Here is a 55,126-nt window from a genome sequence, read left to right on the forward strand (position 1 = left end):
CCCTGGGGGCTGTCGATGGAAACCACCGAGGAGCCGCCGCAGATGCACAGGCCGCAGCCACCCTTGGCCTTCTCTTCGTAGTACTTGACGTAGCGCTCGGTGGTCATGCCACCGTCGGTGGCGTGCACCTCGGCATGGGCGGTGCTGACCACGCGGTTGCGAATGGTCAACTTGCCGATCTGGATCGGCTCGAAGATCGCGTCGAATGCCATGGAAACCTCCTCAACCCCGGGCGTCGGGCAGCGGCTTGACGATAAAGATGCCCACTTCACAGCCAGGCTCGGCGGCGCTCTGGGTCTGCTCGGCGACGGTGCGCAGGGCACTGCCACGGGCGGCAAGGATCTGGTCAATGGCGCCGGCGAACCAGCCGGTGAACATGTACTCCTCCTTGTGCCCGGTCTTGCCGAGCTGATAGACGAAGGCGCTGTGCTCCAGGCGGACTCGGGCGGTACCGGCATCGAGGTCGATCGCCTCGGTGACGAACTTGCCCCAGCCGCGCTGGGAAAGTCGCAGCATGTAGTGGTCGAATACCGCTACACCTTCCAGGCCGTGCAGCTCGGCTTCCTTCTCGCACCAATGCCAGGCGCTCTTGTAGCCGGCGCGGTAGAGAATCTCGGCGTACTCATCCACACCCAGCGCCTCGGCGACGGCGATGTGATTGTTGATGAAGAAGTGGCGCGGCACGTAGAGCATCGGCAGGGCATCGGTGGTCCACACGCCGGTCTCGCTATCTACCTCGATGGGCAGCTCGGGGGCCATCTTGGTCACGGTCGGTTACCTCAAATCGTTGTTCTTTGGCTTCGGGCTTCGGCAGCGGTATCGTCCACGGCTCGGAGTCCGCAACTCTTGGCTTTTGCTCGTGGCTTGTGGCTGGCCGTCAGGCGCCCCACACATCCTTCAATACACGCACCCAGTTCTCGCCCATGATCTTGCGCACCTGAGTTTCGCTGAAGCCGCGGCGCAGCAGCGCTTCGGTCAGGTTGGGGAACTCGCCGATGGTGCGGATGCCCTCGGGGTTGATGATCTTGCCGAAGCGGGTCAGGCGCCGGGCATAGCCCTTGTCGTGGGTCAGCCACTCGAAGAAGTCCTGCCCGTGGCCTTGGGTGAAGTCGGTGCCAATGCCGATGGCGTCCTCGCCGACGATGTTCATCACGTACTCGATGGCCTCGACATAGTCGTCGACGGTGGCATCGACGCCGGCGCGCAGGAAGGGGGTGAACATGGTCACGCCGACGAAGCCGCCGTGCTCGGCGATGAAGCGCAGCTCCTCGTCGGACTTGTTGCGCGGATGCTCCTTGAGGCCCGACGGCAGGCAGTGGGAATAGCAGACCGGTTTCTGCGACTCGAGGATGACCTCCTCGGAGGTCTTGGCACCGACGTGTGACAGGTCGCACATGACGCCGACGCGGTTCATCTCGGCGACGATTTCGCGACCGAAGCCGGAGAGCCCACCGTCGCGCTCGTAGCAGCCGGTGCCCACCAGGTTCTGGGTGTTGTAGCACATCTGCACGATGCCCACGCCGAGCTGCTTGAAGATCTCGACGTAGCCGATCTGATCCTCGAAGGCGTGGGCGTTCTGGAAGCCGTAGATGATGCCGGTCTTGCCCTCCTCCTTGGCTCGGGTAATGTCGGCGGTGGTGCGCACCGGGCGCACCAGGTCGCTGCATTCGGCCATCAGTCGGTTGGAGGCGACGATGTTGTCGACCGTGGCCTGGAAGCCCTCCCACACCGAAACGGTGCAGTTGGCTGCGGTGAGTCCGCCGCGGCGCATGTCCTCGAACAGCTCGCGGTTCCACTTGGCGATGATCAGGCCATCGATGACGATGGCGTCGTCGTGCAGGTCACGGGGAGTCATGAGGGTGCTCCGGATCGGGTTGGCTTGACGGCAGCATAGCGCCGGCCAGGTACGGCCCGACTCCTGAGAGCGACGGCGACCATTCCGAAAACGTCATGTCTGTCGCGACAGCGACGGGCGCCGGGTACTGAGACCGGCAGGATCGAAGTAAACGCGAGTGCCGAAACGCGCCTCTCCCGCCGGGGCGGGAGAGGCGACGCGTCTCGGAAAGGAATTTGACAACAGGCGACGCCGCGGCTTCGCGACAGGTGGCGCCACGCTCAGGCGTTACTGTCGCAAGCGTACGCTGGCGTACGTCGGCTCGCCCCGGGCCTGATCCAGCGCCATCAGCGCCGCGGAAACCGGCTGCTCCGGTACCGGCTGAAGGGTAACCGGCTCCAGCAGGAGACTGTCGGACGACGACTCGGGAAGCGCCGGCGGGCGCAGCGGGCTGGTGCCCAGCCGCTCCTCCCGCGGCGGCATGCCGAAGAACTCCCGGTAGCACTTGGAAAAGTGCGGCGTGGAGACGAAGCCGCAGGCCGAGGCCACCTCGATGATCGACATCGAGGTCTGCTTGAGCAGCTGGCGCGCCCGGGTGAGGCGCAGCTTGAGGTAGTAGCGCGACGGCGAACAGTCCAGGTACTTCTGGAACAACCGCTCTAGCTGGCGGCGGGAGACGCCGACGTAGTCGGCCAGTTCCTCGAGCCCGATGGGCTCCTCCAGGTTGGCCTCCATCAGCGCGACGATCTCCAGCAGCTTGGGCTGGGTGGTGCCCAGCACATGCTTGAGCGGCACCCGCTGGTGGTCGTTCTCGCCGCGCATGCGCTCGCAGATGAACATCTCGGAGATGCCCGCCGAGAGTTCTCGGCCATGCTCGCGGCCGATCAGGGTCAGCATCATATCGAGCGGCGCGGTGCCGCCGGAGGCGGTGGCTCGGTCGCGGTCGATGGAGAACAGCCGCGTGGTTAGCACGGCACGGGGGAACGACTCGCGCATCGCCGCCAGGCACTCCCAGTGCACGCTGGTCTCGTAGCCGTCGAGCAGCCCCGCCTTGCCCAGCGCCCAGCTGCCGGTACAGATGCCGCCCAGCCGGCGCGACAGGCGCGCCTGGGACTGCAACCAGCTGACGTGCTCGCGCTGCACGGCGCGGGCCGGTCCCACGCCGCCGCAGACAATCACCATGTCCAGCGCCAGCGGCATGGTGATAGCGCCGTCCGGGGTGACCCGCAGTCCATCGCTGGCCGGTATCGGCCCGCCATCCACGCTCAGCGTGAACCAGCGGTACAGCTCGCGACCGGCCAGCTGGTTGGCCATGCGCAGCGGTTCGATGGCCGAGGCCAGCGAGAACAGTGTGAAGTTTTCCAGCAGCAGGAAACCCAGGGTCTGGGGGACCGGTGCCTTGCGTGGGGACTGGCTGGAAGCGGACGAAGCCGTGGATGACGTAGCCATGATCATACTCCGATGCCGTGTGTCGTTATGGTTGTCGGCATGTTTACCCGTCAGGGTGCTGTGTCAGGGTCGTGGGTCGGTGCCTTGAGGTGTCGCGATCAGGCAAGGTTGACTGTCACGATATTCCAAATTGTCGCTCTCGGATACGTCAAAATCGGCCATTCGCGAGAAGGCCGCCAGCCATGCGGCCCTTCGGTGTCGCAACCAGACGTCATAAGCGTCGCTCGTGGACAAGAGTGGCGTGCCGGATGACTGCCTCACGCCTTGGGCGGCGTGGCATGCGGCGTGTCGGCGGGCATGCGTATCTCCAGCAGCGCCGATCCCGCATGGGCCTGGCAGCGGGCCAGCGCCTCCGGCAGTTGGTCGTTGCGCTCGATGGCTTCGCCATGCAGTCCGAATCCCTTGGCCAGGGTGACGAAGTCGGGGTTGATCAGCTCGGTTCCCGAGACCCGTCCGGGGAAGCGTCGCTCCTGATGCATGCGGATCGTCCCGTAACTGCCGTTGTTGACCACCACGAACAGGATTTTCAATCCCAGCATGCGGGCCGTCGCCAGCTCCTGGATACTCATCAGCGCACAGCCATCGCCACCGAAGGCGACAACGCTGCGCTCCGGCAGGGCCAGTTTGGCGCCGATGGCCGCCGGGAAACCATACCCCATGGCACCGCTGGTCGGCGCCAGCTGCGAACGAAAGGCGTGAAACGTCAGGTAGCGCTGCAGCCAGAGGGTGTAATTGCCCGCACCGTTGGCGTAGACCGTATCCTTGGGCAGGGCTTCGGCGATCGTCGCCACGACGGTCTGCATGTCCAGGTCGCCCTCGGCGGGCTCGACCTTGGCGTAAGCCTCGAAGGCCTGCCTCGCCTGGGCCAGGTAGGCTCGACGCGCCATCTCACCCCGCGGGGGTAGCGTCGCCAGCGCTTCGGCGAACTCCGGCGAGGTCGCGTTGATCGGCATGCCGTGGTAGACCCGGCCCAGCTCGCCGATATCCGCATGCACGTGGATGAACCGCTGTCGCGGTCGTGGCGAGGCCAGCAGGGTATAGCCCTGCGTGGTGGCCTCGCCCAGCCTGGCGCCCAGTGCGATGACCAGGTCGGCCCGCTCCACCAGCGCATTGGCCTGCGCCGGCGCGCCCAGGCCGAGGCGCCCGACATAGGCCGGCGAATCGTTATCGACGAAGTCCTGGCAGCGGAACGAGGCCAGGATCGGCACGTGATGCGCTTCGGCGAACTGGCGCAGGTGTTCGCCGGCCCGAGCGCTCCAGTCGCCACCGCCGACGATCAGCACCGGACGCTGCGCCTCCTCCAGGGCTTCGGAGACACGCACCAGCGACTGCGGATCGGGAGCGATGGGGACGCGACTTGCGGCCGGAGCGTCTTCGACGCGGACCATGTCGTCGAGCATGTCTTCGGGCAGCGAGACGACCACCGGGCCGGGGCGACCGGAAATCGCCGTCTGGAAGGCGCGCGCCAGCACTTCCGGCAGGCGCCTGGCATCGTCCACCTCGGTGACCCATTTGGCCACGGGGCCGAACATCTGGCGATAGTCGATCTCCTGAAAGGCCTCGCGCTCGCGCATGTGGCGTGCGACCTGGCCGATGAACAGGATCATCGGCGTCGAATCCTGGCGCGCGGTGTGCACGCCAATGCTGGCGTGGCATGCACCCGGTCCGCGCGTGACGAAGCAGATACCCGGCAACCCCGTCATCTTGGCATGGGCTTCGGCCATGTTGGACGCCCCCGACTCATGCCGGCAGGTGACCAGTTTCAAGCGCTCTCGGCGATCGTACAGCGCGTCCAGCACGCTGAGATAGCTTTCGCCGGGCACGGCGAAAGCCTGCGTCACGCCGTTGTTCAGCAGTGCATCGACCAGTACCTGTGCGCCCGTGCGCGGGGCTTGTTCCTCGTGTGAGTCAGCCATAGTCACCTCGGTTTCACATGGGGGAAAAGCGGGAGGGGCGCAGCAGCTTGTTGCTCTGATGCTGGACGTTGCCCGCCTCGGCGCTCTTCTTGCGGTAGGCAATCCAGTCGGGGTCCTTCTCCATGGCGGTGCGACGTGCCTCCCGGTCCGCTGCGCTCTCGTAGCCCCACAGGTGCACGACTTGGTTCAACTCCCCCGTCTCGGTAACGAAATAGCCCAGCAGATGGCCCAGGTGCCGTTGTTGGATCGGTAGCCCCTCGCGCTCGTAGAGCTCGAGATAAGCGTTCAGACGGCCCGGGACCATCGTGTAGGTGCGTAGATCGACAAGCATGGCACTACCTCTTTCGTTTGGCGATTTGGGGGGAAGGTGAAACCATTAGTAATACATACTATGTATTATCAACTTTGCAACCCTAGGCACGAAGAGGTGATAGCACGGTGTATCTACTACTAAAGGCGGATATCACGGTGTCGGCTTGGTCGCTACGTTATTTGTATGATGTATGACTTAATGGATACGACACCATGACGGCGATCCCTTTTAATACTCTGGTCCATACCCTGGAGCGGGTCCTGCAGCGCGCCGGGCTGACAAGCGCGGATGCGGAGCTCTGCGCCCGCATTCATGCCGAGAGCACCTGGGACGGTGTCGCCTCGCATGGCGTCGGTCGCATCGCTCGCTTCGTCGATTACGTTCGCCGCGGCTGGGTCGATCCTAGCGCCACGCCGGAGCGGATTCATGCCTTGGGTGCGCTGGAAGTCCACGACGGTCACTTCGGCATCGGGATTCGCAATGCCATGCAGGCCACCGAGCGCGCCATGTCGCTCGCCGAGGAGCACGGCATGGGAGTCGTTGCCCTGCGCGACACCACCCATTGGATGCGCGGCGGTAGTTATGGCTGGCATGCCGTGGAGCATGGCTATGCCGCGCTGATGTGGACCAATACGGAATCGTGCATGCCGGCCTGGGGTTCGTCGCAGCAGAGCATCGGCAATAACCCGCTGGTCATGGGCGTGCCGGGCGAGAGCCCGCTGGTGCTCGACATGGCCATGTCGCAGTTCTCCTACGGCAAGCTCCAGACGCTGCGCCAGCAGGGCAGACAACTCCCCATCGACGGCGGCTTCGACGCCCAGGGCGAGCTGACCCGGGAGCCCGCGGCGGTCGAAGCCACGCGCCGCATTCTTCCTACCGGGTACTGGAAAGGCTCCGGTCTGGCCATCCTGCTCGACGCGCTCGCGGCGCTGCTGGCCCAGGGCCGGCCCAGCCACGAGATCGACAAGCTGCAGCGGGGCAGCGGCACCGGCTGCTGCCAGGTCTTCATGCTCTTCGATCCCCGCCATCTGGGCGGTCAGGATCTCTGCCGTCAGTTGGTGGACGGCATTACCGCCCACCTGGCATCGGCCGCGCCGGACGAGGGGGGCGCTCCCGTGCGCTGGCCGGGCAAGGCGACCAGTGAGCAGAGGCGACGAGACAAGCATGCGCCGGGGGCGGCCGTGGAGATCGACGACGCGACCTGGAACGACATCCTCGCGCTCGCGGAGTGACGCCCCTGCCTGCGCGGTGTCTGCAACGAGGCATGATGGGCGGCTCGCCCGGTCGGGCGCCGCCCCTGACGACAGCAAAATGACGAAGCCAATAACAAGAGGAGTACCACTATGCTCAAGACAGCCATGGGGCTTGCCTGCGCTCTGACGCTGGTGACCGCCCCGGTCAACGCCGCGGAGGAGTACCCGACCCGTGACATCCGCATGATCGTGCCATGGGGCGCCGGAGGCGGCACCGACGGTATCGTGCGCAAGATCACCGACCTGGCGGAAGAGCCACTATCCGGCACCGTCTACGTCGAGAACATCGAGGGCGGCATGAGCGGCAACGGCCTGATCCAGCTGATCAACGCCAAGGCCGACGGCTACACCCTCGGTGCCCTGACCTACGACAGCGTCATCACCGTGCCGTGGCAGGACATGCTGCCGGGCTACAGTGTCGACGAGATGGACCTGATCGCACGCATCACCAGCGAACCCGACGCAATCATCGTGCCGGCCGACTCGGAGCACGACAGCTTCGAAGCGCTGATCGAGGCAGCCAAGGCCGAGCCCGGCGCCATTCGCGCCGGCATTCAGAACATGGGAGCGCGCACCCACCTGACGCTGCTCCAGCTGATGGATGCGACCGGCGCCGACTTCAAGATCATCTCCTATCCCGGTGGCGCCGCGCCGCAGAAGGAGGCGCTGCTGAACGGCGAGATCGACCTTGCGGTCACCAGCCTTGGCGATTTCGCTTCGCTCATCGAGGGGGGCGATGCGCGCGGCCTGATCGAATTCACCGACGTGCAGAGCCAGTCGTTCCCGGATGTGCCGCCCGCCTCCGAACGCGACCTCGATATCCAGATGGGCAGTTTCATCATCCTGGCCGCCCCGGCCGGCACGCCGGAACCGATCCTGGACGAGCTCGAAGCGGCCTACCAGGCAGCCTACGAAAGCGACGAATTCCAGGACTGGCTGGTCGACGTCGGGGTAACGCCGAACTGGCTGGGACGCGACGAAGTCACCGAATGGGTCGACACCACCCAGGAGGAGATCTTCGCCACCATGGAGGAACTCCAGGAACAGGGCATTCTCGACTAGGCCGACGCAGACGCGCCTCGCCATGGCCGTCTGGCGCCCCGCCGCGCGAAGTGCCGCCTCCGCCGTGCAACTGCGCGGCGGGGCTATCCCCTACAGCGAGAGAGGTGGAACCTTGAAGCTCCCCTACTCATTCAGTGGAAAGTGGATCGTGCCCGTCCTGCTGCTGGCTGTCACCACGATCTATCTCGTGAATGCCCTGCAAATGATGCCGCCGATCAAGCGTGGCGACATCACGGCGTCGTTTTTTCCGGTCGTACTCGCCGTGATCATGTACCTCTCGATCGGCGTCGTGCTCTGGCAAGGGCGCAGCGAAGCCGGCAAGGGCGCGGCTCCCGAGACGCCGCCTGCCGCGGGCGCCGAGGCCAGCGTCCCAGCGCTGAACCGCTTCGGCGCGCTGTGGGTCACCTTGGTGACCGGCCTGTATATCGGCGTCTTCTCGGTCATCGGCTACTCCCTCTCCACGTTTCTCTACGTGCTGCTGCTGACGTTCCTGTTCGGCAACCCCCGTCCCGGCAAGGGAGGTCGTGCCTGGATCGTCAAGATCGCCGCCGCCCTCGTCATCACCCTGCTCGGTTACGCCCTGTTCGAGCTCATCTTCCAGGTTCGCTTGCCCACCCTGTGGACGTAACGGTATGGACTACTTCAGAGAACTGCTCAACGGATTCACGACCCTGCTCCAGCCGGAGGTGTTCGCCTACTTGGTGGGCGGCTACCTGATCGGCACCTTCTTCGGCGCCGTGCCGGGGCTGACCTCGATGCTGGCCATCGCCCTGCTGCTGCCGCTGACCTACAGCCTCGACGTGACCACGGCGCTCGTGGCCTGCGCCAGCATCTTCATGGCGGGCATGTGCAGTGGCAGCATCACCGCCACCACGATCAATATTCCCGGCGCGCCGGCCTCGATGATGACCGCGATCGAAGGCTATCCGCTGCAGCAGCGCGGCGAGGGGGCCAAGGCGCTGGGTCATGCGGCGCTGGCCTCAATGATCGGTGGCGCCCTGGGCGCCGTCCTGCTGATGGTGATCGCTCCCCTGGCGGCCGAAGCCGCACTGCTGATCCGCACGCCCGGAAAGTTCTCGCTGATCGCCTTCGCGCTGATCGTCATCGTCATTTCCCAGCGGGACTCCATCCCCAAGGGGCTGGTCACCACGACGCTGGGGGTCATGGTCGCCACGGTGGGCATCGACGTGATGCAGCCCGTGCCGCGCTTCACGTTTGGCACCAGCACGCTGATGCAGGGCATCGACATCATGCCCTTGGTCATCGGCGCCTTCGCCATTAGCGAGCTATTGGTGCAGGCGCGCAAGGGCGGGCGGCGTACCGTCGATGCCGATGCCGTCAAGGCCGAAAGGATTCGTCGCCGGGATTTCATTCCGCCGCTCAGCGAAGTGCGCGAGATCGGCGTCTACCGCTATATCAAGTCCGCCGTCATTGGCTACGCCATCGGCGTCCTGCCCGGTGCGGGCGGCTCGATGGCCGCTTTCGTCTCCTACGCCGAAGCCATGCGCAGCTCCAAACATCCCGAGCGCTACGGCAAGGGCTCGTACGAAGGCATCGCGGCGGCCGAAGGCGCCAACAACTCGATGTGCAGTGGCGCCTTCGTGCCCATGCTCTCGTTCGGCATCCCCGGCGACCCCACCACGGCCATCGTGCTCGGTGTGCTCGTGATCAACGGCCTGCAGCCGGGCCCCCAGTTCCTCGATACCCAGCTGCATCTGGTGGCCCCGATGTTTGCGGCCCTGCTCGTTAGCGCCTTGGTCCTCGTGCCGCTGACGCTGTACCTGCTCGGCCCCTATTTCGTGCGCATCGTGTCGATTCGCCGCGACGTGCTGTACTCCAGCATCGCCGTCATCGCGCTGGTCGGCAGCTACGTGGCGACCTACTCCACCTTCCAGATGTCGCTGGCGCTGCTGTTCGGCGTGCTCGCCTACGTCCTGCGTCAGCACAAGTACCCTATCGCCTGCCTGCTGCTCGGCTTCGTGCTGGGGCCCAGCCTCGAGGAGTATTGTCGACGGGCCCTGTCCATCAACGACGGCAATCCCATGATCTTCCTCACCAGTATCGACAGCCTCTTCTTCCTGCTGCTGACCGGGGTGTTCTACTACTTCATGGTGGTCCGCAAACCCAGGACGCCGACCATAGGAGGCGTCGCCAGCTGACGTGCCGTCCCTTACCTCCAGCGCCGGGTTCCTCGGCGCTTTTTTTTTCGTCGTCTTCTCGGCTCCCGTGTCCTCTAGCGAGTCAGGTAGTTCGCGTAGAGGTTCCAGGAACGGCTGAGATGCTGGTACATGGTCTCCCTTGCCGCATCCGAATCGCGGGAGAGGATGGCCTCGAGGATATAGCCATGTTCCTCCTTGACCCGCCCGATATAGCGTTCCGCGGCGGCCCGATCGATGTCGACGGCCTGCAGCTTGGCGCGGGGAATCATGCTCTGGCTGAGCTGGGCATAGAGCTGGAGGAAAAACGGATTCTTCGCGGCCTTGAAGATGGCGCAGTGGAATTCGTAATCCTCCACGCGTGCCTGGGACTTCTCGGCGTGTGCCCGAATGAAGGCGGCATGCTTGGCTTCGAGATCGCGACGATCCTCCTCGTCGTGTCGCTGGGCGGCCAGCTCCGCTGCCGCCGGCTCCAGTGACAGACGGAGTTCGAGGACATGCAGGATATCCTGGATCGTGGTGGGGCTGATTCTTTCCGCCGGGCGGTCTTCGATGGCAGTGGAGCGCAGCACCGTCGTTCCCACACCCCTTCGCGTCTCCACCAACCCCAGCGACTTGAGATGCGTCACGGCCTCGCGTATCACCGTGCGGCTGACGCCGAACGAGTCGCAAAGGCGAGCCTCGGTCGGCAGCTTGTCGCCCACCTTGATCCTTCCTTCGAGGATCAGGGCTTCCAACTTATCGGCGACATGCGTCGGTAGGCTCCCCTGCTTCGAGACCTTCTGTACGTTCAGATCAGAAATATCGATTGTCATATCGTTGCCCTGAGCATTAACCCCTTTTTTCTGCCTATTGTGCCAGCATGAGCCGAACGTATCGTTCGCCGATAATTAGTCATACATCATATTATTTTCCGCATCGCCATGCCATGACGAAGGTTGCCGTTGGAGAGAGGCCTATGCCGCTGCTCCGCTGCCGCATCCAGGCTCACCTGCCGAGCGGGACACCATCGGGAACCTGGCTAAGCTGACATGAACGACGAAGCCCCACGGCAGGGGGATCGTGGGGCTTCGAATGCTTGGCGCTCACGGCGAGGTGCACCGACAGGCGCTCAGAGGTGTTGTTTCGTCGCCCTGACCGAACCTGCAGGGCTGGATCATTACACGTTGTTCATCCGTAGCAAGGTGAAGGGCGCTTCGCAGGCATGTCGTTCATTGCGTTCCTCAATGCCCTCCAACCCGAGATGACGATCATTGTCGTAGGCGACGAACATGCGCTCGTGATCCAGAATCGCCAGACCCTCCGCCTTATGCTTGAACTCCAGCGGCGTACCATCCGGTGCAGTGACTAGCCTCGGAAGCCGGCCGGCACGCAGATCATCGAGGCTCATCACCCATAAATAACCCCCGATACAAGGTTCGCCGTTCTGTTCCGTCTCGAAGCTCGTCAACAAAAAGAGCCGGGCATGGTAGGGATCGTACTCCAGGCTGGACAAGCCGCATTCGAATCTCACCCCTTCATGATATCCGGGGTCAAAAGCATAGAACTCACGCATTTCATCGATGAATACGAGATTGCCGGTATGACTGATCTCGTAGTGCGCTCCCACCAACCGGCTGACATAGGCGAAGTCATCATGCGTTCTGCCCTGCTCTCGCAGGCCGAAGAGCAACAGGCCATCTCCCCTCTCGCCCGGTATCGCCGCCAGTCCTTCGATCTTGTAGTAAGGAAAGCCGATCGCTCCGTCGAGCTTGTTACGCAGCTCCAGCGATCCCTCCACACCGTCACGAGGATCAGGGTCCACGGCCTGCACCTTGTCCGGCTCGCCCAGTGGCCAAATAAGTAAGTGGTTGTAGGCATTGAGTTCGTGGCTGGCGTCATCGATGCGGTCGAAGCCGGTGGTCGCCAGTACATGGCGGCTATCGGCGGTGAGCGCAAAGTCTTCATACTTGATGGCCTGCCTGATCAGCGGCGTCGTGAAATATTCGAGCTGTGTATCGTCCGGCCCCTCTGGTGTCATGGGCAGGGCGAACACCGCTGAGCGGTTGCCGCCGGGAATCGGCTTGTCACTGGCCAATATCAGGCGTTTGCCGTCGTACACAACGGCGGAGACTTCCGCATTGACCAGTTTGCCTCTGTCGTCGCGGAGGCCAACGGGAAGGCAGCGGATGGTGCCTTGTTGCAGAATGCTGGCGCTCGGCATGGCAGGCCTCTCCTCGGTGTGCTTGAGCCAGCATAGCTTGTCCCAAAGCCGTGGGTCGAACCCATCCGGGAATGCTGCTACCAAAAGGATTGTCGGCGGACAGCGCTTGCCGCCTGCTAGACTGGATTAGCCCAATGGCCGGATGAAAGGAGAGGACCACATGCCAACCAAGGCAGAACGGGACGTTGAAAAGGGCTATTCCAAAGCCGATTTCGTCGCAAAGCTGCGCCGTCTGGCAGACTCCATCGAAAACGGCGATCGCTTCGATATTCAGATAGCCGGGGAGCGCATATATGTGCCAGCACGTGCCGAGTTCACCATCGAACATGAGCGTTCGGATGATGAAGAGGAGATAGAGTTTCAGATCAAATGGAAGAGAGAATAGCGCTTCTGCCATCGCAAGCCGAAAACGCTTAGGAATTCTTGGCGCGCCCGGCAGGATTCGAACCTGCGACCTTTGGCTTCGGAGGCCAACACTCTATCCAACTGAGCTACGGGCGCTTTGCTTGCTATAAAGCGGCCAACATCGTAACTGCCCGCGCCTGCGCTGTCCAGCCTGGCAGCCTTCCCGCCAGACTCAGCGGCCAGGGTCGAAGATACGGTACGTCTGCGGCACCTCACCGCTGGCTTCGGCGTCGCGTACCGCCTGCGTCAGGTAGCGCCCCAGCGCTTCGGCGCGGCGAGTCGCATCGGCTTCGAGCGCGTGACGCACTTCGGCCCGTACGCGTGCCACCTCGCCGGTCAGATCGGCTTCCATGGCGTCGCGAAAGCGATGTTCTTCGGCCTTGAGCAGCGCATATTCCGTACCCACGAAGCCCGCCAGCGCCACCGCTGCGGTGGCGGTACCGGCCAGCAGCGATGCGGGGCCGGTGGGGGAGGTGGCCAGCGTAGCCGTCGCCCCGCTACCCAGCGAGCGCGTCGCATGGCCACCCAGGCGCGCCACGATTCGGCCGGCCACGGCCCTCGAACCCTGCATGGCCGCCCCCGCCATCAGCCGCCGGGTGAGCGCCCGGCCGACAGCGAAGCCGAGGGTGCCCCCCGCCGCGGCCGTCCCCCAGCGCATCTCGTCCCGGTGACCCTGGAAGGCATGCTGCAGCGCCAGGTCGAGATCGATCTCGTGCGCCTCCTGCGATGCGCCGTCGGCCGCCTGCCGCCCACCGTAGCGCGCTCTGAGCGTCATGGCGAACTCCTGCCCCAGCCGCCGCTGGGCCTGCTCGAGACGCGCGGCGTAATCGGCTTCTAGCTCTTCCAGCGCGGCCGCGAAACCGCTGCGCTCGACCAGGCGCTCGGCCAGTTGCGCTTGCAGCCAATCCTCCAGCTCGCCCGTCAGCGCCATCGCCAGGCGCAGATAGCTGCCTCGCAGCGAGAAATGCCAATCGAGGTACTCCGGCACCGTGGCCTCGAGCGGGACGAAGGCGGCATCCAGGCGCGCATCGAGCCAGGGCTGCATTTCGTCGCGCAGCCGCAGCTCCAGACCGCCGGCGAGCTCTTCCAGCTCCCGCCCCAGGTCGGCATGGGTCTCGGCGTCGAGAATCAGGTCTTCACCGCCGATCACGACGCGGAAGAGCGGTGCCTCGCTGCGCGCCTGCAGCAGGTGGTAGGCCTGAACGAGCCCCAGCATCAGCAGCGCCGCCAGCAGCGGTCCCAGGAGCCAGCCCGCTCCCGGCAGGCGCCACACGGTGTCGGCGCGTGTCGTCATGCCGAATCCTCCCGCTCGCTTTCGGGCCGCCGCGTCAACCGGCTGCGCAGGGCATCGCCGCCCACCATCAGCCTGACGAAAGCCCAGGCGAATGCGCTCTGCGTCAACAGCAGTATCAGCCAGCCGACCAGCGCCAGCCCGGCATCGACCCCGGTTCGTGTCACGGCGTTCTGCATGGCCCAGTACTGGGTCAGCTCCACGGCCTGGGCGAGACGTTCGAAGAAGCCGAGCAGCGTATCGCCCGCCGTGGTGGTGACATGCCGAACCAGGGCTTCCTCCCAGGTCAACCCGACCAGATAGGGCTGTGGCGACCACAGCGTCAACAGCACCAGCAGCAGCGCCAGCAGGCCACCCACGGGCCAGACCAGCAGGTGGCGGGTCAGTGACGCTGCGTAATCGTCGATCACATGCCGCGCCATGCGCCGACGCAGGGATGCCTGCCACCAGCCCAGCATCAGCGCCGCCACCGCCAGCGCCGCCCAGTGAGCCGGCGGCAGCAGGCGGAGCTGCACCAGCAGCAACAGCGCCAGCAGAAGGCCGAGCAACTGATGCCGCAGCGCCATGAGCGGCCCGCCCCGCAACCGGCGCTGCCAGGGCGAGGAAGCACGCAGATACTGGCCCAACCAGGCGCGGCGTCGCAGGCGCGCGGCCTCGAAGCTGCCGGCGAAGATCAACTGGCCGGAAGCTGCCCATGCCGGCAGCAACAGCACGCTGGCCGGCCCCGGCCCCAGCCAGGACCATGCCAGCAGGCCGATGACCGCCAGCGCGGCGTGCCCTTGCCGAAACAGGCTGTCGTACCAGGCGGCACGATGCCGCTCGTTCATGGCTCCCTCATTCTGCACGGCGACGGAAGGCAGGCGTTCGGTTATTGCCGCCCCGCAACCGCTCACGTCGCCTGGATCATCTTGCCGACCTTTTCCAGGATATGCCGACCGATGGGCAGGGCCGACGTGGCGGCCGGCGACGGTGCATTGCAGACGTTGACCGTGCGCCGGGTATTGACGAACAGGAAGTCATCGATCAGGCGGCCGTCGCGCGATACGGCCTGGGCGCGCACACCGGCGGGCCAGGGCTCCAGATCGTCGAGAGTCAGGCTGGGACAGTACTTGCGCACCTCCTCCAGGTAACCCTTGCGCCACAGCGAGTTCTTCATTTCGCGCAGCCCGGGCCGGAGGTGACGGCCCAGCACCTTGAGAATGCCCGGATCGGTCAACATGCCGGACAGATCCGCCAACGAGACGTCGCGCTTGTCGTAACCCTCGCGCTTGAAGGCCAGCACGGCATTGGGGCCGACGGTTACCGAACCGTCGATCATGCGAGTCAGGTGAACGCCGAGAAACGGCATGGAGGGATCAGGAATGGGGTAGATCAAGTGCTTGACGATGCCACTGAGACGATCAGGCAGGCGGTAGTATTCGCCCCGGAACGGGCAGATGGTGAAGCCGGGCTTCCGCCCCAGCAGGCGCACGATGCGATCGGCCATCAGCCCCGAGCAGCTGACCAAGTAGCGACTGCTGAATTCGCCGCGTGCCGTGGTCACGAGCACCTCGCCTGAGCGCTCCTCAATACCGGTCACGGCATGCTCGTAGCGGATCTGGCCGCCGTGACGCTGGAACTCCTCGGCCATCGCCTCGGCCACCCGGGCGTAGCTGACGATGCCGCTGGAAGGGACGAAGATGGCGCCCAGGCCGGCGATGTCGGGCTCGCGCTCATGGAGCGCTCCCGCCGAAAGCCATTCGCGCTCGAGCCCGTTGGCCGCGGTACGCTCCCAGAGCGCTTCCATCCGCTGCATTTCCTGCTCGCTGGTGGCGACCAGCAGCTTGCCGCAGATCTCGTAGGGGATGGCATGCCGGTCGCAGAAATCACGCGTGGCGCGATTGCCCTCGAGACAGAACCGCGCCTTGAGACTGCCCGGGGTGTAGTAGACCCCGGCGTGAATCACGCCGCTGTTGTGGCCGGTTTGATGCTGCGCGGGGCCGCGCTCCTTCTCCAGCAGCAGCATCTTCTTGTCGGGATAGCGCTCGATGAGCTGCATGGCGGTGGAAAGGCCGAGAATGCCGCCACCAATGATGATGAAATCGTACACGTGGACCTCGCGTCGCCGGTGGAACACGCCGAAGAGTGAGCCCTACGATACCCGGCGGCCATCACCGAAGCCAGCCGAGCCGTTACCCCTCATGCCAAAGGCGTGAGGCAACGCCGTTTTCCAGCCCTCCGGGTTGTCGGTATACTAGGGCGCATTGTGTGTGCGTCATGTGCCCGGCCGTCGCATGCCGATGTCGCCATGGCAGATTACGATTACAGGACCGTCGAGAGGTGGTGAGAGTGAAATCCAGCAAGCTGATCATGGGGTGTCTGGCCACCCTGGGCCTGGCCGCGGGCGCCGCGTCCGTGCAGGCCGACGAGGTGGACCGCGATGCCATTGCCGAACGCCTGAAGCCGGTGGGCCAGCTCTGCCTGCAGGGCGAGGAGTGCGGTACCGCCGCCGCCGCCGAGAGCGATTCGGGTGGCAGTGGCGATGGCGCCGATGGCGAGGGTATCTACGGCCAGGTGTGCATGGCGTGCCATGAAACCGGCGCCGCCGGTGCGCCGGTGCGCGGACAGGAGGATGCCTGGGCCGACCGCGTCGACAAGGGCTGGGACACGCTGCTGGATCACGCCATCAACGGTTTCAATGCCATGCCGGCCCGTGGCGGCAATCCCAACCTCTCCGACGAGGAAGTTGCCGCCGCCACCGCACACTTGGTGGACCCGGTGATGGACGTGCCGGAGCTGGGCGGCGAGGAAGCCGCCGGTGAAGAGCCCGCGGCTGAGGAACAGGCAGCCGAGGACGAAACCACTGGTGAAGAACAAGCGACTGGCGAAGAGGAAACCGCGACGGAGGCCGTAACCGAAGAGGGCCCCATCGAGGAGGACGCCGAAGCTGCTGCCGTGGCCACGGAAGATGCACCCGTGGACGAAGAGGCCGTCGAGGAAGCCTCCGCCGACGAACAAGCCGCTGGCGACGAGCCGGCTCATGCCGGGATCGACGGCGAGGCCATCTACAACCAGGCCTGCATGGCGTGCCACATGACCGGTGCCGCCGGCGCTCCGCGCCGTGGCGAAGCCGGCGAGTGGGAAGGCCGCATCGATCAGGACATCGAAACGCTGTACGACCACGCTATCAACGGCATTGGCGCCATGCCGCCCAAGGGCGGCAACATGGGTCTCTCCGACGACGAGGTTCGCGCTGCCGTGGACTTCCTGGTCGAACCCGTCAAGTAACCGTATTGCGGATCTGAAGCCGACAACGGGGCGCCTTGGGCGCCCCGTTGCGTTTGTGCGGTTAGCCTGTAGAGAGCCTTCAGCCCAATAAAGAGCGCAGCCCGGCGATGGCATCCTGCCCCCGCGCCTGCTTCTTCTCCGGGTCTTCCCGGTCGGCGCGCCCCTCCCACTCCAGGTCGTCGGCCGGCAGTTCGTCGAGGAAGCGGCTCGGCGTGCAATCCATCAGCTCGCCGAAGGCCTTGCGCTGACGCGCCAGGGTCAAGGTCAGGGTGCGGCGCGCCCGGGTGATGCCGACATACGCCAGGCGACGCTCTTCCTCCACCGTCCCCGCCTCGATGGCGTTGCGGTGGGGCAGCAGTTCCTCCTCGAGGCCCATCAGGTAGACGTGAGGGAACTCCAGCCCCTTGGAGGCGTGCATCGTCAAAAGCTGCACCTTGTCGGTGTCGTCCTCCTCGGCCTGCTGCTCGAGGATATCGCGCAGCACCAGGCGAGAGATGGCGGCCTCCACGTCGTCGGTCTCGGCGCTCTCGTCGGCCTCGATTTCCTCCGGGTCGCGCTGCATCGACTTCTCGAGCTGGTCGATCAGCGTCCACACGTTGGCCATGCGCCGCTCGGCGATGGTGGGCGCGCTGGCGTTCTGGTAGAGCCACGCCTCGTAGTCCATCTCGTGCAGCATGCCGCGAATGGCGGCGATGGCGTCGCCTCCGTCCATGCGTCGACGCACGCCGTCGATGAAATGGGTGAAGCGCGCCAGCCGCTCCACCGCTCGTGCCGGGAGCTGCTGCTCCAGGCCCAGCTCGTGGCAGGCGTCGAACAGCGAGACGCCGCGCTCGGTGGCATAGTTGGCGAGCTTCTCCAGGGTGCTGGGGCCGATCTCTCGACGCGGCACGTTGACGATGCGCAGAAAGGCGTTGTCGTCGGCCGGGTTGATCAATAACCGCAGGTAGGCCATGGCGTCCTTGATCTCGTTGCGCGAGAAGAAGGAAGTGCCGCCGGAGAGCTTGTAGGGAATCTGGTAGTGCTGCAGCTTGAGTTCGAGTAGCCGCGCCTGGAAATTGCCGCGGTAGAGCACCGCAAAGTCGCGCCACTCGGCGCGCTCCTTGATGCGCCGGGTGAGGATCTCGCTGGCCACCCGCTCGGCCTCGGCCTCCTCGTGGCGGTTGACCACCACCCGTATGGGGTCGCCCTGACCCATCTCCGACCACAGGGTCTTCTCGTAGACGTGCGGGTTGTTGGCGATCAAAGTGTTGGCGGCGCGCAGGATGGTGCCGGTGGAGCGGTAGTTCTGCTCCAGCTTGATCACGTTGAGGCGCGGGAAGTCCTCGCCCAGGGTCACCAGGTTCTCGGGGCGCGCCCCGCGCCAGGCGTAGATCGACTGGTCGTCATCGCCCACCACGGTAAAGGTCTTGCGCTCGGCCATCAGCAGCTTGACCAGCAGGTACTGGGAAACGTTGGTGTCCTGGTACTCGTCAACCAGCATGTAGTGGATCTTGCGCCGCCAGCGCGCCAGCGCTTCGGCATCACGCTGCAGCAGTACCACCGGCAGCAGGATCAGATCGTCGAAATCGACCGCATTGTAGGCCTTGAGATGGCGCACGTAGGCCTCGTAGACCCGCGCGGCGTAGTGCTCGTCCTCGCTGGCGGCGTGGGACAGCGCCTCTCCCGGCAGCACCAGGTCGTTCTTCCATTCCGAGATCTGGTGCTGCACGGCGTTGATCTGCTCGGCGTCGACCTGGGCATCCTTGTTCATCAGGTCGCGCAGCAGGGCCTTGGCGTCCTCTGGGTCGAACAGCGAGAAGCCCGGCTTGTAGCCCAGCGCCTTGAGCTCGCTGCGAATGATGTTGAGTCCCAGGGTATGGAAGGTGGAAACGGTCAGCCCATGTCCCTCCTTGCCCTTGAGCATTTGCCCCACCCGCTCCTTCATCTCGCGTGCGGCCTTGTTGGTGAAGGTCACCGCGGCGATGCGACGTGCGCTCATGCCGCACACCTGCACCAGGTAGGCGATCTTGGTGGTGATCACGCTGGTCTTGCCGGAACCGGCGCCGGCCAGTACCAGGCATGGGCCGTCGATGTAGCGCACGGCTTCCTGCTGGCGCGGGTTGAGCTTGGCGAGGCGTTGCTGAATGCTCATTGGCGTGACTCGGGGCGCTGATTCAAGGTGCATTCTCAGGGTTCATGGCACCGGCGAAGCCCAGCTGGCGCCAGGCCTCGTAGACCAGGATGGCGCAGGCGTTGGAGAGATTGAGGCTTCGGCTGCCCGGCAGCATGGGGATGCGCAGGCGCTGTTCGGGCGGCAGCATATCAAGCATGGCCTGCGGCAGGCCGCGCGTCTCCGGGCCGAACACCAGGGCATCGCCGGGGCGATAGCTCGGCTCATGGTAGCCCGTTCGCCCCCGCGTCGATATGGCGAATAGCCGCATCGGCTGCACCGCTTCGACGAAGGCCGGCCAATCGCGATGCACGCTGACCGCCGCCCACTCGTGGTAGTCGAGCCCGGCGCGACGCAGGCGCTTGTCGTCGAGCATGAAGCCCAGCGGTTCGATCAGGTGCAGGCGAAAACCGCTGTTGGCGCAGAGCCGGATCAAGTTGCCGGTATTGGGCGGGATTTCGGGTTCGAAGAGCACGACATCGAGCATGGCGGCCTGCCGGTGAACGCGTACGGGCCCCTGCAGGGGCCCGCCGACGCGACAACAAGAGGGGAAGCGTCAGAAGTTCAGGCGAACCCCCACCTGCGCACCCCGATCCAGGGTACGGCTGCCGTGGCGATTGCCGAAGTCGGCCGCCGTCTGGCGCAGGCCGACGTAACCGTCAACATTGGGGGTAAAGGCGTAACGCGCCCGCAGGCCGACTTCGTAGCCGTCGTCGAGGTCGTTACTGGTGACCGCGCCGGGGGTATAGAAACCATAGCCGCCTACCGAGACATCGGGCATTTGCGGCAGGTAGACGTAGCCGTAGCCGCCCAGGCCCAGACCGCCGCCGTTGCCGTAATCGGTATCGAACTGGGTCCAGCGTCCACCGATGCCGATATCGCGCTCGCGGTTGCGCTGCACGCCCAGCAGCTGGGCGTGATAGATGCTGGCGTCCTCGCGGTATTCGCTCTGGATCACGCCGCCGCCCAGGGCAACCCCTTGGGTGAGTTCGCCGGCCGCTTCGAACTGCACGGCATCGGCACCGAGATTGAGATCCAGGCTACCGGCGGCGTGGGTGCCGGCAGCGGCAAATAGGAAACTCGCGGCCAGGGCGGCCCTGGCGAACTGTCCGAGCGTATTCATCGATGACTCCTTGCTTACTGCGCGCGTAACGTACTGAATATCAATCGACGGCGACACCATAGCGCGCACGATAATCGCGAATGGCCGTCGCGTGACCCTGAAGCGCTTCATCGGCATATCGTTCAACATAAGCCAGTACCATGTCGAGCGTCACGATGCTGATTACCGGAATGCCGTAGCGCGCCTCGACTTCCTGGATGGCGCTCTGGCTTTTGGCTTCATCTTCAGCCTGACCGCGCTCCTGTCGATCCAGGGCGATCACCACGCCGGCCGCTTCGGCACCGGCGGCCTCGATCAGCTCCATCACCTCGCGAACCGCGGTGCCGGCGGTGATCACGTCGTCAATGATCAGGATACGTCCGGCAAGCTCGGCGCCGACGATGTTGCCGCCCTCGCCGTGGTCCTTCGCCTCCTTGCGGTTGAAGGCGAAGGGCAGGTCGCGGGCATGGTGATCGGCCAGCGCCACTGCGGTGGTAGCGGCCAGCGGAATGCCCTTGTAGGCCGGACCGAACAGCACGTCGAAGCGCAGGCCGCTGGCCTCGATGGCGTCGGCATAGAAACGCCCCAGCCGCGCCAAGGCGCTGCCGCTGCGAAACAGGCCGGCATTGAAGAAATAGGGGCTGACGCGACCCGACTTGAGCGTGAACTCGCCGAACTTCAGTACCCCTTGCGCGATGGCGAACTCGATGAACTCACGCTGATAGGCTTGCATGCTGGTCGCCACGGCGATCCCCCGCTATCACTTAGCCCCACGGCATGGAAACCGTCCTATCACGAATTGCCATGCGGGCCATTTACCCAAACGTCGAAACGTCGGGTATCATACACGCGCGACGTCAAAGGGACCATGTATGAAAATTGCGACCATCAATGTCAACGGAATCCGCGAGGCCGTCGGGCGAGGTTTTCTCGACTGGCTGGCCGCACAGGACGCCGATGTCATCTGCGTTCAGAATCTCAAGGCCAAGAGCTTCGAACTCGACGATAGCATCCTCTATCCGGAGGGCTACGAGGGTTACTTCCTGGACGCCGAACAGGACGACTTCTCCGGCGTGGGGCTCTACTGCCGCAAGATCCCCAAGGCCATCATGTACGGTCTCGGCTTCCCTCAGTGCGATCATGAGGCGCGCTTCCTGCAGGCCGACTACGACCGTTTCAGCATCGCCAGCTTCCTGATGCCCGACGGCAGCGACTACGCCGCCAAGCAGGCCTTCATGGCGCAGTATCAGGAGTATCTGAGCAAAATGGCGCGCAAGCGCCGTGAATACATCATCTGTGGCACCTGGCACATCGCCCACAAGACTCTCGATCTGGCCAACTGGGCCGATAATCAGGCCACGCCCGGCTTCAAGCCCGAGGAGCGCGCCTGGATGGATCAAGTGTTCGGCCCCACCGGCTTCATCGATACCTTCCGCGAGATCAACCGCGATGCCGGCGAGTACACCTGGTGGCCCAAGCTGGACCAGGAAGTACCGCGCTCGCGTCAGGAGGGATGGCGTATCGACTACCAGATCGTCGGCCCCAACCTGCGCCGCCACGTGGTCGATGCCTGGATCGACGATGAGGCCACCTTCAGCGAGTTCGCCCCGCTGTTCGTGGAGTACGACCTGGCGCTGTAAGTCACGCCCTTTCGTCGCGGCCCGGTTTCGACCGGACCGCATCGCGCCGGCCTCAGGCCGGCGCGATGCGTTTGGGCGTTCAGCCAATGGTGCTTACGGAACGTCGGCGGTGGCCAGGCCCGCTCTCCAGACCAACCTCTTCCGTGCTCTAGTCAGGCATGCCCAGCGCCTCGCGCTGGTGTGCGAACAGTTCGGCGCCTGCCTTCTCCGCCAGATCGACCATGGCGTTGAGCTGGTCGCGCGAGAAGACCCCCGCCTCGGCGGTGCCCTGCACTTCGATCAGCCCACCCGGCTCGGCCATGACCACGTTCATATCGGTGTCGGCGGCGCTATCCTCGGGGTAGTCGAGATCCACTACCGGCACCCCCTTGAAGACCCCCACCGAGACCGAGCTGATCAGCTGCACGAACGGGTCGCCCTTGATCATCTTCTTGCGCTGCAAGTAGCGAATGGCATCGACCAGCGCCACGCAACCGCCGGTGATCGAGGCGGTGCGAGTACCTCCGTCGGCCTGGATCACATCGCAGTCGATGGTAATGGTGAACTCACCCAGCTTCTTGAGGTTCACCGCGGCACGCAGCGAGCGCCCGATCAGCCGCTGGATCTCCAGGGTGCGGCCGCCTTGCTTGCCGCGCGTCGCCTCGCGACCGCCTCGCGTATGGGTGGCGCGCGGCAGCATGCCGTACTCGGCGGTGACCCAGCCCTGGCCCTTGCCGCGCAGCCAGCGCGGCACACCGGCCTCGACGCTGGCGTTGCACAGCACCTTGGTATCGCCGAATTCCACCAGCACCGAGCCTTCGGCGTGACGCGTATAGTCACGGGTCAGACGGATCTCGCGCGGCTGGTCGGGGTGTCGCCCGCTGGGGCGAGTGAGGTCGAAAGCCATGTTACCTCTCGAATCGGCAGTGAGATCGAAAGCGCCCGGCCTGCTTGAGGCGGGCGCCGAATGGCGCCCATTCTACACGCTAGGCCGCACGGTCGGGGTAGGGAATCGGTTACACTCCCGTGCACAGGCCGCCAAGCTGGCCGTGCGGTACCGCCGTTCGAACGAGGAGGAGTCACCATGGTCGACCACAGCACTCGGGTTCACAGCATGACCGCTTTCGCCCGCGGAAGCCGAGAGGGCGACTGGGGCAGCCTGCAGCTGGAACTGCGCTCGGTGAACCAGCGCTATCTGGAGCCCTTCTTCCGACTGCCCGAGGCGCTGCGCGACCTCGAACCCAGCTTTCGCGAGACGCTGCGCGAGCGGCTCGCTCGCGGCAAGGTCGAATGCCACCTGCGCTTCGAGCCCACCGACGCCAGCGAGAGCCTGGCGGTCAATCATGCGCGCCTGGTCGCGCTGGCCGCGGCGCTGGGTGAAATCCGCGAGGCGCTGCCCCAGGTCGCCATGCCCGATGCCCTGGCCCTGCTCGACCATCCAGGCATCGTCGAAGCCCAGGGCGTCGATCTGGAGACGGTGAAGACCGAAGCCACATCGCTGTTCCAGGCCACTCTCGACGAGCTGATCGACGCCCGCACCCGCGAGGGAGCAAAGCTGGCAACTCTGATCCGCGAGCGGCTGACCGGCGTGCGCGAGCAGGTCGCCGAGGTGCGCCGACTGATGCCGGAGATTCTCGAGCGTCAACGCGCCCTGCTGGTGGAGCGACTGGAAGCGGTTCGGGCCGAGCTCGATCCTCAGCGGCTCGAGGCCGAGATGGTCCTGCTGGCGCAGAAGGCAGACGTCGACGAGGAGCTCGACCGACTCGAGACCCACGTTGCCGAAGTGGAGCGCCAGCTCGGCCAGAAGGGCCCCAAGGGACGCCGCCTCGACTTCCTGATGCAGGAGCTCAACCGCGAAGCCAACACGCTCTCCTCCAAGTCGGCGGTGGCCAGCACCACCCGCTGCGCGGTGGAGCTCAAGGTGCTAATCGAGCAGATGCGCGAACAGATCCAGAATATCGAGTAACGTTTCGGCGTGTATAATATGGGCCCGTTATCCATTCGCGCCAGGCAGGTTGCCGAGCCCCCATCGCAGCCGCTCATTACGGATGCAATGCCATGTCCCAAGGTACGCTTTTCATCATTTCCGCGCCTTCCGGCGCCGGCAAGACCACCCTGGTGCGCGAGCTTATCGAGAGTCTCGATGGCATTCAGGTCTCGGTGTCGCATACCACCCGGGCGCGGCGCCGCGGCGAGGTGGACGGCGTCAACTATCACTTCGTGGAAACCGCCGAGTTCGAGGCGATGATTGCGCGCGGCGAGTTCTTCGAGCATGCCCGGGTGTTCGACAATTACTACGGCACCTCGCGGCCGGCCGTGGAGGCGATGCTGAACGCTGGTCAGGACGTGATCCTCGAGATCGACTGGCAGGGAGCACGCCAGGTACGCAGCCAGATGGCCGATGCGGTGTCGATCTTTATCCTGCCGCCCTCGCGCGACGAGCTCGAACGCCGCCTGGCCAGCCGCGGTACCGACGAGCACGCCACCGTCGCCCGGCGCATGCGCGACGCGGTCAGCGAGATGTCGCACTATGACGAATACGAGTACCTAGTGATCAACGACGACTTCACCACCGCTCTGCGCGAGCTTCAGTCGCTGGTGATCAGCCATCGCCTGAGCCTGGCTCGGGTACGCGAGGCACACGGCCCGCTGCTGGCGGGGCTGTTGTCCTGACCCAGCCGCAGGCGCTTGTCACAGCCGTCGGGCGTCGAGTAATCTAGTCTGTCCTGTTCCATTTCGGATCTCGGCGCTTTGCCGAGCATCCCTCACAGTTTTCGGGAAAATCCCCTATGGCGCGTGTCACCGTCGAAGATTGTCTGGATAACGTCGAGAACCGTTTCAAGCTGGTAATGATATCCACCCAGCGCGCTCGTCAACTGGCCCGTGGATCCCGCGATGCCCAGCTGCCGTGGGAAAACGACAAGCCCACCGTCATGGCCCTGCGCGAGATTGCCGCCGGCCTGGTGGATCACAGCGTATTGGACGAGCCGATCGAGGCGCCGGTCCGGATTCGTCGCGAGGGCGAACCGGGCATTTCCCTCGAGGAGTAAGGCAAGTCATCCAAGGCGCGCTAATGTTCACCATCGACGACCTGGCCGACCGACTCGGCGGCTACCTTCCAGCCGACGAGATTCAGCAGGTCAAGCGCGCCTTCTATTACGCCGAGCAGGCCCACGACGGCCAGCGGCGGCGCTCCGGCGAACCCTACGTCACCCATCCGCTGGCGGTGGCAAACATCCTCGCCAACATGCACATGGACCATCAGAGCCTGATGTCGGCCATGCTGCATGACGTGATCGAGGATACCGGCGTGTCAAAGGAGGCGCTGGCCGAGCAGTTCGGCAAGCCGGTGGCGGAACTGGTCGACGGCGTCTCGAAGCTGACCCAGATCACTTTCGAGGACAAGGCCGTCGCCCAGGCCGAGAACTTCCAGAAGATGGTCCTGGCGATGTCGCGCGATATCCGCGTGATCATCGTCAAGCTCGCCGACCGCCTGCACAACATGCGCACCCTGGGCGCCCTGCGTCCCGAGAAGAAGCGTCGCATCGCCCGCGAGACGCTCGAAATCTATGCTCGCATCGCCAGCCGGCTGGGTATCAATACCATCCGCGTAGAGCTCGAGGACCTCTCCTTCCAGGCGCTTCACCCGATGCGTGCCGAGCGCATCAAGCGCGCCGTCTCGAGCGCCCGGGGTCACCGCCGCTCGGCGATCCGCCAGGTCCAGACGACTCTGCAGAAGAGCCTCGACGACGAGGGCCTGCCCGGCACCGTGGTGGGCCGCCAGAAGCACCTGCTGTCGATCTACAAGAAGATGCGCGACCAGCGCAAGCCGTTCGCCGAGATCATGGACGTGTTCGGCTTTCGCATCATCACCGAAGACGTCGACAGCTGCTATCGCATCCTCGGCGCGGTGCACAATCTCTACAAGCCGGTGCCGGGACGCTTCAAGGATTACATCGCGATACCCAAGGCCAACGGCTACCAGAGCCTGCACACCACCCTGTTCGGCAGCGGCGGCATGCCCATCGAGGTGCAGATCCGCACCCGCGAAATGGAAGCCATGGCGAACAACGGCATCGCCGCCCACTGGCTCTACAAGGCGGGTCAGACCGATCATCCCATTGCCGAGGGCAGCCACGCCCGCGCCCGGGAGTGGGTCAAGGGGCTGCTGGAGATGCAGCGTCACGCCGGCGACTCGCTGGAGTTCATCGAGCACGTCAAGAACGACCTGTTCCCCGACGATATCTACGTGTTCACGCCGCGCGGCGACATCATGGAGCTGCCCCAGGGCGCCACGGTGATCGACTTCGCCTACGCCGTGCACACCGACATCGGCAACAACTGCATCGCCTGTCGCATCGATCGCCACCTGGCGCCGCTCTCCACCCGGCTGGAGAGTGGCCAGACGCTGGAGATCATCACCGCGCCGGGAGCGCGGCCCAACCTGGCCTGGCTCAACTTCGTGGTTACCGCCAAGGCACGTTCGGCGATCCGCCATGCGCTCAAGCATCAGCAGCACACCGAGGCGGTCCAGCTCGGCCGACGTCTGCTCAACAAGGCGCTGGGCGACTTCGAGACCAGCCTGGAGGAGCTGCCGGAGAACGTCCTGCCGGAGCTGCTGGAGGAGCTCTCGATCAAGAGCGAGGAGAGCCTGCTCGAGTCGATCGGGCTCGGCACTCGAGTGACCCATGTGGTGGCCCGTCGCCTGATCGACCTGCTGCACGGCGACATGGCCGAGGCCGGTCAACGCACGCTTCAGCCCCAGGGCCCCATCCTGATCAGCGGCGCCGAGGGTATGGTGATCAAGTTCGCTCGCTGCTGCCATCCGCTGCCGGGCGACCCGGTGGTCGGCCACCTGTCGGTGGGCAAGGGCATCGTGGTGCATCGCGCGGAATGCCGTAATCTCGACGAGCTCAGGAGCGACCCGGACAAGCTGTTCGCCCTGGAATGGTCCGACGAGATCACCGAGGACTTTCCGGTGGCCCTGCGCATCGAGATCGAGAGCCGCCGCGGCCTGGTGGCCGAACTCGCCAGCCTGGTCACCGATGCCGATGCCAATATCGAGCGCATCGGCATCGAGGAGCGCGACGCGCGGCTCTCCATCGTGCACCTCACCCTGGCGGTACGCGATCGCGTGCACCTGGCCCGTATCATCAAGCGCATCCGCAACCTGTCGCACGTCGGCAGGATCACGCGCGTCGGCAACTGATCCGCTTTCGGCCCGTTCGCCGCCCCTGGCGGCGAACGGGCCTTTCGTTAGTGCATCGCCATGAAAATCACAAGGAGACCAGCATGAGCAACAAGGCCGTGATCAATACCGAAAAGGCGCCCGCCGCCATCGGCCCCTACTCCCAGGCCATCAAGGCCGGCAATACCGTCTATCTCTCCGGTCAGATCCCGCTCGACCCGGCCACCATGGCGCTCGTCTCCGACGACTTCGAAGCCCAGGCACGCCAGGTCTTCGCCAACCTCAAGGCGGTGTGCGAGGAAGCGGCCGGCTCGCTGGGCGAGATCGTAAAGATCAACCTCTACCTGGTCGAACTCGATAACTTCGCCATCGTCAATCGGGTCATGGAGGAGTTCTTCGAGGCACCCTACCCCGCCCGTGCCGCAGTAGGCGTGAAGGCACTGCCCAAGGGCGCGCAGGTGGAAGCGGAAGCCGTCATGGTCATCGGCGATTGAGACTTTTCATTGCGCTCACTCCGCCGTCCGAGCTGCGCAGCCGGCTCGGTGAGTTGGCGGACGCCGCCCACGCCCGCTGCGGCGGGCGACGCATGCCCGACGGCAACCTGCACCTGACGCTCGCCTTCCTCGGCGAGGTGGGCGACGCGCAGGCAAGCGAGTTGATCGACTGGGTGAGCGGGCAGACCGTCGAGCCCGGCGAGTGGCGCCTCGACCGCTGGGGCTGCTTCCGGCGGCCGGGCATCGTCTGGGTCGGCGGGGCGCCCGATCCGATCCTGTCACGCCTTCAGCAAGGAGTGTGGGGCACGCTCGAGGCGCTCGGCCTCGGCGCTCGTCCCGCCCGGTTCGTTCCCCACGTCACTCTGCTGCGACGCGCCGTCACATTCGAACGACAAGGGCTACCCGACGTAGCGCTGGCATGGTCTTATAATAAGATAGCGCTGATTCAATCGATCACCGATGATCGTGGCGCACGCTACCAGGCCCTGGCGGAATCGCAGAGCTGAGCTCAAGGACGAAACGCGCCAACGGTGAGTCGCCCCGCACCGGCGCGCACGCGAAAGGAGGAGCCATGATCCACCGGAAATTCGCCGCCGCTCTGGCGGCCTGTCTGCTCATGACGGGCAGCTCCGCCGCCCTGGCAGATCTCTACATCGCAGGCGGCGTCACTAGCGAATCGAAAGCCGCCGCTCGAATCGAGTTCGATACCATGATCGGTCTCGATCGCCTGCATCCGCAGCTGGACCTGCGTCTGGCGACCGGCCTGCTGCTGCTCGACGGAGAGGAGAGCGACGAAAACGCCGCCTGGTTGATCACGCCGATGCTGCGCTATACCTTCGCCGGAGAGCGAAGCGTCTTCGTCGAGGGCGGTATCGGCGCCGCGGTGTTTCTCGATGCGCGGATCGGCTCGCGCGATCTCTCTACGGCGTTCCAGTTCCAGGATCGCATCGCCTTGGGTGGTTCGGTGGGCCCCGGCGAGCTCTCGCTGAGCTTCACGCACTATTCCAATGCGGGTATCAAGGACCCCAACGAGGGCATCGAGGTGCTTGCCCTAGGCTACCGCCTGCCGCTGTGAATGCAAGCCGGCGGAAGCGCGATACGGGAGAATGACGGGAACCCGAGCCAGACAGGCAATGCGAGTGTAGTGTAGCGTCGCGCATTGCCTGTCGCGTCAGCCCGGATCAGACCGGTTCGGCCAGAAAACCGCCCTCCTTCATCACCTGGGCGTAGCCGTCGCGGTAGCTGGGGAAGCGAAAGACATAGCCCGTCTCGCGCAGGCGGGTATTGTCGCAGCGCTTGCTCGCGCGCTTGCGCAGCGGCGCCTGGATCACTTCGGTCGGTTCCACCTTGAGCTGCCCGGCGAGCCAGGCCATTACGTCATGCAGCGGCTCCGGCGCGCAGTCGCTGACCAGGTAGAGACCGTCGAGCGGCTGGCCGGCGACATCCAGGCCGATCAGGTGCTTGAGCACGCCGGCGCAATCGTCGCGGTGGATGCGATTGGAGTACATCGGCGGTGTCTTGGGCGCGATGCGTCCCTCCAGCACCTGGCGGATCAGGCGATCGCGCCCCGGACCGTAGATGCCCGAGAACCGCACCGTCGTGCCGGCCAGCGAGCTCTCGCCCAGGGCCTGCTCGGCCTCGCGCATCACGGTCCCCGAGAAACCGGCCGCTTCCGCGGGACTTTCCTCGTCGACTCGCTCGCCCTCCTTCTGCGCATATACGCTGGTGGAGGAGACGAAAAAGAGGCGTTGCGGCGTCCTGTCGCGTCCCTCGTAGGTGCGCAATACCGCCTTGAGACCGTCGCAATAGGCCGCTCGGTACGCGGCCTCGTCGAAGCGGTCGGCGCTGAGGATGTAGACGACGTAGTCGGCATCGGGCAGCGCGGACAGGGCGTCCTCGTCGACCAGATCGAGCGCCAGCGGTTCGATGCCGGAGCCCTCCAGTGCCGCCACGCTGCGGCGAGCCCCGATCACGCGATGGCCGGACGCCAGCAGCTCTCTGCCCAGCACCATGCCGATATCGCCACAGCCCAGAATCAGTGTGGTTTTCTTCACCTTTCTCTCGCCCCCTGATAAAAAGTCCCTATTGAAAGTTATCTATCGTCCGAGAGGATGCCCACGGGGCACCAGTCATGACTCTAACAGAACTTCGCTATATCGTAACCTTGGCGCAGGAGCGCCATTTCGGACGGGCCGCCGAGCGCTGCTTCGTTTCCCAGCCGACGCTGTCAGTGGCCGTGAAGAAACTCGAGGAGGAGCTCGGCGTGGCCCTGTTCGAGCGTTCAAAGTCCACCGTGCAGGTCACGCCTTTGGGCGAGAAGATCGTCGAGCAGGCCCAGCGCGTACTGGAGCAGAGCAGCGTGATCAAGGAGCTGGCCAATGCCGGCAAGGACCAGCTGGCGAGCCCCCTGCGCATCGGCGCCATCTATACCATCGGACCCTATCTCTTCCCCCATCTGATCCCGGCGCTGACGCGCAGCGCCCCGCAGATGCCGCTCTACATCGAGGAGGGCTTCACCGCCAACCTGCGCCGCAAGCTGCGCAGTGGCGAGCTCGACGCCATCATCATCGCGTTGCCGTTCACCGAAACCGACGTGGTCACCAAGCCTCTCTACGAGGAGGAGTTCGAGGTTCTCATGCCGGCCAACCACGCCTGGAGCCAGCGAGACTTCATCGAGAAGGAGGATCTGCTCAAGGAGCGCCTGCTGCTGCTCGGTGAGGGACACTGCTTCCGCGACCAGATTCTCGAGGCCTGCCCGGCGATCAGCGCGCAGCTCAACAGCCCGAGCAATACCCTGACGGCGGAGGGTGGCTCACTGGAGACTATCCGTCACATGGTCGCTTCCAAGCTCGGCATCACCGTGCTGCCGCGCTCGGCCATCGGCACCGGCCACTACGAAAGCGGCCTGCTCGCCAGCCGCCCGTTCCGTTCACCGGCTCCGTCGCGCACCGTGGCCATCGCCTGGCGCGCCAGTTTCCCACGGCCCAAGGCGATCGACGCCGTCACCGACGCCATCCAGCAGTGTCACGAGGCGCTTCCAGAAACTGCATGAGCGCCCACATGAATGCTCTCGACGCGCCGGTCACCTCCCTCAAGGGCGTAGGGGAGGCGCTGCGGTTGAAGCTGGCCCGGCTACGCGTGGAAAGCGTGGCCGACCTGCTCTTCCACCTGCCGCTGCGCTACCAGGACCGCACCCGCATCACCCCCATCGGTACCCTGCGGGCCGGCCACGAGGCGGTGGTGGAGGGCGAGGTGTCGGCCAGCGACGTGGTCAAGGGGCGCCGCCGCAGCCTGCTGGTGCGGTTGCGCGACGGCTCCGGCATCATCAGCCTGCGCTTCTTTCACTTCTCGCCGGCCCAACAGCAGCAGTTTCGTCCCGGCACCCGGGTGCGCTGCTTCGGCGAAGCCCGCGCCGGTGCCACCGGCCTGGAAATCTATCACCCAGAGTATCGCCTGCTCAGCGCCGAGGCACCGCCGGTGGAGGATCATCTGACGCCGATCTACCCCACCACCGAAGGCTTGCACCAGGCGCGCCTGCGTGCCCTGATCGAACAGGCGCTGGAACTGCACGAAGCCGCCCCCGAGGCGCTGCCCGACTGGATTCCCCCCGAGCTTCGCCAGCGCTTCGCTCTGCCCGAGCTGCACCAGGCCCTGCACGTGCTGCATCAGCCGCCGCCGGACGCCGACCCCGAACGGCTCGCCAGCGGCCGGCATACGGCCACCCGACGCCTGGCGCTCGAGGAACTGCTCGCCCATCGGCTGAGCCTGAGGGAGGTGCGCCTGCGAATCCAGCAGGACGGGGCGCCGGCGCTGCCCAGCGGGCGCGGCCTGCAGACGCGCTTTCTCACCCAACTGCCGTTTTCCCTGACCGGTGCCCAGCGCCGCGTGCTCGACGAGATCGGCAGCGACCTGGCGCGCGAAGTCCCCATGCTGCGTCTGGTCCAGGGCGACGTAGGCTCGGGCAAGACGGTGGTGGCGGCGAGGGCGGCGCTCGCCGCCATCGCCGGCGAATGCCAGGCGGCCATGATGGCGCCCACCGAGATTCTGGCCGAGCAGCACTATCGCACCTTCAGGGCCTGGTTCGAGCCGCTCGGCATCGAGGTGGCATGGCTATCCGGCAAGCTCAAGGGCAAGACGCGCCTCGATACCAAGACGGCCATTCGCGACGGGCGCGCCCGCATGGTGGTGGGCACCCACGCGCTGTTCCAGGACGATGTCCACTTCCAGCGCCTGGGGCTCGCCATCATCGACGAACAGCATCGCTTCGGCGTGCACCAGCGCCTGGCGCTGCGCGAGAAAGGCGAGGCCGGCGGCCTCACGCCCCACCAGCTGGTGATGACCGCCACGCCGATCCCGCGCACCCTGGCGATGAGCGCCTACGCCGACCTCGACGTCTCTATCATCGACGAGCTGCCGCCCGGGCGCACCCCGGTGAAGACGGTGGTGGTGCCCGACGAGCGCCGTCCGGAGGTCGTTGCGCGTATTCGCCACGCCTGCGCCGAGGGGCGCCAGGCCTACTGGGTCTGTACCTTGATCGAGGAGTCCGACGCGCTGCAGTGCCAGGCCGCCGAGGCGACCCGCGACGAACTCACCGAAGCGCTACCGGAGCTTGCCATTGGGCTGGTGCACGGGCGCATGAAGGCCAGCGAGAAAGCTGCGGTCATGGAGGCGTTCAAGAGCGGCGAGCTCGACCTGCTGGTAGCCACCACGGTGATCGAAGTGGGGGTCGACGTGCCCAATGCCAGCCTGATGATCATCGAGAATCCCGAGCGGCTGGGGCTGTCGCAGCTGCATCAGCTGCGCGGGCGGGTGGGACGCGGCTCGACGGAGAGTTTTTGTGTGCTGCTCTATCATGGGCCGCTGTCGGCCCACTCCCGCGAACGCTTGGCGGTGATGCGCGAAACCACCGACGGCTTTCGCATCGCTGAAAAGGACCTGGAGCTGCGCGGTCCCGGCGAGGTGCTGGGCACCCGACAGACGGGGCTGGCCCAGATGAAGATCGCCGATCTCGAGCGCGACGCCGATTTGCTCGAGCGCATTCCGCCCCTGGCCGAGGCGCTGCTCGCCGGCCATCCCGAGGCCAGCCGACCGCTGATCCGCCGCTGGCTCGGCGACGAGGCGGGGCGCTACGGCCAAGTCTGATGCCGTCAGCCGACCGCCGCGACACGGCGGTCGATCGGTTCGTGGGGAGTGCCGATCAAGCGATTGGCCGCCTCGGTCAGCGGCCCCAGCTGCCGCGCGATCAGCAGCAGCTGAGTCTGCATGGCCGGGTAGGTTTCATCGTCGAGCCCCTGCGATTCGTTCTCGAGCCGGGTCACCAGCACTTCCCGCGCCTCCTCGAGATCAGCGGCGGGAACACGTCGAGCTAGACGCTCCGCCAGGGCCTCCAGATAGTCGGCGATGCCACGCGCGGCAGGAACCAGGTGTGCGCCGTCGTCGGTCTCGCCGAGTCGATGCCGATGGGCGCCCAGCGCCGAGAGATACCCGAGCAGGGTATGGGACAGCACCAGGAAACGGAAGCCATCGTCGGCGACATGCCGGCGGTAATGCTCGGGCTCCTGAAGCATGTTGGACAGCAGGGTCGACAGCGCGGCATCGGCGTTGTGCGCGTTGCGCCGCGCCAGGCGATAGGCGAGGTCGTCCTGCTTGCCGCTGCCGTACTGGTGCAGAATCTCTTCCAGGTAGCGGCGGCTGGCGGTGAGCGCGCCGGCGGCTTCGCGATGCAACCGCCGTCCCTGCCAGTCGGGCAGGATGAAGAACACCGCCGCCCCGGCGATCAGCGCTCCGATCAGGGTATCGAAGAGCCGCGGCCAGATCAGATCGAAGCCGTCACCGACCTGGTTGAAGCTGCACAGCACCAGCAGGGTGATGGCTGCCGTGGCGACAATGTAGTGCTTTTCGCGCGTGGCGAAGAAGGTCACCCCGGCGACGACCGCGATCAGCGTCTGCAGCAGGGCGCTGGGAAACAGCGTGATCGAGGCCCAGCCGACGATCAGGCCGAGCACGGTGCCGGCGATGCGCTGGACCAGGAAGCGCCGGGTGGCGGCGAAGTTGGGGCGGCAGACGAACAGCGTGGTGAGCAGGATCCAGAAGCCCTGAGTGGGGTGGATCAGGTGCAGCAGGCCATACCCCGCCAGCAGCGCCAGGGCCAGCCGGATCGCATGGCGAAAGGTGGGCGACCCCACTGTCAGGTTGAGGCGAATGCGCTCCCAGGCATCCTTGAGGCTCGAGGGCGAGCGATCGTGCAGGCTGACATCGCCCTGGCTGGCGCTGGCGTCCGGATTGTGCGCCATGGCCAGCTGCTCTTCGAGGGTGGCGAGGTTCTCGGCCAGGGCGGTGAGCGGTGGCATCAGCTCGCGCCACGCCGGATTGCGCTGGGCCCTCAAGTGCTCGATCGAAGCGCGCAGGTCGGCGAGCGCCCGTTCGCTCTGGCCGTGCTCGAAAGGACGATTGAGCAACAATGCCTTGCCCAGCCGCTTGCACGCCTGCCCCTGCTGGTCGAGCAGGCGCTGGCAGCGGAACAGCACGTCGTGATGGAAGAAGGCGTCGGTCAGCTGAGCGTAGGGGTAGTGCGAGGAGCTGGCCCGCTCGTGAATGTCCTGGGCGATGAAGTAGATGCGCAGATAGCGGTTCAGCTTGCGCTCGCCGCGCTGCCCCTCGAGCCGGCGGAAGATCATTTCCTTGGCGCGATTGAGCGCCTCGACCACCTTGCCGTTCTGCCGCGCCAGCGCCAGGCGGCGAGTCTCCACGTCCAGCCCGCGCAGCGGTTCGAACAGCAGCGACTTGATGATCAGGTACTTGCCCAGCTCGCGATAGAGCTGGGCCATGCTCTGCTTGACCGGCTGACGCGAGAACAGCGCGCACCAGATCACCGAAATCGCCCCGTACCAGGCCGCTCCCAGCAGGATGAGCAACGTCTGGTTCCAGCCCCCCGCCTCGGGCACGCCGGCGTGGTGCTCGATGGAGATCATGGTGTAGATCGCCAGTATCAGCGTGCCGGAGGCGATGGTGGCGTAGCGCTGCCCCACCGCGCCGAGCATGATCAGGACGAAGGTGGAAACGCCCAGCAGGGCGGCGAACAGCCACGGCCAGGGAAACAGCCAGCGCACGGCAAGCGATGCGACGGCGAAGCAAAGCAGCGTCACCAGCAGCGCCTGCAGCCGCCCCTGCCAGCTGTCGTCGGTCTCGGACAGGGCGCTGGCGATGATGCCCAGAAACAGCGGGATCAGCAACGCGATGTCGGCCAGCGCCCAGCTCAGCAGCAGCGCCCCGCTGAAGGCGAGAAAGACCCGCAGGCTGTAGGCGAACTTGTCCAGCGTCCAGAGACGTCGCAGCGAAAGCGATAGCGAGTTCGGCATGCAGTGCATCATCCCCAGAGAACCAAGCCCTATTCTCTACCCGACACTCGACTTTCGTATAGTCCTGCTGCCAACGCGGTCCTTGGCCAGGGGGGATCAAAGCCGGGCAAGCCAGCCATCGGCGCCGGCCAGGAGCGCTTTTCGCTCTGCGTCCAGCGCGTCACGCAGCTCCGGATCGGCGAGGTCGCCGAGGTTATCGGCAAGCCCCACCAGCACGGCGTTCAATCCCGCGTGCAGCAGCCTCGCGCCGGCCCGGGTATCGCTCTGCAGCCGCTCGGCCGTCTGGGGCAACGCTTCGACGCTCAACGCCAGCCCGTCCCGACAGGCTCGGGCGATCTCCAGCGGCACGCGGCAGGTGGATTCGATGGCCCGCTCCAGCTCCGTCTTGTCGTCTCGCTGTTCGACCCGCTGAGGCGCACCATGGGAGCGTTTCACTGCCGACAGGTAGTTCTCGAAGACGGCAACATCCTCGTCGGCCAGGCGCGCCAGCGCGTCGCCCAGGGCATCGCCGCGCGCGATCATGCCGGACCGCTGCGCGGAGGGCGCCCTGGCATCGCTGAGACGCAGCCCCTTCAAGACCAACGCCAGGCCAAACCCGGCGCTTACCGCTGCCGCCGCTCCGCAGCCCGGCATGGCGCGGGCCTCGATGGCGTCGCGAAAATCCACGAGGGGCGATTGCCAGATGCTTTTTAAATGCTCCATGGCCATCCCTGCCGTCGATACGCCTACAGCGTAGTCCGCAGCGCCTCCATACGGTGTGTCATTTTTCAGAACACCAAGCGCCTACCATTGGAACAGTCTCCTTTCGATACTCAAGATGTCCCAATAACAGACAAGGACAATCCAATGGACATGAAACTGCTGCTCGATTGGCGCCTGCACCTGACGGTGATACTGGCGTCGCTTCTCGCCGAGTGGATCGGCATCCTTCGCATCCCGCTGGGCCCGGGAACGCTATTACTGCTGCCATTGTTCTATGCCTTCCTCGTCGGGGTGCTGCTCAATCCGCATCTTTTCATGAGCATGCAGCGGATTATCCCCAAGCCGGTCAGCAACGCCGCCGGACCGTTGATCATGATCTCCGTCCTCCCTTTCATCGCCAAGTTCGGCTCCACCATCGGGCCAGCCATCGAGCAGCTCGTCGCCGCCGGTCCGGCCCTGATCCTGCAGGAACTCGGCAACCTCGGCACCATGCTGCTGGCATTGCCGTTCGCGGTACTGGTACTGCGCATGGGGCGGGAAGCCATCGGAGCCACCTATTCCATCGCTCGCGAACCTAACATCGCCGTCATTTCCGACAAGTACGGCCTGAGAAGCCCCGAAGGCATCGGCATCATGGGTGTCTATGTGGTGGGCACCATGTTCGGCACCCTCTACTTCGCGCTGATGGCCGGCTATCTCGCCTCGCTGGATCTACTCGACATCCGAGCCCTGGCCATGGCTTGCGGCGTCGGCAGCGGCAGCATGGTGGCAGCCTGCTCCGGTGCCTTGGCGGAGGCGGCTCCCCACCTGCGCGACGAGCTGCTCGCCTTTTCCGGCGCCAGCAACTTGCTGACCTATGCCACCGGTCTCTACGTTTCCCTGTTCATCGCCCTGCCTGCCGCCGAATGGCTCTACAAGCGCCTGGGTGGCGCCATGTTTGAGGAGATCCGCCATGAAACCCACTGAGACGACCGCACCGAATGGCGGTTTCGACGCCTCCGCCCTGGTTGAGCTGCGCCCCGAACAGCAGCTCGGCAAGACCGCCCTGCTGCTGGCCGCGGTGTGCGTGGCAGCCTGGATATCCAACATGGTCAACGGCGCCCCGCTGCACCTGGCACTGCCCGGGATGCTGATTCTCTACGCCATGGTCATGATCGGCCTGGTCATCGGGCGTTTCGTTCCGTTCTACCTGCCCAGCGTGGCCTGGGTCTCGCTGGTCAGCATCGTCGTAACGCTACCCGCCTTTCCCGGCAGTGGGTGGATCGTCGGTCAGCTCAGCCACGTGGACTTCCTCGCCGTCGTCACGCCGGTACTGGCCTACGCCGGACTGGCCCTGACCGGGCGCGAGTTCACCATGTTCCGGCAGACCGGCTGGAAACTTGTCATCGTCTCGCTGCTGGTATTCACCGGCACCTTCGTCGCCTCGGCGGTGATCGCCAACCTGCTGCTTTGAGGAGCCCGACTCATGGACGATAGTCTGCGGCCGACGCCTGAGCGTCTCATGGCCTGGCGTCACGATCTTCACCGCCATCCCGAAACCGCCTTCGAGGAGTACCGCACCGCGGCGCGAATCGCTGAACTCCTGCGCCAGGCCGGCCTCGAGGTCGTCACCGGGCTGGGCGGCGGTACCGGCGTTGTGGCGATACTCGACGGCAGGCACGGCGTCGGCCGGGCCATCGGCCTACGGGCCGACATCGATGCCCTCGACGTGGAGGAGGCCAACGAGGTTTCCCACGCCTCCACCACGCCGGGAAAGATGCACGCATGCGGTCACGACGGCCATACCACCATGCTGCTGGGAGCGGCCTGCGCCCTGGCCGCTGCCCCCGACTTCGCCGGACGGGTCCATTTCATCTTCCAGCCGGCGGAGGAGAGTGAGGGTGGCGGTCGTGTCATGGTCGAGGAAGGGCTCTTCGAGCGCTTCCCCATGGAAGCCGTCTACGGTCTGCACAACTGGCCGGGGCTGGCCGTGGGAGAGGCGGCGGTTCACGACGGCCCGGTGATGGCGGCCTTCGACGTCTTCACCCTCAAGCTTACCGGGCATGGCTGCCACGCCGCCATGCCACATCTCGGCCGCGATACCATCCTGGCCGCCTGCCAGCTCGTCAGCCAGCTGCAGGGATTGATCAGTCGCGAAACGCCGCCCCACCAGAGCGCCGTGCTCAGCGTCACCCAGTTCCATGGCGGCGATGCCTTCAACGTGATTCCCGAGGCGGTGGAGTTGCGCGGCACCCTGCGCTGCTTCGACGGCGAACTGCGTGCCTACCTCGAGCGGCGCTTCCGCGAAGCCATCGATTCGCTGGCCGTCTTCCATGGCCTCTCTGCGGCACTCGACTACCAGTCCCGCTATCCGGCCACGATCAACACACCCATGCATGCGGCGCGCTGCGCCGAGGTGCTCGAGGCGCTGCCAGGGGTCGGGCGGGTGCATCGCGACCTGCCGCCGAGTATGGCCTCTGAAGATTTCGCTTTCATGCTCAACGAACGACCGGGTGCCTACATCTGGCTTGGCAATGGTGTTGATAGCGCGGCGCTTCATAACCCGCGCTACGACTTCAACGACGCCATCGCCCCCCTCGGCGTGACGTATTGGCAGGCACTGGTCAGAACTCTACTGAACGACTGAAGACGGCGCTTGCAGAAAAACAGGTTGGCTGCACTTCGATGCGGCCGGGACATGCGCGCCCAGTAAGCGACTTTTTCCTCCTTACCCAGAGGCAACCGACATGAAGATTTGCGTTATCGGCCTCGGCCAGATGGGCGGCAATATGGCCCTCACCCTGCATCGCGCCGGCTTTGGGGTCACCGGTAGCGACTCGTGCGAGAGCGCCCGGGAACACCTTGCCGCCCAGGGACTCACCGTAGTGTCTCCCGTCGCTCTGCCGCAGAGTGATGTCTACCTGCTTTCGCTGCCCACCTCGGTCCAGGTCAGGGAGGTGATCGAGACTTCTCCGGGCCTGCTCGGCCTCGCTTCCCCCGGCAGCGTGATCGTCGATACCTCGACCTCGGACCCCGCGGTCAGCCGCGAACTCGCCGTCAAGGTTCGGGCCGCTGGCCTCGAATGGCTCGACGCTCCGGTCAGTGGCGGCCCCAAGGGCGCAGCAAGCGGCAGTCTCGGCATGCTGCTCGGCGGCGAGACGGCGACCATCGAGCGTCTCATGCCGATACTCGAGGCGATGTCGGCCAAGGTCACCCATGTGGGCGGTGCGGGCAGCGGCCATGTGGTCAAGCTCGCCAACAACTACCTATGTGCCGCCCATTTGCTGACCACCGCCGAGGCAGTGGCCATGGCCGCCCGCGCCGGGGTCGACCCCGCGGCCTGCCTGGCCGGGCTCAATAGCGGCTCGGGGCGCAGCGCAGTGAGCGAGATCAACTTCCCGGAGTGGATACTCAGCAACCGCTTCGATTCCGGTTTCACTACCGGCCTGATGCGCAAGGATTTACGACTGGCCCGCGATGCTGCCGAACAACTGGGCATGTCTCCCGGACTGCTCACTGCCGTGGTCGAGGCATGGCATGCCGATCCCGAGCACCCCGCCGACAGCGAGGATTTCAACTGCATCGCCGGTGCGCTGCTGGATACTGCCAACTTTACCGAGGAGGGCGTGCGATGAACCGACTCAATCGACTGGCCCGAGAGCGCCTCTCCGGGCTGCTGGATGGCTTCGGCCTGCAAGCCGACATAACGCTGTCCAACTGGATCGACGGCGCTGCCTGCCCCGGCGAAGGCGGGACGATCGACCTGCTCGACCCGACGACCGGCGAAGCATTGGTCGATTATCGCGATGCCGGCCCGTCCCTGGTCGAGCGTGCCGTTGTCGCTGCCACGCGGGCACAGGCTGAGTGGATGGCGCTCACCGCCAGCGAGCGCGGCCGGCGCATGAACGCCGCCGTGCATGGCCTCGAGGGCCATGAAGAAACGTTGGCCCAACTCGAGTGCTTGGTAGCCGGCAAGCCAATTCGCGACTGCCGCGGCGAGGTGGGCAAGGTACGCGAGATGTTCGAGTACTACGCTGGCTGGTGCGACAAGCAGCACGGCGAGGTGATACCGGTCCCCACCACCCATCTCAACTACGTGCGTCACGTACCCTACGGCGTGGTCGGCCAGATCACGCCGTGGAACGCTCCGATGTTCACCTGCGCCTGGCAGCTTGCCCCCGCCATCGCCGCCGGCAACGGCGTCGTTCTCAAGCCTTCCGAACTTACGCCCTTCACCTCGGTGGTGATCGCCAAGTTGCTGGAGCGAGGCGGTCTTCCTCAAGGGCTTGTCAACATCGTCAATGGCCTGGGACCGAGCACCGGAGCGGCGCTCACCGGGCATGATTCCATCGCCAAGCTGGTCTTCGTCGGCTCGCCCCAGAGCGGGCGGTTGATCGCCGAGGTCGGCGCACGCCGCCTGGTCCCGAGCGTGCTGGAGCTGGGCGGCAAGTCGGCCAACATCGTCTTCGCCGATGCCCGGCTCGGCGACGCCGTGGCCGGCGCCCAGGCGGCGATATTCGCCGCGGCGGGACAAAGCTGCGTGGCCGGTTCGCGGCTGCTGGTGCAGCGAGAGGCATTCGCGGAAGTAACCGAGCGGCTGGCGCGCGCCGCTGCCGATATCGAAATCGGACTGCCCGGCGACGAGACGACGCGCATGGGGCCTTTGCAGAACGCTCGCCAGTACGCCCACGTAGCGCGCATGATCGACGATGCCGTGGCCGCCGGTGCTCGCATCATTGCCGGCGGCAGCCGTCCGACGGGGTTACCCGACGAGGCACAGGGTTATTTCCTGTCGCCCACCGTGCTGGTGGATGTCACACCAGACATGGAGATCACCCGTGAGGAAGTGTTCGGCCCGGTGCTGGTGGCGTTGCCCTTCGATGACGAAGAGGAAGCGGTACGCCTGGCCAACGCCAGCCGCTTCGGCCTCGCCGGCGCAGTATGGACCCAGGACCCGGCGCGAGCCCATCGAGTGGCTGGGCGGCTGCGTGCCGGCACGGTATGGATCAATAGCTACAAGGCGATCAGCGTGATGTCACCATTCGGCGGCTTCGGCGACAGTGGCTTCGGCCGCTCCAGCGGTCTCGACGGCCTGCGCGAGTACACCCTGCCACAGAGCGTATGGGTGGAAACCGCCAGCGAGGCCAGCGTGGCGATGGGCTACGGCAGCGGCGTGGGCTGATCGCCTCGTCCCAGGGGCGCCTCGAGGGATAGAGCCGCGGCATCGCGAAAAGCCTGCATCCAGCGCTGCAGGTGACGCAGCAGCAGCACGCTGGCCTTGGGCTGCTGACGCCCGATTCGAGTGACCATGTGGGCCTGGGAACGCTGAAAAAGTGGATCATCGACGGGACGTGCAACCAGCCGCCCCTCCGCCAAGTCTCCTGCCACGGCGAAGGCCGGTAGCAAGGTGACGCCCATGCCGCTGCGCACATACTGCGCCAGCACCGCCATGGAATTGGTGTTCATGCTCATGCGCGGGCGCAGCCGGGCCTGATGGAAGGCCTGGTCCACCATTTGACGCACCTGGTGGCTGGGATCCCACATCGCCATGGGCTCCTCGCTCAGTTGGGCCAAGGATAACGGCGCGGCCTGTGCGGCCAGAGGATGCTCGGGAGGCAGAATGGCCATCAACGGCTGTGGACTCGAGACCCAGAAGCGCAGCTGGTGATGGGTACGTTCATGAAACATCAAGCCGATATGCGCCTGCTCGTCGATGATCGCATCGATGATGCCCGAGGAGCCCGCGAGGTGGATATCGAGCTGGATTCCGGTGTGGCGTTCGGTGAACTCGCGCAACGGCTTGGCGATGAGGTCGCCGACGAAACCTTCGCCCACGACCAGAGAGACGGTACCCGTTTCCAGTCGCTGGTAGGCTTCGAGCGATGCGATGAAGCTCTCATCCAGGGCACCGCGACGCTCGCAGTACTCCAGCAGCATTTCGCCCACCGGCGTGGGTCGAATGCCGCTGCGCTTGCGCTCAAGCAGCGTCGCGCCCAGCGCATCCTCCAGCAGATTGAGCTGACGACTGACCGCTGAGGGAGCGATATCCAGCCGGGCCGCCGCCTGGCGTATGGAGCCCGATTCCAGGGTGACGCGGAAATAGACGAGTCGTTGGTGGGGAATGTCCAAGGCGGTTCATACCGGAGTGCGCGCATTGCCGCCCGGATCAGAGTTGCTTGAGCAGCTTCTGCAGTTTTTTCAGGTCGCCCGAGTCGCCAACCAGACGCACCTTGCCGGACACCATGCCGTCGAGGAAAGCCTGCTGGGTCGGCTTGCGCAGCACGCGGATGGCCGTCGCCTCCTCGTCGAAGCGCAGCTCCAGGTCAAGATCCACGGGAAGCCCCGGGGCGCTCTGTATCCCCTCGGGCGTCATGCGATAGTGACGTGCGACGGAGAGGTCTTCGGTGGCGATGCCCCAATCGAAGGCACGCATGTCGGACAACGTCTGGCGGAAGCCCGGCTTTCGACGCAGAGCCCGCTTGAGCATCCATCCCAGCAGCCACAGCATCAATCGCAGCTTCATGTCGAATCCGGTCCGAGCGAGAAAACGATATCGCGGCCTGACGACGCAGGCCGCGCCACGGCGGAACCGTTAGCCTGGTCAACCCTTGCCGACGGCGTCCTTGAGGCCCTTGCCCGGCTTGAATGCCACGGTCTTGCTGGCCGGAATGGCCAACGGCTGGCCGGTCTGGGGGTTCTTGCCAGTACGAGCGGCACGCTCGCGCACGGTGAAGGTACCGAAGCCGATCAGGGAGACGTCCTGACCCTGGGCCACGCTACCGGTGATTTCGTCGAGAATGACGTTGAGTACCTGACTGGCCTTGTCTTTCGATAATTCCGCACGCTCGGCAATTGCCGCGGCAAGTTCTGGCTTACGCATACAGCCCTCCTGGTATGGCTATGTCCCGGCATGGTCGGCCGGTTGTGTTGTTCTTCACGATCAAGTTTCAAGCGCGAATCGCCTGTCGCTCCTGGAGAGCCCGTTCCCTTGTGATCGGGTTCACCCCTGCTCATGAAGCGAAAGCGGAGTTGGTCGTCAGTTCCTTGCGAGCAGATAAAATCAGCCGAAGTACCGACGACACTAGCCTAGCAACGGCGGAGCGGCTCGCGCCAGCTCAACTTTCCGCCTGACGCAACCTCCTGTCAACGCAAAGCCGATCAAACGTTCGTCTTCGTCTTCGGCATAGGCGGCCAGATCCCGACCCTCGCCCTCGATCCGCCAGCGTGCCGGAGTGCGTAGCGGCGGCAGGGCCACCACCGGCAGCAGCGCTGTCTTGACCAGTACCGGCCAGGCGCCGTATTGCACCGGGGTGGGCGTACCGATCAGCGTACGCGCCAAAGCCTTGGCGCTGGCCTGCAGTGGCTGCACGTACATGGCGTTGACGCCATCCACGCAGGCCACATCGCCCAGCGCGTAGATGCCCGGTACCGAAGTCGCCAGGCAGCGATCGACCTGAACCCCCGCCGGGCCGGCATCCAGGCCGGCCGTCTGGGCGAGTTCGATACGCGGCCTGAGGCCAGTGGCCACCAGCACCAGGTCGGCCTCGATGGCGCTGTGATCCTCGAGTACCACACCGATATCGCTGCCGGCCTCCTCCAGCCGCGCCAGGCCACGGCCCAGGTGGAGCTCCATGCCCGCCTCCGCGAAGGCCTCGCCCAATGCGTGCCCCAGCGGCTCGGGCAGCAGTCTCGGCAGCGGGGCGTCTTCCGGCGCTGCCAGACTGACGCGGTGACCGCCCGCCGACAGGTCGTTGGCGAATTCGCAGCCCACCAGTCCCGCACCGATAATCGCCACCCGCGCCGGCCGACCGAGCCCATCGAGGGCGGCGTGAAAGGCGCGATAGTCGTCGAGATCATTGATGGTGAAGACGCGCCCGGCGAGGGTGTCGGGGATGGCGAAAGGCACCGCCGGGGCGGCACCGGTGGCCAGCACCAGCTCGCCGAAAGACAGGCGCTCCTCACCGATGTGCAGGGTGCGCGTCGCCGGGTCGATGGCATCGATGCGCGTGTGGGTCCGCACCACCGCGCCAAGTTGGTCGGCCACCTCCAGCGCCGAGCGCGCCGCCAGCCGCTCGGGTGGCAGGCGCTTGGCGAAGCCGGTGGAGAGCAGCGGCTTGGCGTAGTCGTCACCGCTATCGCCGGTGATCAGGGTAACAGGGCGCTCGACATCCAGCGCGCGCAGCTGGCGGAGCAGGCCGATGCCTGCCATGCCGGTGCCGACGATGGTCAAGGGTGCGGTCATGAGACTCCTTGGCGTTGCACGGGCCGTGAAACGACACGGCCGCACAGGCAATCGTGTCAGAGCCGCATGTTACACTATGCGCCCCGATTTCGACCCGGAGTGTGCTGGTGTCCCGGAACCCCATGGCGCGCCACGTCCCGCCCGCCCTCACCCCCGCTTGGCGCCCTCTGGCTGCTGCCCGGTCCGTCATGAGTCCCGCCTGGTGGGACTGGGTGGCGTCGCGCGACTCCCTCACCGCACGCCTGATGGAAGCCGGCGCCGGCCGTTCCTTCCGCGTGCGCCTGCTCGACCAACGCCTGGGCCGGCCGCGTCCCGACGAAGCGCGTGCGCTGGGCCAGCCGGTGGGCCGCTCTGCCTGGCTGCGCGAGGTCGCCCTGTGCCTCGGCGATCGCCCTTGGGTGGTGGCTCGCTCGGTGGCGCCTCTGGCGCAGCTGCGCGGGCAGCGCCTGGAGCGCCTGGGCGAGCGTTCGCTGGGCAGCTGGCTGTTCCGGCAGCCCGATCTGCAGCGCAGCGCCATCGAAGTCACGCCCGCGCCCCCGCCCTTCCATCCGCAGCGCGGCCCCTGGGGCCGCCGTTCGGTATTCCGCCACGGCCGCTTCGCAGTGCTGGTGCAGGAGTTCTTTCTCGACACCATGGCGGATGAACTGGGGCTCCCGGCGCGTTAGGATAAGCCTCATCCAATGAGGAGGAACCGATGGACCGCTCCCTGCTCCGTCCCCGCGGCCTCGCCCGGCTGCCCGATTTCCTGCACTTGATGCGCCTGGACCGGCCCATCGGCACCTGGCTGTTGATGTGGCCCACCCTATGGGCGCTATGGGTAGCCTCCGCTGGGTTGCCCGAACGCCACCTGCTGCTGATCTTCATCGCCGGGGTCTACCTGATGCGCGCCGCCGGCTGCGTGATCAACGACTATGCCGATCGCCACTTCGACGGTCATGTGAAGCGCACGCGAAATCGCCCGCTGGCCACCGGGCGCATCGGCGAGGGCGAGGCCAGGGTCCTGTTCGTCGCCCTGGTAGCAGCGGCCTTCGTGCTGGTGTGGTTCACCAATCTGTTCACCGTACTGTTGTCGCTGGTCGCCGTGGCGCTGGCTTTCATCTATCCGTTCATGAAGCGCTACACCCACCTGCCCCAGCTGTTCTTGGGCGCCGCCTTCTCCTGGGCGATTCCCATGGCCTTCGGCGCCGTGCTCGGCCACTTGCCGCTGGAGGCGTGGCTGCTGTTCGCCGCCAACGTGGCCTGGACGGTGGCCTATGACACCGAGTACGCCATGGTCGATCGCGATGACGACCTGCGCATCGGCATCAAGTCGACCGCGGTACTGTTCGGCCGCGCCGATCGCGCCATGATCGGCCTGCTTCAGTTGGCGACCCTAGGCCTGCTGGGCTGGATCGGGCTACGTCTGGAGCTTGGTGTCTTCTTCTGGCTGGGTCTGGTGGCGATAGCGGCCACATTCGTGCACCAGCAGTTGCTGATTCGCACTCGCGAGCGGGATCGCTGCTTCCAGGCCTTTCTCAACAACCACTGGTCGGGGCTGCTGGTGTTCGCCGGTATCGCCCTGAGCCTGTGGCCCGCGATGGGCAGTTGACGATGCTGGCCGCGCTGTCATCCAACTGTCATGATGGCGTGGTGAGATCGTCACCGACCCGTCACTGACCGCGAGGCTTCGGGATGACCGCCAAGACCGTTCTGATCGTCGACGATGAAGCGCCCATCCGCGAGATGATCGCCGTGGCCCTGGAAATGGCCGATTATCGCGTACTGGAGGCGGCCAACGCCCAGAGCGCCCACGCCCTGATCGTGGACCACCAGCCCGACCTGCTGCTGCTCGACTGGATGATGCCCGGCACCAGCGGCATCGAGCTGGCCCGCCGCCTCAAGCGCGAGGAGGCGACCCGTGAATTGCCGATCATCATGCTCACCGCCAAGGGCGAAGAGGACAACAAGATCCAGGGTCTCGAGGCCGGCGCCGACGACTACATCACCAAGCCCTTCTCGCCCCGTGAATTGGTAGCACGACTCAAGGCGGTGCTGCGCCGTACCACGCCGAAGGGCGTCGAGGAGCCGGTGGAAGTGGACGGCCTGTTGCTCGATCCGGTCAGCCACCGTGTCAGCGCCGATGGCAAGACGCTGGAGCTGGGCCCCACCGAATACCGCCTGCTGCAGTTCTTCATGACGCACCAGGAACGCGCCTACACCCGCAGTCAGTTGCTCGACCAGGTCTGGGGCGGCAACGTCTATGTCGAGGAACGCACCGTGGACGTGCACATCCGCCGCCTGCGCAAGGCGCTGGGCGATGCCCACCAGCATCTGGTCCAGACCGTGCGCGGCACCGGTTACCGCTTTTCCAATAAGGGCTGATGTGCGTCCCTGGAGCCACGAATTCTGGCGCATCGGCCTGCTGGCCAGCGCCGGCGGCTTGATCGGCTGGCTGTTGTCCGCGCCGGGGCTCGGGCTGGCCGCAGGCATCGCCTTACGCCTGACCTATCACCTGCGCCAGCTGCATGCGCTGCGCCGTTGGCTCTCGCGCAACCCCCACAATGAACCGCCCGCGGCCACCGGCCTGTGGGGCGAGCTGTTCGACCGGCTGTATCGCTACCAGAAGGGCCAGCGCCACACCCAGAGCCGCCTGCAGGCCACCCTCAAGCGCATCCAGGAATCCTCCGAGGCCATGCGCGACAGCGTGGTCATGCTCGATCAGCGCGGCGACCTGGAGTGGTGGAACAGCGCCGCCGAGCGCATGCTGGGTCTGCAGGCGGCCCATGACCGCGGCCAGCACATCACCAACCTGGTACGGGACCCGCGATTCGTCGCCTACTTCAACGCCCGTGATTACCGCGAGCCGCTGACGCTGACCTCGCCGGTCGACGAGCGCAAGGTGCTGCAGTTCCAGATCACCCTGTATGGCGACGACGAGCGACTGGTGATGGCGCGCGACATCACTCGCCTGCATCGCCTGGAGGAGATGCGCCGCGATTTCGTCGCCAACGTCTCCCACGAGCTGAGAACGCCGCTGACCGTACTGGCCGGCTACATCGAGACCTATGCCGACGCTGCCGGCATGCTGCCGCCGCGCCTGGCCCAGGGCTTGTCCCGCATGCGCGAGCAGACCGATCGCATGCAGAACCTGGTCAACGATCTGCTGCTGCTGTCGCGCCTGGAAATTGATCAGGGCGGTGAGGATCACGTGCCATTGGCCATGGCATCGCTGCTCGAGGAGGTGCGCCGCGATGCCGAGGCGCTATCGGGGGGCCAGCAGCGGATCGATATCGAGGTAGAGGAGCCCCGACGGCTGGTAGGCAGCGATGCGGAGATTCACAGCGCGCTGTCCAACCTCGCCTCCAACGCGGTGCGCTACACGCCGGAGGGCACCCATATTACGCTGCGCTGGCGCCCCCACCCCAAGGGCGCCTGCCTGGAGGTCGAGGACGACGGCGAGGGCATCGATCCGGTCCACATTCCCCGCCTCACCGAGCGTTTCTATCGGGTCGACAAGGGCCGCAGCAGCGAGAGTGGCGGCACCGGGCTGGGCCTGGCGATCGTCAAGCACGTGCTGCTGCGCCATGACGCCAGCCTAGAGGTCGAGTCCCATCCCGGCGAAGGCGCCCTGTTTCGCTGCGTCTTCCCCGATACCCGCCTGACCGAGGCTGGCTAACACCGGTGTGGACGTGTCGTCAGGTCCGGGCGATGTCGCGCTGGCCGCGGTAGTGCCGGTCCCACATCAGCACCGCGCCGGCCACCGCGCCGGGGAGCAGGAACAGGTTGGCCAGCGGAATCCAGGTGATCAGCGTCACCCAACCGCCGAAGGTAAGGGTCAGCCACGAGTGCGAGCTAAGCCGACGACGCATGTCGGCAAAGCTCACCTTGTTGTTGTCCATGGGATAGTCGAGATAGGTGATGGCCATGATCCAGGCCGAGAACAGCGCCCACAGCAAAGGAGCGGCAACATTGATTGCCGGCACCCAGCTGATCACCAGCAGCACCAGCGCTCGCGGAAGAATGTAGCCGAGCTTGACCAGCTCGCGCCCCAGGGCGTCGACTGCCGTGCGGGCCAGGCCGCGGTCGTCGAGGGGTAGGCGACCGGTGGCCTGGACTTCGACTTTGGCCGCCAGAAAGCCATAGAAGGGAGCGGCGAACAGATGGGTCACCAGAGTGAAGGTGAAGAACACGATCAGCACCAAGCTGATCACGAATAGCGGCCAAATCAGCCACTCCAGCCAGTCGAGCCAGGCCGGTACCATGGCCATCCAGCTCTCCAACCAACCATCGAAGTGACTGATCACGTAGTAGAGCATGGCGCTATAAACCGCCAGATTGATGGCAATCGGGGCGTAAACGTAGCGGCGCAGGCCGCGGCTGTAGACCAGGCGCGTACCGCGATCGAGCGCCGTCAGGGCATTGAGCATCGAGGTCCTCTGCGGTGGATCATTCCTTGCGCTTCAGGGCATCCTCGTCGAGCTGCTCGGGGTCCATGTGGCGAATGTCGAGCCCCTTGACCAGATAGATGACGTACTCGGCGAGGTTGTCGGCATGATCGCCGACCCGCTCCAGCGCACGCAAGATCCACATCACGCTGAGCACCGGGCCGATGGCGCGACTGTCCTCCATCATGAAGGTCATCAGCGAGCGCATGGCGCTGCCGTACTCGTCGTCCACCGAGTCGTCCTCGTGCACCACCTGCAGGGCCAGCTCGGTGTCGAAACGGGCGAAGGCGGTCAGCGCGTCGCGCAGCATGCGCCGCACGTGCTCGCTGATATGGCGAACCTCGATCAAGCCGCGCACGTTATTGCCGCCTTCGATCAGGCTTAGGGCATTGCGCGCGATCTTGCTTGCCTCGTCGCCGATGCGCTCGAGATCGGCGGTGGCGCGAATCACCGCCAGCACCAGTCGCAGGTCGGAGGCCGCTGGCTGACGCCGCGCCAGGATCCGGGTGCATTCGTCGTCGATCTTGAGCTGCATGGCGTTGACGTCGCGATCCTTGTCGCGGACCTTCTCCGCCAGGCGACTGTCGCCCTCCAGCAGGGCGTGGATCGCCTCCTGAACCTGCTGCTCGACAAGCCCGCCCATGGTCATCAGGTGGGTCTTGAGCGCCTCCAGCTCCTGATTGAACTGGCGGGAAATGTGCTGGCTATGGGTGTCGCTGGTGATATCCATCGCTCTCTCCTCGGTATCGCCGGATCGCGTTTCGCTCAGGCCATGCGACCGGTGATGTAGTTTTCGGTGCGGCGCAGGCTCGGGTTGGTGAACAGGTTGTCGGTGGGGGCGTACTCCACTAGTTCGCCGTCCTGCAGGAAGGCGGTGTAATCCGAGACTCGCGCCGCCTGCTGCATGTTGTGGGTAACGAGTATCAGGGTCAGCTGCGATTTCAGGCCGCGAATCAGTTCCTCGATCTTCAATGTCGAGATCGGGTCGAGCGCCGAGGCCGGTTCGTCGAGCAGCAACACCTCGGGGCGCACCGCCAAGGCGCGGGCGATCGCCAGGCGTTGCTGCTGGCCGCCCGAGAGCGACCAGGCCGAGGCGCGCAGACGATCCTTCACCTCGCCCCACAGCGCCGCGGCATCGAGCGCCCATTCCACGATGTCGTCCATGCGGCGGCGTGTCAGTCCCCCCTGTAGGCGCAGCCCGAAGGCGACGTTTTCGTAGATCGACATGGGGAAGGGGTTGGGTACCTGAAACACCATACCGACGCGCCGACGCAGTTCGTCCACGGCGACCTCGGGGGAGTGGATGTCTTGCCCCTCGAGTAGAATGCGGCCCTCGTGGCTCGCTTCCTCGTTGAGGTCATGCAACCGGTTGAGGGCGCGCAGCAGGGTCGACTTGCCGCACCCCGATGGGCCGATGAACGCCGTGACACGGTGCCGTGGCACGCGCAGGGAGATGCCGCGCAATGCCGACTTGCCGCCGTAGGCCAGGCTCAACCCCTCGATCGCGAGGCAGCTGGCCTCGGGCGGGAAGTCGATGATCGAGCCCGAGGTGGCGGGCTGGAGTCGGGGCGGCCTGGACATCGAGCGACGCTTCCTCATGGTTGACGCGCCAGCACTCCGTGCCTCGCGCGGAAATAATGACGCAGTAATATGGCAGTCAGGTTAAGCAACAGTATCACCAGTACCAGCAGCAGTGCCGTGGCATAGACCACCGGCATCGCCGCCTGCACGTCGTTGCCGTGGAACGCCGTATCGTAGATGTGGTAGCCGAGGTGCATGAACTTGCGCTCAAGATGCAGGTAGGGGAACTCACCGTCCACCGGTACCTGTGGCGCCAGCTTGGCCACCCCGACCAGCATCAGCGGCGCCACCTCACCGGCGGCGCGGGCAACCGCCAGGATCACCCCGGTCAGCATCGCCGGTACCGCCATCGGCAGCACTACCCGTGTCAGCGTTTCCAGCCGGGTGGCGCCCAGCGCCAGGGCGCCTTCACGCTGCTCGACGGGAATCCGTGCCAGCCCTTCCTCGGTAGCCACGATCACTACCGGCAGGGTCAGCAGTGCCAGGGTCAGCGACGCCCACAGCAGCCCCCCGGTGCCGAAGGTGGGCGAAGGCAGCGCATCGCTGAAGAACCATTCGTCCAGCGAACTACCGATGCCGTAAACGAACACGCCCAGGCCGAACACGCCGTAGACGATCGAAGGCACGCCGGCGAGATTGCGCACCGCGATGCGCACCAGGTGGGTCATGCGCCCCTGGTGCGCCACCTCGTTGAGATAGACCGCCGCTAGCACGCCGAACGGAGTGACCAGCAGCGACATCAGCAGCACCATCAATACGGTACCGAAGATCGCCGGCCACACGCCCCCCGTGGCGTTGACGTCGCGAGGCCCCTCGGAGAGGAAGCGCCACACATTCTGCGCCCAAGCCATCAGCTTCTCCACCGGCGACATGGCGTTGGGCCGCCAGGCGCGCAGCACCTCGTCGAGGGGCTGCTCCAGGCGCCGCCCGCCGACACTCTCGACGATCGCCACTTCGCCGTGCATGCCGGCCTGCAGCGCACGCACCTTGTCATTCACTTCGGCCAACGCCTCGCGCGCATCGTGGTCGCCCGGGTTGGCATCGACACGCTGAACCAACGGGCGCAGCGTGTCGCGCACGAGCCGATCGCGCTCGTCGCGCAGTGCCTGCTGCGCCTGCAGGCGGGCTTGTAACCTGGGCCACACCGCCTCCTGATCGGGGTGATCGACGCTCAACCCGACCGGCCCCACCGCCACGAGACGTCCGATGAAGTCGCCGTATCGCCGCCGTTCCAGCACCACCAGATCCACGGGCCGCTGCTGGGAGGCAATGGCACTCACCGGTATCCATTCCCAGACGTGGCCATCGAAATCGCGGTTGCCGGTGAAATAAAGCCGCTCGTTCCCCTCCTGCCCAACCAACGGCAGCTCGCGTGTCGCACGGCCGGCGATCGCGCGGCCATCGTCCAGTGTCACCAGCGCCACTGACGCCGGCCAGAAGTGACCCAGCCCGCGCACGGCGATCAGCAGCAGCAGGCCACCCAGCATCAGCAGCGAGACCGCCACGCTGCCCGCTGCCAGCCAGGCCCAGGGTCCCTCGGAGCGCGGCAGACGGCGTACTGCGCGGCGCTTCATGGTGCGCCACCCAGCCAGCGATAGCGACGCCGCAGCCGGCTTCTCACCACCTCGGCCAGGGTGTTGACCAGGAACGTGAAGGCGAACAGCAGCAGCGCGGCCAGCATGAGCAGCAGGTATTCCTCGCTGCCCGGCACCGCCTCGGGCATCTCGACGGCGATGCCCGCCGCCATGGTGCGCATGCCCTCGAAGGGATTCAGGCTCATCAACGCGGTGTTGCCGCTGGCCATCAACACGATCATGGTCTCGCCCACCGCACGCCCGGCTCCGATCATGACCGCGGCGAAAATGCCGGGTGCAGCGGCCGGCAGTACGACTCGCCACAGCGTCTGCCAGCGAGTCGCCCCCAGCGCATGGGCGCCCTCTCCAAGCCGCGACGGCACGCCGGAAAGCGCGTCTTCCGCCAGAGCGTAGACGCTCGGCATCACGGCGAAACCCATCGCCAGACCCACGATCAGCGCGTTGCGCGTGGCATAGTCGAGTCCCAGCTCGGCATCCAGCCAGACCCGCAGGTCGCCGCCGAACAGCCTCGCTTCGACTATAGGTGACAGCGCGAAGCTGGCGTAGCCGAGCAGTGCCAGCCAGGGGATCAGCCACAGTCCGGCCCGCGACAGCGGCAGGCGCCGGCGCCAACCCACCGATAGCCGACGCCAGCTCGCCGCGGCCAGCAGGACACCCAGCGGCAGTATCGCCAGCAGGGCCAGCGAGCCTGCCAGGTGACGCTCGATCCAGGGTGCCAGCACCAGCCCGGCAATGAACCCCACTACCACGCCGGGCAGCGCTTCCATCATTTCGAGGCTCGGCTTCATGCGGCTGCGCAGTCGCTGCGACATGAATAGCGCCGAGTGCATCGCGGCGCCCAGTGCCAGCGGAATGGCGAAGACCATTGCCCCCAAGGCCGCCTTGAGCGTCCCCCAGGCCATCGGGGTCAACGCATCGCGAAGCCGTTCGGTATCGATGCCGCCCCCGGCGAGGGCCGGCAGCACTTCGAAAGCCAGAAAGGCGCCGATGGCCATGACCGCCCCGACCACGCCGATGCCGCCGGCGGCAATCAGGCCGGTGGCGAGCCGATCACGCTGGTGACGCCAGTGGGATCGCGGTGGGGAGGCGAGACGGGAAGGCTCTATCATGGTCGGCAGCGTATAACGGCTTGATGACAGTTGGATGACATGGCTACGGCGACGTATCAAGCCCCAGCCGGCGGCGCTGCTGCGCCAGCGCTTCGCCCGACAGCGCGACGAAACCCAGCTCGCTCACAGTGGCCTGCCCTTCAGGTGACAGGATCAGTTCGAGCAGGGCCCGCTCCGGGCCCGACAAGGCCTCGCCGGGCGGCAGGTTGGCATACAGGTAGAGCGAACGACTCAGCGGATAGTCGCCCTGACGCACACGCTCGGCGTCGGGGCGATAGCGATTGCCGTTCACCTCCAACGCCAGCGCCTTGACGCCAGGCGTCAAATGGTTGAGCCCGGCGTAGCCGATCCCCTCGGGGTTCTCGGTCACCGCCGCCACCACCGCCGCCGCACCGGGATGCTCATTGAGGCGGCGGCGATACTCGCCACCGCACAGGGCACGCTGGCGAAACAGCCCATAGCTGCCGGAAGCCGAATTGCGACCATGCAGTTCGATGCGTCCCTCGATCGTCTCGACGCCCAGCCGCTCCCAGCGGTCAAGTTCGCGTTCGGCACCACACCGTCGCGTACGCGAGAAGATGGCGTCGACCTGCGCCAGGCTCAGGAATTCCAGCGGATTGTGACGATGCACGATCACCACCAGGGCATCGCGCGCCACCTCCAGTTCCACCGGCGGATAGCCGTGTTCCTCGATGAAGGCGGTGCGCTCGTGGTCACGCATGGGACGCGACATGGGCCCGATTCGCGTGGTGCCCGCCGCCAGCGCGGGTGGGGCACTGGCCGACCCGCTGGCCTGCAGCTGCAGGCGAATGCCCGGATGACGCGCGGCAAGTTGTTCGCCCCAGCGCAGCATCAGTCCCGCCATGGTATCGGACCCCACCATGCCGAGAGTCCCCACCGGCTCGTCGGCAGCGGCCGAGGCCGGCAGCGACAACCACAGCGCCGCCAGGCATGCGCGAGGCCATCTCCATTTGCCCTGGATCGTCATCCGAAACTCCTGTCGCTAGGAAGCGAATCCGCCCCCACGGCGGGCGGGAATGTGCCATGCAGGGGATCATCACGGTGCTGGTGAGACAACCGCTTGGCGTTTAAGATGGCGCACTGCAGCCGTGCTGCAGTGCCGTATGACCGCCACAACAACAAGCCGAGCCGACAAAAACGCCATGACCGACCTCGACGACGTGCCAGCCCCCCAAGGCCATTTGACATTCAAGTTACTGGCCAACCGCCAGGATACCAACCTCTACGGCGATATTCCCGGCGGCTGGCTAGTACGCCATATGGATCAGGCCGCCGAGCTGGCCGCCGGTCGCGAAGCGCGCGGTCGTACCGCCACCGTGGCCATCGAGACCATGGACTTCCTGTGTCCGGTGCGCGTCGGTTCGATGGTGCATATCTTCACCGCCGTGCGCGAGATCGGCCACAGCTCGGTCAAGATCGACGTCGAGGTGTGGATTCGTCAGCCCCACGAACGCGAGACCAGCGAACTGCACAAGGTCACCGAAGCCCGCTTCGTGATGGTGGCGCTCGACGACAAGGGACGTATTCGCGCCGTCCGGCAGACGGGTTGACCGACTGCCCCGACCCAACGCAACGAGGGCGCCTAACGGCGCCCTCGTCTCGATGCAGGACGGACCGGCGTCAGTTGACGATGCTGTCACGGGCCTTGAGATAGGCGAACTCACCGGCATCGTTGGAGGCGCGAACCAGCCGCTGGAAGGCGACATAGGATTCGTAGACCTTGGCCGAATCGGGATCGTTCTCCACTTGCTCCTGAATGACCGTCTGAGACGCCTCGTAGAGAGCCTCCATGACGTCCTGCGGGAAGGTGCGCAGCTGCACGCCGTGCTCTTCCACCAGGGTCTCCAGCGCCTGGGCATTGCGATAGATGAACTCGCTGTACATCGCCAGGTTGGAAGCCCGTGCCGCCTCGGTTACCACCGCCTTGAGATCGTCGGGAAGCGCGTTCCAGGCATCCAGATTGACGGTTCCCTCGAGCACCGCCGACGGCTCGTTCCAGGACGAGGTGTAGTAGTAGTCCGCGACCTGATGCAGGCCGAAGGCCAGATCGTTGTAGGGGCTAACCCAGTCGGCGGCATCGAGTACGCCGGTCTGCATCGAGGTGAAGATCTCACCGCCCGGCATGTTGACGGTCGTCACACCGATACGGTTCATCGCCTCGCCTGCCAGGCCCGGCAGACGCAGCTTGAGGCCCTGAAGGTCGTCGAGGGAATTGATCTCTTTCTTGAACCAGCCGCCGGGCTGGGTGCCGGTATTGCCTACCGGGAACGGCTTGAGGTTGTGCTTGGCGTAGATTTCGTCCCACAGCTCCTGACCGCCGCCATGGTAGAGCCAGGCGTTGGTTTCGACGGTGTTCATGCCGAAGGGCACGGCGGTGAAGAACTGCGAGGCTGCCACCTTGCCACGCCAGTAGT

General features: G+C 65.6%; 56 protein-coding genes and 1 tRNA gene (2 of these 57 cut by a window edge). 26 read left to right on the plus strand and 31 right to left on the minus strand.

Annotation, left to right across the window (positions count from 1 at the left end):
- The 6 genes from dgcA to CYJ07_RS07495 form a co-directional block, all read right to left on the minus strand.
- Window positions 1–212, minus strand: partial view of a dimethylglycine demethylation protein DgcA gene (gene dgcA, locus CYJ07_RS07470; RefSeq protein ID WP_104203056.1) — the beginning only. The gene continues 1,861 nt to the left of window position 1, outside the view; the window shows 212 of its 2,073 coding nt (coding positions 1–212); its start codon is at window positions 210–212; the stop codon falls past the left edge of the window.
- A gap of 10 nt (window positions 213–222) precedes the next feature.
- On the minus strand, window positions 223–768 hold the full coding sequence (locus CYJ07_RS07475; protein WP_104203057.1) for a DUF5943 domain-containing protein: 546 nt from the start codon (window positions 766–768) through the stop codon (window positions 223–225).
- Between the two features lie 109 nt (window positions 769–877).
- Complete coding sequence (locus CYJ07_RS07480) at window positions 878–1,855, minus strand: dipeptidase (RefSeq protein WP_104203058.1); 978 nt, start codon at window positions 1,853–1,855, stop codon at window positions 878–880.
- 267 nt (window positions 1,856–2,122) lie between these two features.
- On the minus strand, window positions 2,123–3,283 hold the full coding sequence (gene gbdR, locus CYJ07_RS07485; RefSeq protein ID WP_104203190.1) for a choline metabolism transcriptional regulator GbdR: 1,161 nt from the start codon (window positions 3,281–3,283) through the stop codon (window positions 2,123–2,125).
- Window positions 3,284–3,540: 257 nt separating this feature from the next.
- Window positions 3,541–5,199: a thiamine pyrophosphate-dependent enzyme gene (locus CYJ07_RS07490; RefSeq protein WP_104203059.1), complete on the minus strand. Its 1,659-nt coding sequence runs from the start codon at window positions 5,197–5,199 to the stop codon at window positions 3,541–3,543.
- Window positions 5,200–5,212: 13 nt separating this feature from the next.
- Window positions 5,213–5,530 carry an NIPSNAP family protein gene (locus CYJ07_RS07495; protein ID WP_104203060.1) on the minus strand — a complete coding sequence of 106 codons (318 nt, stop codon included), beginning with the start codon at window positions 5,528–5,530 and terminating at the stop codon, window positions 5,213–5,215.
- 194 nt (window positions 5,531–5,724) lie between these two features.
- On the opposite strand from CYJ07_RS07495, the gene yiaK reads away from it, so the two are divergent.
- From yiaK to CYJ07_RS07515, 4 genes are all read left to right on the plus strand, one after another.
- Window positions 5,725–6,744, plus strand: a complete 1,020-nt coding sequence (gene yiaK / locus CYJ07_RS07500) for a 3-dehydro-L-gulonate 2-dehydrogenase (RefSeq protein WP_104203061.1) — start codon at window positions 5,725–5,727, stop codon at window positions 6,742–6,744.
- Between the two features lie 111 nt (window positions 6,745–6,855).
- Window positions 6,856–7,827: a Bug family tripartite tricarboxylate transporter substrate binding protein gene (locus tag CYJ07_RS07505; protein ID WP_104203062.1), complete on the plus strand. Its 972-nt coding sequence runs from the start codon at window positions 6,856–6,858 to the stop codon at window positions 7,825–7,827.
- 148 nt (window positions 7,828–7,975) lie between these two features.
- Window positions 7,976–8,455 (plus strand): tripartite tricarboxylate transporter TctB family protein, encoded by a 480-nt coding sequence (locus CYJ07_RS07510; protein ID WP_197038286.1) that lies wholly within the window; start codon window positions 7,976–7,978, stop codon window positions 8,453–8,455.
- Window positions 8,456–8,459: 4 nt separating this feature from the next.
- On the plus strand, window positions 8,460–9,986 hold the full coding sequence (locus CYJ07_RS07515) for a tripartite tricarboxylate transporter permease (RefSeq protein WP_104203064.1): 1,527 nt from the start codon (window positions 8,460–8,462) through the stop codon (window positions 9,984–9,986).
- A gap of 74 nt (window positions 9,987–10,060) precedes the next feature.
- Here CYJ07_RS07515 and CYJ07_RS07520 read toward each other — a convergent pair whose 3' ends face one another.
- Together CYJ07_RS07520 and CYJ07_RS07525 are read right to left on the minus strand one after the other, a co-directional pair.
- The gene (locus tag CYJ07_RS07520) at window positions 10,061–10,798 is read right to left on the minus strand and encodes a FadR/GntR family transcriptional regulator (protein WP_104203065.1); all 738 of its coding nucleotides are present in this window, start codon (window positions 10,796–10,798) and stop codon (window positions 10,061–10,063) included.
- Window positions 10,799–11,142: 344 nt separating this feature from the next.
- Entirely contained in the window at window positions 11,143–12,186 is a 1,044-nt protein-coding gene (locus tag CYJ07_RS07525) for a hypothetical protein (RefSeq protein WP_104203066.1), read from the minus strand.
- A gap of 160 nt (window positions 12,187–12,346) precedes the next feature.
- Between CYJ07_RS07525 and CYJ07_RS07530 the strand changes: the two genes are divergently transcribed.
- Window positions 12,347–12,571 (plus strand): amphi-Trp domain-containing protein, encoded by a 225-nt coding sequence (locus CYJ07_RS07530; RefSeq protein ID WP_104203067.1) that lies wholly within the window; start codon window positions 12,347–12,349, stop codon window positions 12,569–12,571.
- A 39-nt stretch (window positions 12,572–12,610) separates the two neighbouring features.
- Here CYJ07_RS07530 and CYJ07_RS07535 read toward each other — a convergent pair.
- The 4 genes from CYJ07_RS07535 to lhgO form a co-directional block, all read right to left on the minus strand.
- A tRNA-Arg gene (locus tag CYJ07_RS07535) sits at window positions 12,611–12,687 on the minus strand.
- Between the two features lie 76 nt (window positions 12,688–12,763).
- A complete protein-coding gene (locus CYJ07_RS07540) occupies window positions 12,764–13,885 on the minus strand; it encodes a hypothetical protein (protein WP_104203068.1) in 1,122 nt (373 codons plus the stop codon).
- Window positions 13,882–14,709 (minus strand): hypothetical protein, encoded by an 828-nt coding sequence (locus CYJ07_RS07545; RefSeq protein ID WP_104203069.1) that lies wholly within the window; start codon window positions 14,707–14,709, stop codon window positions 13,882–13,884. The genes CYJ07_RS07540 and CYJ07_RS07545 overlap by 4 nt, the downstream gene beginning before the upstream one ends.
- A 62-nt stretch (window positions 14,710–14,771) precedes the next feature.
- Window positions 14,772–15,971 (minus strand): L-2-hydroxyglutarate oxidase, encoded by a 1,200-nt coding sequence (gene lhgO / locus CYJ07_RS07550; protein WP_104203070.1) that lies wholly within the window; start codon window positions 15,969–15,971, stop codon window positions 14,772–14,774.
- A gap of 239 nt (window positions 15,972–16,210) precedes the next feature.
- Between lhgO and CYJ07_RS07555 the strand changes: the two genes are divergently transcribed.
- Window positions 16,211–17,149 carry a c-type cytochrome gene (locus CYJ07_RS07555; protein ID WP_104203191.1) on the plus strand — a complete coding sequence of 313 codons (939 nt, stop codon included), beginning with the start codon at window positions 16,211–16,213 and terminating at the stop codon, window positions 17,147–17,149.
- Between the two features lie 79 nt (window positions 17,150–17,228).
- On the opposite strand, the gene rep is transcribed toward CYJ07_RS07555, so the two are convergent.
- From rep to pyrE, 4 genes are all read right to left on the minus strand, one after another.
- On the minus strand, window positions 17,229–19,280 hold the full coding sequence (rep, locus tag CYJ07_RS07560; RefSeq protein ID WP_104203071.1) for a DNA helicase Rep: 2,052 nt from the start codon (window positions 19,278–19,280) through the stop codon (window positions 17,229–17,231).
- 22 nt (window positions 19,281–19,302) lie between these two features.
- A complete protein-coding gene (gene trmL / locus CYJ07_RS07565) occupies window positions 19,303–19,785 on the minus strand; it encodes a tRNA (uridine(34)/cytosine(34)/5-carboxymethylaminomethyluridine(34)-2'-O)-methyltransferase TrmL (RefSeq protein WP_104203072.1) in 483 nt (160 codons plus the stop codon).
- A gap of 69 nt (window positions 19,786–19,854) precedes the next feature.
- Complete coding sequence (locus tag CYJ07_RS07570; RefSeq protein ID WP_104203073.1) at window positions 19,855–20,421, minus strand: YfaZ family outer membrane protein; 567 nt, start codon at window positions 20,419–20,421, stop codon at window positions 19,855–19,857.
- Window positions 20,422–20,461: 40 nt separating this feature from the next.
- Window positions 20,462–21,133, minus strand: coding sequence for an orotate phosphoribosyltransferase (pyrE, locus tag CYJ07_RS07575; protein ID WP_104203074.1), 672 nt, complete (start codon window positions 21,131–21,133; stop codon window positions 20,462–20,464).
- Window positions 21,134–21,272: 139 nt separating this feature from the next.
- On the opposite strand from pyrE, the gene CYJ07_RS07580 reads away from it, so the two are divergent.
- Complete coding sequence (locus CYJ07_RS07580) at window positions 21,273–22,040, plus strand: exodeoxyribonuclease III (protein ID WP_104203075.1); 768 nt, start codon at window positions 21,273–21,275, stop codon at window positions 22,038–22,040.
- 148 nt (window positions 22,041–22,188) lie between these two features.
- On the opposite strand, the gene rph is transcribed toward CYJ07_RS07580, so the two are convergent.
- Window positions 22,189–22,926 (minus strand): ribonuclease PH, encoded by a 738-nt coding sequence (gene rph / locus CYJ07_RS07585; protein ID WP_104203076.1) that lies wholly within the window; start codon window positions 22,924–22,926, stop codon window positions 22,189–22,191.
- 177 nt (window positions 22,927–23,103) lie between these two features.
- Between rph and CYJ07_RS07590 the strand changes: the two genes are divergently transcribed.
- From CYJ07_RS07590 to CYJ07_RS07620, 7 genes are all read left to right on the plus strand, one after another.
- Window positions 23,104–23,985 carry a YicC/YloC family endoribonuclease gene (locus CYJ07_RS07590; protein ID WP_104203077.1) on the plus strand — a complete coding sequence of 294 codons (882 nt, stop codon included), beginning with the start codon at window positions 23,104–23,106 and terminating at the stop codon, window positions 23,983–23,985.
- A 92-nt stretch (window positions 23,986–24,077) separates the two neighbouring features.
- Window positions 24,078–24,692: a guanylate kinase gene (gene gmk, locus CYJ07_RS07595; RefSeq protein WP_104203078.1), complete on the plus strand. Its 615-nt coding sequence runs from the start codon at window positions 24,078–24,080 to the stop codon at window positions 24,690–24,692.
- Between the two features lie 116 nt (window positions 24,693–24,808).
- Window positions 24,809–25,069 (plus strand): DNA-directed RNA polymerase subunit omega, encoded by a 261-nt coding sequence (gene rpoZ / locus CYJ07_RS07600; protein WP_104203079.1) that lies wholly within the window; start codon window positions 24,809–24,811, stop codon window positions 25,067–25,069.
- Between the two features lie 23 nt (window positions 25,070–25,092).
- Window positions 25,093–27,228, plus strand: coding sequence for a RelA/SpoT family protein (locus CYJ07_RS07605; protein ID WP_104203080.1), 2,136 nt, complete (start codon window positions 25,093–25,095; stop codon window positions 27,226–27,228).
- Between the two features lie 83 nt (window positions 27,229–27,311).
- Window positions 27,312–27,701 carry a RidA family protein gene (locus CYJ07_RS07610; RefSeq protein WP_104203081.1) on the plus strand — a complete coding sequence of 130 codons (390 nt, stop codon included), beginning with the start codon at window positions 27,312–27,314 and terminating at the stop codon, window positions 27,699–27,701.
- Window positions 27,698–28,207 carry an RNA 2',3'-cyclic phosphodiesterase gene (gene thpR, locus CYJ07_RS07615; RefSeq protein WP_104203082.1) on the plus strand — a complete coding sequence of 170 codons (510 nt, stop codon included), beginning with the start codon at window positions 27,698–27,700 and terminating at the stop codon, window positions 28,205–28,207. Before CYJ07_RS07610 ends, thpR begins: the two co-directional genes overlap by 4 nt.
- Window positions 28,208–28,272: 65 nt before the next feature.
- Entirely contained in the window at window positions 28,273–28,776 is a 504-nt protein-coding gene (locus CYJ07_RS07620) for an acyloxyacyl hydrolase (RefSeq protein WP_104203083.1), read from the plus strand.
- A 106-nt stretch (window positions 28,777–28,882) separates the two neighbouring features.
- Here CYJ07_RS07620 and CYJ07_RS07625 read toward each other — a convergent pair whose 3' ends face one another.
- Window positions 28,883–29,755 carry an NAD(P)H-binding protein gene (locus CYJ07_RS07625; RefSeq protein WP_156085481.1) on the minus strand — a complete coding sequence of 291 codons (873 nt, stop codon included), beginning with the start codon at window positions 29,753–29,755 and terminating at the stop codon, window positions 28,883–28,885.
- Between the two features lie 77 nt (window positions 29,756–29,832).
- Between CYJ07_RS07625 and CYJ07_RS07630 the strand changes: the two genes are divergently transcribed.
- The gene (locus CYJ07_RS07630; protein ID WP_104203084.1) at window positions 29,833–30,753 is read left to right on the plus strand and encodes a hydrogen peroxide-inducible genes activator; all 921 of its coding nucleotides are present in this window, start codon (window positions 29,833–29,835) and stop codon (window positions 30,751–30,753) included.
- Window positions 30,754–30,761: 8 nt separating this feature from the next.
- On the plus strand, window positions 30,762–32,843 hold the full coding sequence (recG, locus tag CYJ07_RS07635; RefSeq protein WP_231489565.1) for an ATP-dependent DNA helicase RecG: 2,082 nt from the start codon (window positions 30,762–30,764) through the stop codon (window positions 32,841–32,843).
- 5 nt (window positions 32,844–32,848) lie between these two features.
- On the opposite strand, the gene yccS is transcribed toward recG, so the two are convergent.
- Both yccS and CYJ07_RS07645 read right to left on the minus strand, forming a co-directional pair.
- A complete protein-coding gene (gene yccS, locus CYJ07_RS07640; RefSeq protein WP_104203086.1) occupies window positions 32,849–35,059 on the minus strand; it encodes a YccS family putative transporter in 2,211 nt (736 codons plus the stop codon).
- A 96-nt stretch (window positions 35,060–35,155) separates the two neighbouring features.
- Window positions 35,156–35,761 (minus strand): cyclodeaminase/cyclohydrolase family protein, encoded by a 606-nt coding sequence (locus tag CYJ07_RS07645; RefSeq protein ID WP_197038287.1) that lies wholly within the window; start codon window positions 35,759–35,761, stop codon window positions 35,156–35,158.
- A 144-nt stretch (window positions 35,762–35,905) separates the two neighbouring features.
- Between CYJ07_RS07645 and CYJ07_RS07650 the strand changes: the two genes are divergently transcribed.
- Genes CYJ07_RS07650 through CYJ07_RS07670 form a run of 5 tightly spaced genes read left to right on the plus strand, consistent with a single transcriptional unit; the run spans window position 35,906 to window position 40,922 of the window.
- Window positions 35,906–36,727: a DUF3100 domain-containing protein gene (locus CYJ07_RS07650; RefSeq protein WP_104203088.1), complete on the plus strand. Its 822-nt coding sequence runs from the start codon at window positions 35,906–35,908 to the stop codon at window positions 36,725–36,727.
- Window positions 36,714–37,214 (plus strand): hypothetical protein, encoded by a 501-nt coding sequence (locus CYJ07_RS07655; RefSeq protein ID WP_104203089.1) that lies wholly within the window; start codon window positions 36,714–36,716, stop codon window positions 37,212–37,214. The genes CYJ07_RS07650 and CYJ07_RS07655 overlap by 14 nt, the downstream gene beginning before the upstream one ends.
- 12 nt (window positions 37,215–37,226) lie before the next feature.
- Complete coding sequence (locus CYJ07_RS07660) at window positions 37,227–38,387, plus strand: M20 aminoacylase family protein (RefSeq protein WP_104203090.1); 1,161 nt, start codon at window positions 37,227–37,229, stop codon at window positions 38,385–38,387.
- Between the two features lie 28 nt (window positions 38,388–38,415).
- Window positions 38,416–39,375, plus strand: coding sequence for an NAD(P)-dependent oxidoreductase (locus CYJ07_RS07665; RefSeq protein ID WP_269320539.1), 960 nt, complete (start codon window positions 38,416–38,418; stop codon window positions 39,373–39,375).
- Window positions 39,372–40,922, plus strand: a complete 1,551-nt coding sequence (locus CYJ07_RS07670; protein WP_104203092.1) for an aldehyde dehydrogenase family protein — start codon at window positions 39,372–39,374, stop codon at window positions 40,920–40,922. The genes CYJ07_RS07665 and CYJ07_RS07670 overlap by 4 nt, the downstream gene beginning before the upstream one ends.
- Here CYJ07_RS07670 and CYJ07_RS07675 read toward each other — a convergent pair.
- The 4 genes from CYJ07_RS07675 to CYJ07_RS07690 all read right to left on the minus strand — a co-directional run bounded on the left by CYJ07_RS07675 (window position 40,901) and on the right by CYJ07_RS07690 (window position 43,982).
- A complete protein-coding gene (locus tag CYJ07_RS07675; protein WP_104203093.1) occupies window positions 40,901–41,869 on the minus strand; it encodes a LysR family transcriptional regulator in 969 nt (322 codons plus the stop codon). The two genes, CYJ07_RS07670 and CYJ07_RS07675, sit on opposite strands and share 22 nt — an antisense overlap.
- A gap of 37 nt (window positions 41,870–41,906) precedes the next feature.
- A complete protein-coding gene (locus CYJ07_RS07680) occupies window positions 41,907–42,263 on the minus strand; it encodes a hypothetical protein (RefSeq protein WP_104203094.1) in 357 nt (118 codons plus the stop codon).
- 78 nt (window positions 42,264–42,341) lie between these two features.
- Window positions 42,342–42,620: an HU family DNA-binding protein gene (locus CYJ07_RS07685; protein ID WP_010625919.1), complete on the minus strand. Its 279-nt coding sequence runs from the start codon at window positions 42,618–42,620 to the stop codon at window positions 42,342–42,344.
- A gap of 201 nt (window positions 42,621–42,821) precedes the next feature.
- Window positions 42,822–43,982, minus strand: coding sequence for an FAD-dependent oxidoreductase (locus CYJ07_RS07690; RefSeq protein WP_104203095.1), 1,161 nt, complete (start codon window positions 43,980–43,982; stop codon window positions 42,822–42,824).
- A gap of 122 nt (window positions 43,983–44,104) precedes the next feature.
- On the opposite strand from CYJ07_RS07690, the gene CYJ07_RS07695 reads away from it, so the two are divergent.
- From CYJ07_RS07695 to phoR, 4 genes are all read left to right on the plus strand, one after another.
- On the plus strand, window positions 44,105–44,647 hold the full coding sequence (locus tag CYJ07_RS07695; protein WP_231489570.1) for a chorismate--pyruvate lyase family protein: 543 nt from the start codon (window positions 44,105–44,107) through the stop codon (window positions 44,645–44,647).
- A gap of 29 nt (window positions 44,648–44,676) precedes the next feature.
- Window positions 44,677–45,570, plus strand: coding sequence for a 4-hydroxybenzoate octaprenyltransferase (gene ubiA, locus CYJ07_RS07700; protein ID WP_104203096.1), 894 nt, complete (start codon window positions 44,677–44,679; stop codon window positions 45,568–45,570).
- Between the two features lie 83 nt (window positions 45,571–45,653).
- A complete protein-coding gene (gene phoB / locus CYJ07_RS07705) occupies window positions 45,654–46,343 on the plus strand; it encodes a phosphate regulon transcriptional regulator PhoB (RefSeq protein WP_104203097.1) in 690 nt (229 codons plus the stop codon).
- Between the two features lies 1 nt (window position 46,344).
- On the plus strand, window positions 46,345–47,637 hold the full coding sequence (gene phoR, locus CYJ07_RS07710; protein ID WP_104203098.1) for a phosphate regulon sensor histidine kinase PhoR: 1,293 nt from the start codon (window positions 46,345–46,347) through the stop codon (window positions 47,635–47,637).
- 19 nt (window positions 47,638–47,656) lie between these two features.
- Here phoR and cysZ read toward each other — a convergent pair whose 3' ends face one another.
- From cysZ to CYJ07_RS07740, 6 genes are read right to left on the minus strand one after another with little or no spacing between them, the layout of a single operon-like run.
- Window positions 47,657–48,388: a sulfate transporter CysZ gene (gene cysZ, locus CYJ07_RS07715; protein ID WP_104203099.1), complete on the minus strand. Its 732-nt coding sequence runs from the start codon at window positions 48,386–48,388 to the stop codon at window positions 47,657–47,659.
- A 19-nt stretch (window positions 48,389–48,407) separates the two neighbouring features.
- Window positions 48,408–49,136 carry a phosphate signaling complex protein PhoU gene (phoU, locus tag CYJ07_RS07720; RefSeq protein ID WP_104203100.1) on the minus strand — a complete coding sequence of 243 codons (729 nt, stop codon included), beginning with the start codon at window positions 49,134–49,136 and terminating at the stop codon, window positions 48,408–48,410.
- A gap of 35 nt (window positions 49,137–49,171) precedes the next feature.
- Entirely contained in the window at window positions 49,172–49,987 is an 816-nt protein-coding gene (gene pstB, locus CYJ07_RS07725) for a phosphate ABC transporter ATP-binding protein PstB (RefSeq protein WP_104203101.1), read from the minus strand.
- A gap of 14 nt (window positions 49,988–50,001) precedes the next feature.
- Window positions 50,002–51,561, minus strand: coding sequence for a phosphate ABC transporter permease PstA (gene pstA / locus CYJ07_RS07730; RefSeq protein WP_104203102.1), 1,560 nt, complete (start codon window positions 51,559–51,561; stop codon window positions 50,002–50,004).
- Window positions 51,558–52,691, minus strand: a complete 1,134-nt coding sequence (locus CYJ07_RS07735; RefSeq protein ID WP_104203103.1) for an ABC transporter permease subunit — start codon at window positions 52,689–52,691, stop codon at window positions 51,558–51,560. The genes pstA and CYJ07_RS07735 overlap by 4 nt, the downstream gene beginning before the upstream one ends.
- A gap of 43 nt (window positions 52,692–52,734) precedes the next feature.
- Window positions 52,735–53,679, minus strand: coding sequence for a phosphate ABC transporter substrate-binding protein (locus CYJ07_RS07740; protein ID WP_104203104.1), 945 nt, complete (start codon window positions 53,677–53,679; stop codon window positions 52,735–52,737).
- 175 nt (window positions 53,680–53,854) lie between these two features.
- Between CYJ07_RS07740 and CYJ07_RS07745 the strand changes: the two genes are divergently transcribed.
- Window positions 53,855–54,262: an acyl-CoA thioesterase gene (locus CYJ07_RS07745; RefSeq protein WP_104203105.1), complete on the plus strand. Its 408-nt coding sequence runs from the start codon at window positions 53,855–53,857 to the stop codon at window positions 54,260–54,262.
- Window positions 54,263–54,332: 70 nt separating this feature from the next.
- Here the strand turns inward: CYJ07_RS07745 and CYJ07_RS07750 are convergent, their stop codons facing one another.
- On the minus strand, window positions 54,333–55,126 hold the 3' portion of the coding sequence (locus tag CYJ07_RS07750) for a TRAP transporter substrate-binding protein (protein ID WP_104203194.1). Its footprint extends 307 nt past the window's final position; the window shows 794 of its 1,101 coding nt (coding positions 308–1,101); its start codon lies beyond the right edge, outside the window; the stop codon is at window positions 54,333–54,335.

This window comes from Billgrantia saliphila (assembly GCF_002930105.1).
In the GTDB taxonomy this organism is placed as follows: Bacteria; Pseudomonadota; Gammaproteobacteria; order Pseudomonadales; family Halomonadaceae; genus Halomonas; species Halomonas saliphila.

What these genes read in the sequence shown, in the direction of transcription:
- CYJ07_RS07480 (WP_104203058.1), bottom strand. Translation starts at nt 1,855, where the DNA reads ATGACTCCCCGTGACCTGCACGACGACGCCATCGTCATCGATGGCCTG.
- gbdR (WP_104203190.1), bottom strand. Translation starts at nt 3,283, where the DNA reads ATGGCTACGTCATCCACGGCTTCGTCCGCTTCCAGCCAGTCCCCACGC.
- CYJ07_RS07490 (WP_104203059.1), bottom strand. Translation starts at nt 5,199, where the DNA reads ATGGCTGACTCACACGAGGAACAAGCCCCGCGCACGGGCGCACAGGTA.
- CYJ07_RS07495 (WP_104203060.1), bottom strand. Translation starts at nt 5,530, where the DNA reads ATGCTTGTCGATCTACGCACCTACACGATGGTCCCGGGCCGTCTGAAC.
- yiaK (WP_104203061.1), top strand. Translation starts at nt 5,725, where the DNA reads ATGACGGCGATCCCTTTTAATACTCTGGTCCATACCCTGGAGCGGGTC.
- CYJ07_RS07505 (WP_104203062.1), top strand. Translation starts at nt 6,856, where the DNA reads ATGCTCAAGACAGCCATGGGGCTTGCCTGCGCTCTGACGCTGGTGACC.
- CYJ07_RS07515 (WP_104203064.1), top strand. Translation starts at nt 8,460, where the DNA reads ATGGACTACTTCAGAGAACTGCTCAACGGATTCACGACCCTGCTCCAG.
- CYJ07_RS07520 (WP_104203065.1), bottom strand. Translation starts at nt 10,798, where the DNA reads ATGACAATCGATATTTCTGATCTGAACGTACAGAAGGTCTCGAAGCAG.
- CYJ07_RS07525 (WP_104203066.1), bottom strand. Translation starts at nt 12,186, where the DNA reads ATGCCGAGCGCCAGCATTCTGCAACAAGGCACCATCCGCTGCCTTCCC.
- CYJ07_RS07530 (WP_104203067.1), top strand. Translation starts at nt 12,347, where the DNA reads ATGCCAACCAAGGCAGAACGGGACGTTGAAAAGGGCTATTCCAAAGCC.
- CYJ07_RS07540 (WP_104203068.1), bottom strand. Translation starts at nt 13,885, where the DNA reads ATGACGACACGCGCCGACACCGTGTGGCGCCTGCCGGGAGCGGGCTGG.
- CYJ07_RS07545 (WP_104203069.1), bottom strand. Translation starts at nt 14,709, where the DNA reads ATGAACGAGCGGCATCGTGCCGCCTGGTACGACAGCCTGTTTCGGCAA.
- rep (WP_104203071.1), bottom strand. Translation starts at nt 19,280, where the DNA reads ATGAGCATTCAGCAACGCCTCGCCAAGCTCAACCCGCGCCAGCAGGAA.
- trmL (WP_104203072.1), bottom strand. Translation starts at nt 19,785, where the DNA reads ATGCTCGATGTCGTGCTCTTCGAACCCGAAATCCCGCCCAATACCGGC.
- CYJ07_RS07570 (WP_104203073.1), bottom strand. Translation starts at nt 20,421, where the DNA reads ATGAATACGCTCGGACAGTTCGCCAGGGCCGCCCTGGCCGCGAGTTTC.
- pyrE (WP_104203074.1), bottom strand. Translation starts at nt 21,133, where the DNA reads ATGCAAGCCTATCAGCGTGAGTTCATCGAGTTCGCCATCGCGCAAGGG.
- CYJ07_RS07580 (WP_104203075.1), top strand. Translation starts at nt 21,273, where the DNA reads ATGAAAATTGCGACCATCAATGTCAACGGAATCCGCGAGGCCGTCGGG.
- rph (WP_104203076.1), bottom strand. Translation starts at nt 22,926, where the DNA reads ATGGCTTTCGACCTCACTCGCCCCAGCGGGCGACACCCCGACCAGCCG.
- CYJ07_RS07590 (WP_104203077.1), top strand. Translation starts at nt 23,104, where the DNA reads ATGGTCGACCACAGCACTCGGGTTCACAGCATGACCGCTTTCGCCCGC.
- gmk (WP_104203078.1), top strand. Translation starts at nt 24,078, where the DNA reads ATGTCCCAAGGTACGCTTTTCATCATTTCCGCGCCTTCCGGCGCCGGC.
- rpoZ (WP_104203079.1), top strand. Translation starts at nt 24,809, where the DNA reads ATGGCGCGTGTCACCGTCGAAGATTGTCTGGATAACGTCGAGAACCGT.
- CYJ07_RS07605 (WP_104203080.1), top strand. Translation starts at nt 25,093, where the DNA reads ATGTTCACCATCGACGACCTGGCCGACCGACTCGGCGGCTACCTTCCA.
- CYJ07_RS07610 (WP_104203081.1), top strand. Translation starts at nt 27,312, where the DNA reads ATGAGCAACAAGGCCGTGATCAATACCGAAAAGGCGCCCGCCGCCATC.
- CYJ07_RS07620 (WP_104203083.1), top strand. Translation starts at nt 28,273, where the DNA reads ATGATCCACCGGAAATTCGCCGCCGCTCTGGCGGCCTGTCTGCTCATG.
- CYJ07_RS07630 (WP_104203084.1), top strand. Translation starts at nt 29,833, where the DNA reads ATGACTCTAACAGAACTTCGCTATATCGTAACCTTGGCGCAGGAGCGC.
- recG (WP_231489565.1), top strand. Translation starts at nt 30,762, where the DNA reads ATGAATGCTCTCGACGCGCCGGTCACCTCCCTCAAGGGCGTAGGGGAG.
- yccS (WP_104203086.1), bottom strand. Translation starts at nt 35,059, where the DNA reads ATGCCGAACTCGCTATCGCTTTCGCTGCGACGTCTCTGGACGCTGGAC.
- CYJ07_RS07645 (WP_197038287.1), bottom strand. Translation starts at nt 35,761, where the DNA reads ATGGAGCATTTAAAAAGCATCTGGCAATCGCCCCTCGTGGATTTTCGC.
- CYJ07_RS07650 (WP_104203088.1), top strand. Translation starts at nt 35,906, where the DNA reads ATGGACATGAAACTGCTGCTCGATTGGCGCCTGCACCTGACGGTGATA.
- CYJ07_RS07655 (WP_104203089.1), top strand. Translation starts at nt 36,714, where the DNA reads ATGAAACCCACTGAGACGACCGCACCGAATGGCGGTTTCGACGCCTCC.
- CYJ07_RS07660 (WP_104203090.1), top strand. Translation starts at nt 37,227, where the DNA reads ATGGACGATAGTCTGCGGCCGACGCCTGAGCGTCTCATGGCCTGGCGT.
- CYJ07_RS07670 (WP_104203092.1), top strand. Translation starts at nt 39,372, where the DNA reads ATGAACCGACTCAATCGACTGGCCCGAGAGCGCCTCTCCGGGCTGCTG.
- CYJ07_RS07680 (WP_104203094.1), bottom strand. Translation starts at nt 42,263, where the DNA reads ATGAAGCTGCGATTGATGCTGTGGCTGCTGGGATGGATGCTCAAGCGG.
- CYJ07_RS07685 (WP_010625919.1), bottom strand. Translation starts at nt 42,620, where the DNA reads ATGCGTAAGCCAGAACTTGCCGCGGCAATTGCCGAGCGTGCGGAATTA.
- CYJ07_RS07690 (WP_104203095.1), bottom strand. Translation starts at nt 43,982, where the DNA reads ATGACCGCACCCTTGACCATCGTCGGCACCGGCATGGCAGGCATCGGC.
- CYJ07_RS07695 (WP_231489570.1), top strand. Translation starts at nt 44,105, where the DNA reads ATGGCGCGCCACGTCCCGCCCGCCCTCACCCCCGCTTGGCGCCCTCTG.
- ubiA (WP_104203096.1), top strand. Translation starts at nt 44,677, where the DNA reads ATGGACCGCTCCCTGCTCCGTCCCCGCGGCCTCGCCCGGCTGCCCGAT.
- phoB (WP_104203097.1), top strand. Translation starts at nt 45,654, where the DNA reads ATGACCGCCAAGACCGTTCTGATCGTCGACGATGAAGCGCCCATCCGC.
- cysZ (WP_104203099.1), bottom strand. Translation starts at nt 48,388, where the DNA reads ATGCTCAATGCCCTGACGGCGCTCGATCGCGGTACGCGCCTGGTCTAC.
- phoU (WP_104203100.1), bottom strand. Translation starts at nt 49,136, where the DNA reads ATGGATATCACCAGCGACACCCATAGCCAGCACATTTCCCGCCAGTTC.
- pstB (WP_104203101.1), bottom strand. Translation starts at nt 49,987, where the DNA reads ATGTCCAGGCCGCCCCGACTCCAGCCCGCCACCTCGGGCTCGATCATC.
- pstA (WP_104203102.1), bottom strand. Translation starts at nt 51,561, where the DNA reads ATGAAGCGCCGCGCAGTACGCCGTCTGCCGCGCTCCGAGGGACCCTGG.
- CYJ07_RS07735 (WP_104203103.1), bottom strand. Translation starts at nt 52,691, where the DNA reads ATGATAGAGCCTTCCCGTCTCGCCTCCCCACCGCGATCCCACTGGCGT.
- CYJ07_RS07740 (WP_104203104.1), bottom strand. Translation starts at nt 53,679, where the DNA reads ATGACGATCCAGGGCAAATGGAGATGGCCTCGCGCATGCCTGGCGGCG.
- CYJ07_RS07745 (WP_104203105.1), top strand. Translation starts at nt 53,855, where the DNA reads ATGACCGACCTCGACGACGTGCCAGCCCCCCAAGGCCATTTGACATTC.